Below are 57,179 nucleotides of genomic sequence, written 5' to 3' on the forward strand. Positions count from 1 at the left end.
GGGTTGGGGTACCTTCGGCGGAGGCGACGACGCAGAGGGCAGAGGGAGCGGCTGGGTTTCGCCTCGACTGCGGCGGAGCTCATCCCTGAAGCTGTCGAACAAATCGCGCAATGACTTGAACATGGGGGGCTTCCTTGTCCTATAGGAAGCCGTATCTGAACAACTGGGGATGCGATCGCCCAATCAGCCCTTTCGCTGTTTTGCGTCAGCCCTGGCTGATAGATCTCAATGCGGGATTAGTTGACGCAGCAGCGCTTCGAATGAAAAGACAGCCCCCTGCCGCATCGGGGAAGCGCCGCCGGGATGCGTGGACCGGCGGCACCGCGCCGACAACCCCCGGCGTGGCAGGAAGCTGCGTAAAACTCAGCGCCCGTAGCGTTCGCGGCCCCAGGCGATGAAGGTTTCCAGCATGCGCCGGAGCACCTGGGCGGTGGGCGCGGCGAGGTCTTCGCGATAGCCGAAGGGCACCCGCTCATCCATGTAGTTGCACTGCGCGAGCTCCAGCTGCACCGCGTGCACGTCCTGTTGCGGCTGGCCGTAATGACGGGTGATGTGACCGCCCTTGAAGCGGCCATTGAGGATGTGGCTGTAGCTCGGCGCCTCGGCGCACACCGCCACCAGGCGCTTGGCCAGTTGCGCATCGCAGCTGGCACCAGAGTTGGTGCCGATGTTGAAGTCCGGCAGCTTGCCGTCGAACAGGTGCGGGATCACCGAAGCGATCGAGTGCGCATCCCACAGCAGCGCGTAGCCGAACTCGGCCTTCAGGCGCGCCAGCTCGTCGGCGAGGATCTGGTGGTAGGGCGTCCAGACTTCGGCCAGGTAGCGCGCGCGCTCCTCGGCGGACGGCACTTGGCCGTCCTTGAACAGCGGGCGGCCGTCGAACAGGGTATCCGGGTACAGGCCGGTGGTGGCGGTGCTGTACAGCGGCTTGTCGTCGGCTGGGCGGTTGAGGTCGATGACGTAGCGCGAGTAGCCGGCGGCCAGGGTGCTGGCGCCCAGCTCTTCGGCGAAGGCGTAGAGCCTGGGAATGTGCCAGTCGGTATCGGCCAGCTCACGGGCTTCGTCAACCAGGCCGGCTTCCACCGCCGGGGTCAGGCGGGTGCCGGGGTGCGGCATGCTGATCAGCAGCGGCACGCGGCCGCGCTTGAAGGTCAGTACGTTATCCATGGGGTGATATCTCCAATACGGGCGAGACGTATGCATTGCCTGTAGGAGCGAGCTTGCTCGCGAACCAACCGCCGCTGCGGGGCTGTTCGCGAGCAAGCTCGCTCCTACAAAAGCGGTGTCACAACTCTTCGCCGTGACGAATGACGCGCTTGGGCAGGTCGCCGCCGAGCCAGTAGGCCAGTTCGGCGGGACGCTGGATGTCCCAGGCGATGAAGTCGGCGACCTTGCCCGCTTCCAGGCTGCCGTGGCTGTCGGCCATGCCCAGCGCCCGTGCGGCGTTGAGGGTGACGCCGGCCAGCGCTTCTTCCGGGGTCAGGCGGAAGGCGGTGCAGGCCATGTTCAGCATCAGGCGCAGGGACAGCGCCGGCGAGGTGCCGGGGTTGAGGTCGCTGGCGATGGCGATGTTCACGCCGTGCTTGCGCAGGGCATCCATCGGCGGCAGCTGGGTTTCACGCAGGACGAAGAAGGCGCCCGGCAGCAGCACCGCGACGGTGCCGGCCTCGGCCATGGCGATGGCGTCGCTCTCGTCCATGAATTCCAGGTGATCGGCGGACAGCGCGCCGTAGCGCGCGGCCAGGCTGGAACCGTGCAGCGAGGACAGCTGTTCGGCGTGCAGTTTCACTGGCAGGCCCAGGCGCTGGGCGGCCTGGAACACCCGCTCGACCTGCGCGGGGGAGAACGCCAGGTGCTCGCAGAAGGCATCCACCGCATCCACCAGCCCTTCCGCGGCCAGGGCTGGAAGGATGTGCTCGCAGATCTGATCGATGTACTCATCGGCGCGACCGGCGTATTCCGGCGGCAGCGCGTGGGCCGACAGGCAGGTGGTGCGCACCGTCACCGGCAGCACCTGTTCCAGGCGGCGGGCGACGCGCAGCATGCGCCGCTCGCTTTCCAGGTCCAGGCCGTAGCCGGACTTCACTTCCAGTACGGTCACGCCATCGGCCAGCAGCGGGCGGGCGCGCTTGACGGCGCTGGCCAGCAGTTCGTCCTCGCTGGCCTCGCGGGTGGCGCGCACGGTGCTGGCGATGCCGCCACCGGCGGCGGCGATCTCGGCGTAGCTGACGCCGTTCAGGCGCTGCTCGAATTCGCCGCTGCGATCACCACCGAACACCAGGTGGGTGTGGCAGTCGATGAAGCCCGGCGTGACCCAGGCGCCGCCCAGGTCCACCGTGCGTTCGGCGGCGACCGTCGGCAGCTCACTGCGCGGGCCGATCCATTCGATCAACCCGTCGCGGGTGACGATCGCCGCATCCTCGACGATCGAGTAGCGACCCTGGGCCAGGGTCGCTGCTTGGCAATGCTGCCAGAGAGTTCTCATAAACGGTCTCCTTATGTTGCGGTACAACCTAGCGGTTCAGACCGGCCTGTTCGCGGACCAGTTCGCCCTTGCCTGCACGCGGCTTGCACCAGATCAGGTAGGACGCCACCAGGAACACCACCCAGATCACGCCGACGATCAGCGCCGTCTGGGTATCCGGGAAGTAGCCGAGCACGCCGACGATGAACACCATGAAGGCGATCGCCAGGGCCGGGCCATAGGGCCAGAACGGTACCGGGAATTTCAGCTGGGCCGCTTCCTCGCGGCTCATGCCGCGACGCATGGCGACCTGGCTGACCAGGATCATCAGCCACACCCACACGGTCGCGAAGGTGGCGATCGAGGCGATCAGCAGGAACACGTTTTCCGGGATCAGGTAGTTGAGCAGTACGCCGACCAGCAGCGCGCCGCCCATCACCACCACGGTCAGCCACGGCACGCCGTGCCGGGAAACCTTGCCGAAGCTGCGCGGCGCCTGCCCCTGCTGGGCCAGGCCGTACATCATGCGGCCGGCGCCGAAGATGTCGCTGTTGATGGCCGAGATCGCCGCCGAGATCACCACGACGTTCAGCACGGCCGCGGCGGAGCCGATGCCCAGGTTGCTGAAGATCTGCACGAAGGGGCTGCCCTGGGTGCCGATCTGCGGCCAGGGGTACAGGCACATCAGGACGAACAGGGTGAGCACGTAGAACAGCAGGATGCGCGCTGGCACGGCGTTGATCGCACGGGGCAGGACGCGCTGCGGGTCCTTGGCCTCGCCGGCGGTGACGCCGATGATTTCGATGCCGCCGAAGGCGAACATCACCACGGCGAAGGAGGCGATCAGGCCGCCGATGCCGTTGGGCATGAAACCGCCGTGACCGACCAGGTTGCTCACGCCCATGGCGGCGTCAGCGCTGACGTGATGGCCCAGGCCGAAGAGCATGATGCCGAAGCCGGCGACGATCATCGCGACGATGGCGCCTACCTTGAGCAGCGACAGCCAGAATTCCATCTCGCCGAAGACCTTGACGTTGCACAGGTTCAAGCCACCGATCAGGAACACGATGCTCAGCACCCAGATCCAGCGCGGCACGTCGGGGAACCAGAAGCCCATGTAGATCCCGAAGGCGGTGATGTCGGCAATGGCGACGATGACCATCTCGAAGGCGTAGGTCCAGCCCAGGACGAAGCCGGCCATGGGGCCGAGGTAGGTGCTGGCGTAGTGACCGAAGGAGCCGGCCACCGGGTTGTGCACGGCCATTTCACCAAGGGCGCGCATGACCATGAACACCGCCGCGCCACCGATCAGGTAGGCCAGCAGCACCGCCGGGCCGGCCATCTGGATCGCCGAGGCCGAGCCGTAGAACAGCCCTGTACCGATCGCCGAGCCGAGTGCCATGAATCGAATGTGCCGGGCGGATAGCCCGCGCTTGAGACCGTCTTGCATTTCGCATCCTGTAATTGTTGTAGGCGAAAGACGGCACGAACCCTTTCAGTACAAAGGCTCCGTGCCGTGGGGGCCGGCCCGCAAGGGCCGGCGCCGGATCACAGGCTGGGCAGTACGCCGGCCGGCAGCAGGCCGGTCAGGCAGCCCTTGGCCAACAGCGCGGAGGCGGCCTCGATGTCCGGGGAGAAGAAGCGGTCGCGGTCATAGTGCGGCACTTCACGGCGCAGGGTCTGGCGAGCCTGCTCCAGCTTGGCGGAGGTCTTCAGGCCTTCGCGCAGGTCCAGGCCCTGGCAGGCGCCCAGCCACTCGATGGCAAGGACGCCACGGGTGTTCTCGGCCATTTCCCACAGGCGCTTGCCGGCGGCCGGCGCCATGGACACGTGGTCTTCCTGGTTGGCGGAAGTCGGCAGGCTGTCGACGCTGTGCGGGTGCGACAGGGCCTTGTTCTCGCTGGCCAGGGCGGCAGCGGTGACCTGGGCGATCATGAAGCCGGAGTTGACCCCGCCGTTTTCCACCAGGAACGGCGGCAGCTGGGACATGTGCTTGTCCATCATCAGGGAGATGCGGCGCTCGCTCAGGGAACCGATCTCGGCGATGGCCAGGGCGATGTTGTCGGCGGCCATGGCCACCGGCTCGGCGTGGAAGTTGCCGCCGGAAATCACGTCACCCTCGGCAGCGAACACCAGCGGGTTGTCGGACACAGCGTTGGATTCGATCGCCAGCACGTCGGCGGCCTGGCGCAGCTGGGTCAGGCAGGCGCCCATGACTTGCGGCTGGCAGCGCAGGGAGTACGGGTCCTGGACCTTGCCGCAGTCCTTGTGGGAATTGGAGACTTCGCTGGAGTCGCCGAGCAGGTCGCGGAAGCACGCCGCGGTGTCAATCTGGCCGCGCTGGCCACGGGCGTCATGGATGCGCGCATCGAACGGCGAACGCGAGCCGAGCGCCGCTTCCACGGTCAGGCTGCCGCAGGCGATGGCACCGGCGAACAGGTCTTCTGCCTGGAACAGGCCGCGCAGGGCATAGGCGGTGGATGCCTGGGTGCCGTTGAGCAGGGCCAGGCCCTCCTTGGCAGCCAGGGTCAGCGGTTCGAGACCGGCGACCGCCAGGGCTTCGCTGGCCGGCAGCCATTCGCCCTTGTAGCGCGCCTTGCCTTCGCCAAGCAGGACCAGGGACATGTGCGCCAGCGGCGCCAGGTCGCCGGAAGCGCCGACCGAGCCCTTCAGCGGGATGTGCGGGTAGACCTCGGCGTTGACCAGGGCGATCAGCGCGTCGATCACCTTGCGGCGGATGCCGGAGAAGCCGCGGCTCAGGCTGTTGATCTTGAGGACCATGATCAGGCGCACCATGGCGTCGTCCAGCGGCGCGCCGATACCGGCAGCGTGGGACAGCACCAGCGAACGCTGCAGGTTTTCCAGGTCATGGCTGGCGATGCGGGTCGAAGCCAGCAGGCCGAAACCGGTGTTGATGCCGTAGGCGGTGCGGTCCTCGGCGATGATGTTCTCGACGCAGGCAACGCTGGCGTTGATCGGAGCGTCGGCGCTGGCATCCAGGGTCAGGTGCACAGGGGCGAGATGGACTTGGCGCAGCTCGGCCAGGGTCAGGTATCCGGGTTTCAGGTGCAGTTTCATCGAAGGGTCTCCTAGGCCGCTCATCGGCATCGGCGTTGTCGCCGCCCGTGCCGGCAATTCAGGGTGTGGACGGCGGTTGTGCCGCCGTCTTTTCAAAAAATGGTTCAGGCCCCGGTCGCCGGATGTTCGGCACCGGAACTGCGCACCGCGGTACGGCGCGCGACCAGGTAATAGAGAGCTGCCGGGACCACCAGACCGATAATCCAGGAGATGTCCACGCCACCCAGCGCATCCACCAGCGGACCGGTGTAGAACTTGGTGGAGATGAAGGGCAGCTGAACCAGCACACCGGTCACGTAGACGCTGATGCCGGGGATATTCCAACGGCCATAGCGACCGTTCGGATCTGCCAGGGCCGGTACGTCGTACCGCTCGCGGCTGATGCAGTAGTAGTCCACCAGGTTGACCGCGCTCCACGGGGTGAAGAAGGCCAGCAGGAACAGAATGAAGGACTTGAACGCACCCAGGAACGAGTGCTGGCCGAGCAGCGCGATCAGGGTCGCGGCGCCAACGATCAGCAGCACGAACACCAGGCGTTGCAGGCGCGTCACCTCGAGGTGGCCACGGAAGCCGCTGATGATGGTGGCGATGCACATGAAGCTGCCATAGGAGTTCAGCGTCGAGATGGTGATCTTGCCGAAGGCGATGCTGAAGTACAGCAGCGCGGCGACCGCGCCGCTACCGCCCAGGCCGACGATGTAGGCCACTTCGTGGCCGGCGAACTGTCCGTTGGCCATGGCCGCGGCGAACACGCCGAAGATCATCGCCACCTGCGCGCCGATCACCGAACCGGCACCGACGGCGAGGAAGGTCTTCACCGACGAGGTCTTGCTCGGCAGGTAGCGGGAGTAGTCGGCCACGTACGGACCGAAGGCGATCTGCCAGGAGGCCGCCAGGGACACCGCGAGCAGGAAGCTGCCCCAGCTGAAGTGACGGATGGCCAGCAGCGCACCGACATCGGTCTCGCTCATCAGGCGGCTGAACAGGTAGACGAAGGCAATCACGCCGATGACGCTGGCGACACGGCCGATGACGTGGATAACCCGGTAGCCGAGGACGGTGACCAGCACGATCACGCTGGCGAACATCAGGATGCCGACGCTGTCGCTGACGCCGAACATCTGGCCCAGCGCCTGGCCGGAGAGCACCGTGCCGGTAGCCGTGAAGCCCAGGTACATCAGGCACACCAGCACCATCGGGATGGCCGCGCCGTAGACGCCGAATTGCACGCGGCTGGAGATCATCTGCGGCAGGCCGAGCTTCGGCCCTTGCGCCGCGTGCAACGCCATGACGCCGCCGCCCAGCAGTTGACCGATCAGCAAGCCGATCAGCGACCAGAACACGTCGCCGCCCAGCACCACGGCCAGGGCGCCGGTGACGATGGCGGTGATCTGCAGGTTGGCGCCCAGCCAGAGGGTGAACTGGCTGTAGAGCTTGCCGTGACGCTCGGCTTCGGGAATGTAGTTGATCGAGCGCCGTTCGATCAGGGGTTTGGAGCTATCACTTGCCTGGGACATCGTTATTGTTCTCCCGGGAAATTCTTGTTGTGTCGAAGCTCTTCCATACAGCAGACGGACCGAGCCGCCGCACCACGCCGTGCGGCGGCTCCCTTCCTGGTCCTGGCGGCGAACCGCCTGGGGCTTACTTGCCAGTGATCATCGGCAGGTTCAGCCCTTGTTCCTTGGCGCAGTCGATGGCGATCTGGTAACCGGCATCGGCATGGCGCATCACGCCGGTGCCCGGGTCGTTGGTCAGCACGCGGGCGATACGCGCAGCCGCTTCGTCGGTACCGTCACAGACGATCACCATGCCCGAGTGCTGGGAGAAGCCCATGCCCACACCGCCGCCGTGGTGCAGCGACACCCAGGTGGCACCGCTGGCGGTGTTCAGCAGGGCGTTGAGCAGCGGCCAGTCGGAAACGGCGTCGGAACCGTCCTGCATGGCTTCGGTTTCACGGTTCGGGCTGGATACCGAGCCGGAGTCCAGGTGGTCGCGGCCGATGACGATGGGCGCGGACAGCTCGCCGCTGCGGACCATCTCGTTGAAGGCCAGGCCGAGCTTGGCGCGCAGGCCCAGGCCAACCCAGCAGATACGTGCCGGCAGACCCTGGAAGCTGATGCGCTCGCGGGCCATGTCCAGCCAGCGGTGCAGGTGGGCGTCGTCCGGGATCAGTTCCTTGACCTTGGCGTCGGTCTTGTAGATGTCCTGCGGGTCACCGGACAGTGCGGCCCAGCGGAACGGGCCGATGCCGCGGCAGAACAGCGGACGGATGTAGGCCGGGACGAAACCGGGGAAGTCGAAGGCGCTGGCCACGCCCTCTTCCTTGGCCATCTGGCGGATGTTGTTGCCGTAGTCGAAGGTGGGCACACCCATCTTCTGGAAGTCCAGCATGGCCTGTACGTGGACAGCCATGGACTGCTTGGCGGCCTTGACCACCGCGGCCGGTTCGCTCTTCGCGCGGTCACGGTACTGTTCCCAGCTCCAGCCGATCGGCAGGTAGCCGTTGAGCGGGTCGTGGGCGCTGGTCTGGTCGGTGACCATGTCCGGACGCACGCCACGGCGCACCAGTTCCGGCAGGATCTCGGCGGCGTTGCCCAGCAGGGCGATGGAGATGGCCTTGCCTTCGCCGGTGTACTTGGCGATGCGCGCCAGGGCGTCGTCCAGGTCGGTGGCCTGCTCGTCGACGTAGCGGCTGCGCAGGCGGAAGTCGATGCTGGTCTGCTGGCACTCGATGTTCAGCGAGCAGGCGCCGGCCAGGGTGGCGGCCAGCGGCTGGGCGCCGCCCATGCCGCCCAGGCCGGCGGTGAGCACCCAACGGCCGGTGAGGTTGCCGTTGTAGTGCTGGCGGCCAGCCTCGACGAAGGTTTCGTAGGTGCCCTGGACGATGCCCTGGCTACCGATGTAGATCCAGGAACCGGCGGTCATCTGGCCGTACATGGCCAGGCCCTTGGCGTCCAGTTCGTTGAAGTGCTCCCAGCTGGCCCAGTGCGGAACCAGGTTGGAGTTGGCGATCAGTACGCGCGGGGCGTTGGCGTGGGTCTTGAAGACGCCGACCGGCTTGCCGGACTGCACCAGCAGGGTCTCGTCGTCATTCAGTTCCTTCAGGGTCTCGACGATCTTGTCGTAGCACTCCCAGTTGCGCGCGGCGCGGCCGATGCCGCCGTACACCACCAGCTCCTTCGGGTTTTCAGCCACCTCCGGGTCGAGGTTGTTCATCAGCATGCGCAGCGGGGCTTCGGTGAGCCAGCTCTTGGCATTCAGCTGGGTGCCGCGCGGGGCACGGATTTCGACGTCACGGAAACGAGTGGGCTTATTCATGGGGGCCTCCGGAGAAGGGGGTTATCTGCCTGTTCTTGTTCGTTCGCCCGGCAGGGCATGGAAATATGTAAACATGTATATACAATCATAATCAAGAAAATTTTTCGCACCGCCGATAGCCGCAGCAGCCCGCCAACAAACCCTTGAAAAACAAGGTGTTTAACTCGATACGCGGGCTCGACCGACGCCTTACACCGAAGCAGTCAGCGAAAAAATCGAGCAAAAAAACCATTCCCTCGGCAGGCCCGGCCACCGCTTTGCCGTTCCAACCGACCGAGACTGCCCTTGCCTGGCTCCGATCCGATGCCTTCATGGCCCTCCACGCTGCCCGCGCGATGCGGTCCTCAGCGAATCGGCCCGGCCTTATGCGCTGCGGGAATAAAATTCCCGCGCGACGTAACAATGGGTAACAACGCACTGTTCCCCGCCGTCTGTACAGATTTTTCCACAGCTGCGATGGCACCTTGCCCCACGGCGATCTCCGACCTTGGCACAGGGCTTGGCCTGCATATTGCTATTCACATGTATATACAAGATGAATCAATGCAGTACGTGTCCATAACAAGCCCCTCAACAAGAAGAGATGCCCATGAGAAAACTCCTGTCGATGATCCTGCTCTCCACCTGCGCACTCACCGGGCTCTCTGCCCACGCCGGCGCCATTGATGACGCGGTCAAGCGTGGCTCCCTGCGGGTCGGCATGGACCCGACCTACATGCCCTTCGAGATGACCAACAAGCGCGGCGAGATCATCGGTTTCGAAGTGGATCTGCTCAAGGCCATGGCCAAGTCCATGGGCGTCAAGCTGGAGCTGGTGTCCACCAGCTACGACGGCATCATCCCTGCCCTGCTGACCGACAAGTTCGACATGATCGGCTCGGGCATGACCCTGACCCAGGAGCGCAACCTGCGCATCAACTTCTCAGACCCCTTCATCGTGGTCGGCCAGACCCTGCTGATCCGCAAGGAGCTGCAAGGCGAGATCAAGTCCTACAAGGACCTGAACGATCCGAAGTACCGCATTACCTCCAAGATCGGCACCACCGGCGAGATGGTCGCCAAGAAGCTGATCGGCAAGGCCCAGTACCACGGCTTCGACAACGAGCAGGAAGCGGTAATGGACGTGGTCAACGGCAAGTCCGACGCCTTCATCTACGACGCCCCCTATAACGTGGTGGCGGTGAACAAGGCCGGCGCCGGCAAGCTGACCTTCCTGGAAAACCCCTTCACCTACGAGCCGCTGGCCTTCGGTCTGAAGAAGAACGACTACGACAGCCTCAACTGGATCAACAACTACCTGCGCCAGGCCCGGGAAGACGGCTCCTACGAGCGCATCCACAGCAAGTGGTTCAAGGACACCGACTGGCTCAAGGACATGGAATAAGCAGCCTGATATCCGGCAGGTCCCGGCCTCTCACCGGGCCCTGCCCCGCATGACCTTAACGCCCACGGTCGAGATCTCTCTATGAATACGCTTATACGACGCCTGCTGCCTGGCGCCGCCCTGGCCGGACAGCCGTCCGCGAAAAGCTCCCGCAAACAGGGCCAGTGGCCCTGGCATGCGCTGACCATCTTCCTGCTGATCGCGCTGGCCTATGGCCTCTGGTACTCGACCTCGCTGATCTCCTACGAGTGGCGCTGGAACCGCGTGCCGCAGTATTTCGCCTACCACGCCGAAGACACCCAGCGCGCCGCAGAGGCAGGCACCGTGGCGAAGATCGCCGACGACGGCGACCTCACCCGCGTGACCCTCACCGGCGAGAACGGCAAGGAGCAGGTACTGAGCGTTGCTCGCGACAGCCTGCAGGTCAGCCAGGGCGATGACATCGCCGAAGGTGACGCCGTCGGCGTGACGCGTCACTGGGCGGCCGGTCCCTTGTTCTGGGGGCTGTGGACCACCCTGTGGATCTCCTTCGTGTCCGGCGCCGTCGGCCTGCTGATCGGCCTGTTCACCGGCCTCTGCCGCCTGTCGAACAACCCGACCCTGCGCGACCTGTCCACCGTCTACGTCGAACTGGTACGCGGCACGCCGCTGCTGGTACAGATTTTCATCTTCTACTTCTTCATCGGCACCGTGCTGAACCTCTCCCGCGAGTTCGCCGGGGTAGCCGCGCTGGCACTGTTCACCGGCGCCTATGTGGGCGAGATCGTCCGCGCCGGCGTACAGTCCATCGCCCGCGGCCAGAACGAAGCCGCACGTTCGCTGGGCCTGAACGCCGCCCAGTCGATGCGCCACGTGATCCTGCCGCAGGCCTTCAAACGCGTGCTGCCGCCGCTGGCCGGGCAGTTCATCAGCCTGGTCAAGGACACCTCGCTGGTTTCGGTGATCGCCATCACCGAGCTGACCAAGAGTGGCCGCGAGGCAATCACCACCTCGTTCTCCACCTTCGAAATCTGGTTCTGCGTTGCAGCGCTCTATCTGCTGATCAACCTGCCGCTGTCGCAGATCGCCAACAAGCTGGAGCGGAGGCTCGGGAAAAGTGATTGAAGTCCGTGATCTGATCAAAACCTTCGACGCCCGTGGCCAACTGGTCCGTGCGGTCGACAACGTCGGCACCTCCGTGGCCAAGGGCGAAGTACTGGTGGTACTGGGGCCATCCGGCTCGGGCAAGTCCACCTTCCTGCGCTGCCTGAACGGCCTGGAGGAGCTGGACTCCGGCTCGATCGTCATCGACGGCGTCGACCTGGCCAACCCGAAGACCGACATCAACGCCTACCGTCGTGAGGTCGGCATGGTGTTCCAGCACTTCAACCTGTTCCCGCACATGACCGTGCTGGAAAACCTGTGCCTGGCCCAGAAGGTCGTGCGCAAGCGCGGCAAGGCCGAACGCGAGGAGAAGGCCAAGGCGCTGCTGGCCAAGGTCGGCATCGCCCAGAAGGCCAACGAGTACCCCTCGCGCCTTTCCGGCGGCCAGCAGCAGCGCGTGGCCATTGCTCGCGCGCTGTGCATGGAACCCAAGGTGATGCTGTTCGACGAACCCACCTCGGCGCTCGACCCGGAGATGGTCGGCGAGGTGTTGGACGTGATGAAGACCCTCGCCCAGGAAGGCATGACCATGGTCTGCGTGACCCACGAAATGGGCTTCGCCCGCGAAGTGGCTGATCGGGTGCTGTTCTTCGATCACGGCAAACTACTGGAAGACGCGCCGCCCGCGCAGTTCTTCGACCGACCGCGCGATCCGCGCGCGCAGGCGTTCCTCAAGCAGGTGCTTTGAGGTCGGGAGCGTGTTGAAAGGAAAGCCGCCTTTGGGCGGCTTTTTTTGTGCCTGCGCCAAGGGGGATGGACGAGCTCTCGTAGGAGCGGACCTTGTCCGCGAAGGCCCGCCGCCACCCCTACGTTGAAGGATGAATTCTTCCAGCGGGAGTGTGCGCAATGCGGGGTATTTACCTGTCAGCGGGAATTCCGTCGCGATGGATTTCGCGGACAAGGTCCGCTCCTACGGAAGCAGCCATACGGGTGTAGGGCATATAGGTTCGACGCTGTTCGCCGCTTGACCATGGGACGCCGGGGTGAACGTCGGAATGGCAATGAGATGAGGCGCATCAGCGTACAACCGCGAACGGTTGTACGCCCTGTCGGGGGCTTAACGGGGAAGCAGCTCGATCAGGCAGCAGGCGCCGCCCGCTTCAGCCCGCAGCTCGAACGCCGCGAGCTCCACATCGCCCTCGATGCGCAGGCAGTCATAGCGGCCCAGTTGCGCCCGCTCGGCGCCGTCCCGGCACAGTTCCAATCCTTGCGCCGCGCTGAACAGCAGCACGGTAGCGGCGGAGCTGAAGAAGCGCTGCGGCTGCTCCAGCGACAACCACTGCAGGCGGGCGCGATAACGCACCGGCGAATAGATCAGGTTGAAATCGCGAATGGCCCCACCCAGCAGGCGGCAGTCCACCTCGCTGTCGCCGGAGAAGGCGAAGGCATCGAGCTGGCGCAGCGGCCGGGACGCCTGGCCATCGACCGTCAGTTGCATCCCCTCGCCTTCCAGCACCGTGATGACCCGCTGATAGCCGTTGAACGCTGAGAAGCCGCCGTCGGCGCCGACATCGGCAATCGACAGGCGCCAGCCGAAGCCGTCCAGGCCCGCCCCGTCGTCACGGGCAATCTCCAGCGTGCTGCCGGCACCATTCTTCCAGGGCATGCGCGGGTAGTCGGCTGCCTTGAAGTGTTGAATCTGCGTCATGAACTGAAGCGCCCCTCCAGGCGATGGCGCGAGCCCGGATGGATCAGGCGCGCGGAAGTAACGGCCTGGTTGCCGGACCAGGTCCGCCGGCGAATCAGCAGGCACGGTTCGTTGTGCTCGATCTGCAGCAGGCGGCACTCCTCCGCCTCGGCCAGCACCGCCTCGACCACGTGCTCGCCCTCGGTCAACGGGGCGACGCGGGAGAGATAGGCGTAGGGCGTCTGGACGGTGAAGTCCTGCTTGAGGTACTCCGGCGCCACCGCCGCATTCACGTAGCGATCTTCCAGCTGGATCGGCACCCCGTTCTCGTAATGCACGATCAGCGAATGGAACACCCGCTGGCCGCTGCGCAGATCGAGGGCCAGCGCCCGCTCGGAGTTGGCCAGTTCCTCGGCCAGGCGAATCACCTTGCAGTGATGACGATGCCCCCGCGCGGCGATCTCATCGGCGATGTTGTTCACCGAGAACAGCGCGGAACGCCCCTTCGGCTCGGCGACGAAGGTCCCCACACCCTGCATACGCAGCAGCAGCCCTTCGGCGGTGAGCTCGCGCAGGGCGCGGTTGATGGTCATGCGACTGAAACCCAGCTCCTCGACCAGCTCGCTTTCCGACGGGACACGGTGGTGCGCAGGCCAGGTTCCGCTCTGGATCTGCTGGACGATCATCTGCTTGACCTGGGCATACAGCGGCGCAGGCGTATCGCTGAGCTGGGCCGCCAGCGACGAGGACCTCGACGGCGTTTTGATCACGGTGATTCTCCTTGTCATCTGCGAAAGCAGTTTACGCTCGATGCAAACACATGTATATGTATATACAAATAAATATGAGTTACACAGGTAACAAATCATGCCCGCTTTGATTGCACCCTGCGCATTGCTGCCCGAGGGTTGGGCCTACGACGTGCGCCTGGATATTTCCGCTTCGGGCGTCCTGGAGAAAATCTCCATCGGCGGTTCCAGCGAAGGCGCCGAACGCCTGCGCGGCCCGGTGCTGGCCGGCATGCCGAACCTTCACTCGCACGCCTTCCAGCGGGCCATGGCGGGCCTGGCGGAAGTCGCCGGCAACCCCAACGACAGCTTCTGGACCTGGCGCGACCTGATGTACCGCCTGGTCGGCCGCCTGTCGCCCGAGCAGGTCGGGGTCATCGCCCGCCAACTCTACATCGAGATGCTCAAGGCCGGTTACACCGGTGTCGCCGAATTCCATTACGTGCACCACGACGTCGACGGCAAGCCCTACGCCAACCCGGCTGAGCTGGCCCTGCGCGTCAGCCAGGCGGCGCGCGATGCCGGCATCGGCCTGACCCTGCTGCCGGTGCTCTACTCCCACGCCGGCTTCGGCGGCCAGGCGCCGAGCGAAGGCCAGCGCCGCTTCATCAACAGCACCGAAGGCTACCTGAAGCTGATCGACGGCCTGCGCGCGCACCTGGCGACCCAGCCGCAGCAGAGCCTCGGCCTGTGCTTCCACTCCCTGCGCGCGGTCACCCCGCAGCAGATCGCCGAAGTGCTTGGCGCCGATTCCATCGGCTGCCCGGTGCACATCCACATCGCCGAGCAGCAGAAGGAAGTCGACGACTGCCTGGCCTGGAGCGGCCGTCGCCCCTTGCAGTGGTTGTACGAGAACGTCGATGTGAACGAGCGCTGGTGTCTGGTCCACGCCACCCACGCCGAGGCCGACGAAGTGACCTCGATGGCTCGCAGCGGCGCCGTGGCCGGCCTGTGCCTGACCACCGAGGCGAACCTGGGCGACGGCATCTTCCCGGCGGTGGACTACCTCGCCCAGGGCGGCCGCTACGGCATCGGTTCGGACAGCCACGTGTCCCTGAGCGTGGTCGAGGAACTGCGCTGGATGGAATACGGCCAGCGCCTGCGCGACCAGCGCCGCAACCGCCTGTACGGCGCCAACCAGCCCATGGTCGGCCGCACCCTGTTCGACGGCGCCCTCGCCGGCGGTGCCCAGGCCCTAGGCCAGCCCACGGGCGCACTGGCCGTCGGTAAACGCGCCGACCTGCTGGTGCTCGATGGCAGCGATCCGTACCTGCAGACCGCCAGCGGCGACGCGATCCTCAACCGCTGGCTGTTCGCCGGTGGCGACCGCCAGGTGCGCGACGTGATGGTCGCCGGCCAGTGGCGGGTACGCGACGGCAAGCATGCACTGGAAGAACAGAGCGCCCGCGAGTTCACCGACGTGCTGCATGAGCTGCTGAACTGATCTGCGCGTAGCCGGCTTTTGTTCGCGAGCAAGCTCGCTCCTACGAAGAGCGCTCCGGCGTACGTGTAGGAGCGAGCTTGCTCGCGAACCGCACGGCACCGGGGCAATCACGGACAAAGTCCGCTCCTGCGCTTTTCCGCCCCCAATAAAAAACGCCCCGCGGGGCGTTTTTTATTGGAATGCGAAAGCAGTGTCGCATCCGACCCTGGCGCCAGCTCCCGCCGGCTTACTTCAGACCCTGGGCGGAGAACAGCAGCACCTTGTCACCGGCGTACTGGATGCTGATGAAGGCCTTGTCATCACCCCAGGTGCAGCTGGAAACGCCCAGCGCGCCGGAGCATTCGGTCGGCTTGCCGAGCAGGCTCTCGACCTCGGCCTTGGTCATGCCGGTTTTGATCTTGGAATAGTTATCCTGGTTGATCTTGCTGCAGGCAGCCAGGACGACACAGAACGCGACGAGCGCAAGGCGGCGGAAGGACATCGACAACTCCATTGTTTGGGGGACATGCCAACAAGCTTGGCACAGGGCGACCGGATCGGCCGCCGTGTTGGAGTCAGAAACGCGAGCCGGGTTCCCTGAGGAACTGCGTTTCCTCGGCGCTGCAGGGACGGCCGAGGATGGCGTTGCGATGCGGGAAGCGACCGAAGCGGGCGATCACCGCCTGATGCTTGCGCGCATAGGCGAGATAGCCGGCGAACAGGACCTTCTCGCTGTCGCTGGCTTCGGCCTGCAGCGCCTCGTACAGGCGCACCGCCTCGTCCTGGCTGGCCAGATCCTCGGCGTGCTCCAGCACGATGTAGACGAACACCCGCTCGATACGCGGCAGCTTGCGATCCAGCCCCGCCTCCAGACCCCGGCGCACCAGTTGCTGGGCGCGGGCGTCGCCGGCATAGGCGCGCGGGCTGTCGCGGAAGATCATGCGCGGCAGCTGGTCGAGCAGCAGGATCAGCGCCAGCCAACCCTGCGGCTCCTCGGCCCAGTCCTCCAGGCCGCCGTCCAGGGCCTGGCGCACCAGGCCGCCGAAACGGTTCTCGGAGTCCATGTCCTGGCAGGCGCTTTTGCCGAACCACAGCGCATTACGCTGCTCGGACACCTCGACGGCGTCCAGCGAGCTGCCGAACCACCAGTCCAGCAGTGCCTGCCAGTGAGCCCCTGCGGCCATCAGCCTTCCTTGTGGTAGGCGGTGGCGCGCTCGACTTCTTCCTTGGAACCCAGGAACACGGCGACGCGCTGGTGCAGGTTCTCCGGCTGGATCTCGAGGATGCGCTGGTGGCCGTTGGTGGCGGCGCCGCCGGCCTGCTCGATGATGAAGGACATCGGGTTGGCTTCGTACATCAGGCGCAACTTGCCGGGCTTCTCCGGCTCGCGGGAGTCACGCGGGTACATGAACACGCCGCCGCGGGTCAGGATGCGGTGCACGTCGGCCACCATGGAGGCGATCCAGCGCATGTTGTAGTTCTTGCCCAGCGGGCCTTCCTTGCCGGCCAGCAGCTCGCTGACATAGCGCTTCACCGGGGCTTCCCAGTGACGCTCGTTGGACATGTTGATGGCGAACTCGGCGGTGCTGGTCGGAACGGTGATGTTCTCGTGGGTCAGCACAAAGCTGCCCAGCTCGCGGTCCAGGGTGAAGCCCTTGACGCCGTTGCCCAGGGTCAGGATCAGCATGGTCTGCGGGCCATAGATGGCGTAGCCGGCGGCAACCTGGGTGGTACCCGGCTGGAGGAAGGCTTCCTCACGCAGGCTGTCGTTCTGGCTCAGGTATTCATGCGGGCAGCGCAGCACGGAGAAGATGGTGCCGACCGAGACGTTGACGTCGATGTTGGAGGAGCCGTCCAGCGGATCGAAGACCAGCAGGTAGGCACCCTTCGGGTACTTGCCGGGGATCTGGTAGGGATGGTCCATTTCCTCGGAGGCCATGCCGGCCAGGTTGCCGGCCCACTCGTTGGCTTCCAGCAGGATTTCGTTGGAAATCACGTCCAGCTTCTTCTGCACTTCGCCCTGCACGTTCTCGGTGCCCATGCTGCCCAGTACGCCGCCGAGGGCGCCCTTGGACACGGCATGGCTGATTTCCTTGCAGGCGCGCGCCACCACCTCGACGAGGAAGCGCAGGTCGGCCGGGGTGTTGTGACTGCGGGTCTGCTCGATCAGATAGCGGCTCAGGGTAACGCGGGACATGAAAGGCTCCAGGGGAGAAGGGGAAAATCAGGGCGCATTCTAGCGTGGAATCGGGCGCGACGCCTCCTGCGAGGTGGTCGCGCCGAATGCTTGGAACCCGCCAGCCATGGGCAGTTCCCCGGCCCGAAGCCCAGCTGCGGCCTTCAGCCGCGTCCCAGCTCGCCGTTGAGCGAGGCCTGGACGATCTCGACCCAGTAACCATCGGGGTCGGCGATGAAGGCGACGTTCTTCATGCCCCGCGCGAGTGGCTTGACGAACGGTACGCCGAGGGCCTCGAAGCGCGCGCAGGCGGCGTGGATATCCGGCACCGAGAAGCAGATGTGGCCGAAGCCGCGCGGCTCGCCGTTGCCGTTGTGGTACTGGCTGTCGTCGGACTCGGTGCCCCAGTTGTGGGTCAGCTCCAGCACCGACTCGCGGCCGAAGGTGTAGCGCTGGCGCTCGCCGGTGTCGCCGGGCACCGCGTGCCCCTTGGTATGGGCGAGGAAGTACAGGGAGAAGCGGCCTTCCTCGAAGTCCAGTCGGCGCAACAGGCGCATGCCCAGCACGCGGGTGTAGAAATCCAGCGACGGCTCCGGGTTCTTCACCCGCAGCATGGTGTGGTTGAACACGTAGTCCTGGGTGACGGCGTCCGGCTCGGCGCAGACGCCGGGTTGCAGTTCGGTGGTGAAGGTCATGGCGGGTCCTCGAAAAACGGACCGGCAGTCTAGCGGCGGGCAGAACGGGCGGGGTAACAGCGGGTTATTACGGCGGAGAGCCGGAGATTGGTGCGGGAACAGGAACCCCCTCACCCCTGCCCTCTCCCAGAGGGAGAGGGAGTAGTCCGGAGCGAGATCCAACTTCCGAAGCCATCCTTCAAGAACAGTCGAAGCGAAGCCGCGTACACGCTATCCAAGCACTCCGATCAGCCCCCTCTCCCTCTGGGAGAGGGTTGGGGTGAGGGCAACGCCTGGCACCAGACCTTGCCCATCTCCGCACCGATCAGAAGTCCAGGCTCAACGCCAGGTTCACGCCCTGCTGCAGGTCGTCGCTGCTGTGATGCGCGCTGTAGCCGCCGCGCAGGGACAGCTCCGGCGTCAGCTTCTGCGCGAAGCCCAGCGACAGGCGCTGCATGTGGCTCTGCGGGGTGTAGCCCTCCAGGGTGAAGCCGTTGGCCGGCAGGCTGGTGAAGTTCATCCCGACGTTCTGGGTGTCGTCGGCATACTCGCGCTCCACCGCCACTTCGCCGAACAGCTGGGTTTCGGCGGAGAGGTCGAGCTTGCCCTGCAGGCCGGCGCCGAGCCGCCGGGAGTAGCGGTCCTGCTCGTCGAAGGCCAACGAGGTGGAGTGACCGCCGTCCTCTTCGTAGCTGTCCACCTTCACCCGCGCCCAGTCGGCGCTGACGAAGGGCGACAGGTGCCAGTTCTCGCCGCCCTGGGCGATGTCGTAGCCGAGGCGGCCGCTGAAGGCGAGCAGGCTGCCGTTGGTATCGCCCTTTTCCTCGACGGTGCGGTCGACCAGGGCGAACTTGCGGTTGGCCTCGTCGTAGTCGAGGTGGCCGCCGGTCACCGCGGCGTCAGTCCACCAGCGGTTCTGCTGGTACTGCGCGAACAGGCTGCCCAGGTAGCTATTGAGCTTGTAGTCGGAGTCCTCGGCGCCGGCTTCCAGCTTCTGCCGGTAGAAACCGGCAGCGGCGCCGATGCGCCAGGCGTCGTCCAGGCGGTAGCTGCCGCCCAGGGTCAGGTTGTAGCCGAAGCCATCGCCACTGGCGGCGCTGTCCTGGTCGTCGTAGTCCAGGTGCTGGCCGCCCCCGGAGATGAAGCCGCGCCACTGCCTCGTGGCCTGCCAGTTCTCCCAGTCCGCCAGCCATTGGCTGTGCAGCGTGTCCTGGAAGCCGTTGTAGGTCCCCAGCGCCATCTCCGGCAGCAAGGTGGTTTCCCAGGGCGCGGCGAGCACCGAATAGGCGTAGTCGGCAATCAGCCGCTGGCCGGCGATGGTCGGGTGCACGCCATCGTTGAAGATCAGCTTGGTCGGGTCGGGGGTCGCGCTGTGGCGGCCGTAGAGCGGGTTCTCCGGGCAACTGTTGCCGCTGAAGCAGGTACCCACCAGGTTGGTGCCAGTGGCCAGGCCATAGGCGCCCGGATCGGCCAGGACTTCCTTGAGCAAGCCCGGAATGTTCAGCGGGATGACGTTGGCATCCGACGCGGCGAGCTGGCTGACCAGCTCCTGGTTGAAGATGCCCGACAGCTGGGTGCCGAAGGACTGCAACGGGGTGCCGTTGGTGGCCGGAGTCAGGCCCAGGTCCGGCAGCAGCCAGACCATGATGTAGCGCGCGCCGGCATTGTGCAGCGCGTCCACGCTGTCCACCAGGCGCCCGGCCGCAGCGCGCGCGGTGGGATCGTTGGTGATCTGGAACTGGAGGAAGTCGTTGCCGCCGCCGGTGAGGTAGTAGAGCGCGTTCGGGTCCGCCCGACGCCCCACCAGATAGCCGTCGCGGGTACGGGTATTGCCCCCGGCGCTGACCACCGAGCCGCCCGGCGCGGTAATGGAATCGTAGATCTGGTCGGTGCGGTAGCCGCCCACCGCCCAGTCGTTGCCGTCCACGGTACCGGGGACCAGCGAGGTCGACGGGTTGAGGTCGGCAGAGGAAATACCCAGCTTGCCGCCGAGGATCATCGGCGCGGTGGGGCCGAACGCTTCGCCATGGCCTTCCAGGTAAGTCGGACCGGTGCGGTTGGTGAAGCGCGTCGAGGCACCGGCCGGGCCGCCGGCGTCGGGGAACTGGCCCGAATCGCTGAGGCTGTCGCCGAACACCACCATGGTCGAATAGGGGGAAGAGGCTGCCGAGGCCTGCGAGGCAATCGCCAATACGCAGGCAGCCGCCAACGGGGTGAGCGCCTGTCTGATCATCCTGCTACTCCGTGCTTGTTTTTATTGGGCTGACAGAACGCCCTCACAGTAGCAGAGTTTTCCCGGGCGACACCCCTATCTCGCGGCTATCTTCGTGAACCTTGCTCAGTTTTGCGGGCGACTGCTGCGCAACAGGCTCAACGCCATCAGCCCGAGCAGGCCGACGCCGGCCAGCAGCACAACCCACAGGCCGTAACGTTTCCAGCGGCCATCCGCCCTGGGTTGCGCGTCCTGAGTCTCGGCCACCGGGCTCTGCAGACCGCCTTTGAGATGGGCCTCGCCCATGGCGGACAGGCGCCCGGGCTCGAAGCCGGGCACCAGCGTCGACAGCGGCAGGCTGCCATCGGCCGCCGACGCACTGCCGACCGCCAACTGATAGGGCTGGCCACCGCGCGCGAGGAACACCACTTCGCTGGCGCGCACACCGATGCTCAGGTTCGCCGTCGAGCCGCCCAGGCCGCCACCACGGGCGTCCGGTTGCAGGCGCAGCTGGCTGACCGGATAGCCCGGCAGCTCCAGCTCCTCCTGGGTGATCTCGCCGCCCTCCCCCGGCAGGCGATAGAGCACGCCCCGCGCCAGCGGCGTCCACTGCACGTTGCCGTCGTGGCGGCCGGAGAGCGCCACCGGCGCCAGGGTATTGGCCTGCGCCAGCGGAATCCGCACGCGCTCGACCGGCAGCGCCAGCGGCAGGCTCCAGCTGAATCCGCCGTTGGCATCGGCCTTGGCCGCCAGCGGCGCGGACCACAGCATGGGGATCGGCCCGTTGCTGCTGCGGCTGCCACTCAAGGTGGCGCCGTTCAGTTTCGCGGCCTGCTGCGGCGACTCCCACCACAGGCGCAGGTAGCGCGCCGACTCGCCGGGCAGGGCGATGGCGTTCTGCTCGATGCGCTGGCCGTTGAAGTCCAGCCGCGCCAGCTGTCCTTCGCCCAGGGAACGCCAGTGCTCCAGGTCGTCGCTGGCTTCGACGCGCAGGCGCTGGAAACCGTCGCTGTCCGCCGTCCAGTCCAGTTGCAGGCGGTCCAGCGGCAGGTCGCCGGAGCCGGTTTCCAGCAGCCAGCCGCGCAGGACCTGCTGCGGATCCTGGGCCGGTGCGCTCGGGGTGATTTCCAGGATGGTGCCGGTGGTGCTGCGGACGATCTTCAGGTTGTCGCCGGCCGCGCTGCCGGAGGCGCCACGCAGCGGGAAGATGCGCGCCTGCACCTCGCTGCGCACTTCCTTCTCGCTGGCGGCACTGGTACGCAGGCTGTAGGGCAGCGCCTCGCCCTCGGCGTTGAAGATGCGCACATCGCGCAGATCGCCGTGGCGGGCGGTGAACAGCACCTCGATCGGCAATTGCACGCGGTACCACGGGCCGTTGCCGGAGATCTCCAGCGGCACGCGATTGGCGAAGTCCGCCGGAGCGGGTGCCGCACTGGCGTGGTTGCCCAGCAGGCACGCAGCGGCGAGCAGGACGAGGGATTTCAGCTTCATGCGGAAGGTTGCTCCTGTTGCGGTTGCTCGTCGGGCGCGGGCCGGCGCGGCGGCAACGGCGCGAAGTAGCCGACGATCAGCATCAGCACGCCGACGCCGATGAAGGAAATGATGCGTTCCAGGCTGCCGCCGCTGGCGCGGTCGACGAGGAACAGCTTGACCACCACGACCACCAGCAGCGCCGCGCCGACCAGCCAGAAGTCGCGCCGGCCGCGCAGATGCCCGGCGATCATCAGGCCCAGGGCGATCAGCGCCCAGACGATGGACAGCCCGGCCTGCACCAGCATCGACTCGCGCAGGGCGAAGGCGTCGAACGGCACGCCGCCCCAATGGTGCGCGGCGCGGCAGACCGCCATGGTCAGCAGCGCGAACAGCGAGGCGCCCAGCACCGCCTGCACCGGCAGGCGCAGGGTGGATTCGGCCACGCCCAGCTGCGGCAGACCCAGGCGCGTCCACTGGAACACCGCCGCCAGCACGATCAGCATGCCCAGTTCCAGCGGGTTCAACAGCGGCAGATACGGCAACGGCTCCGCCGAACCGTCGCTGAACAGGTTGACCAGCCAGAACCAGCCCAGCAGCACCAGTGCCACCGGCACGGCGGCAACCGCCCGGTACTCGCGCTCGAAGGCCGCCACCGGCCACGGCAGGCGCCGCACGCCGCCCATCAGGATCAGGTAGATACTCGGCACCAGCGCCCAGCCCAGCCAGCGCCAGGCGTTGTAGTGCTCGGCCAGGGCGAAGAACAGGTAGCGCAGCTCCAGCGCCGCCACCGCGAGAATCAACCAGCAACCCAGCACATGGGCCGCCTGCGCCGCCAGACGCGGCAACAGCGCATCGAGTCGGCGCAGTACGAAGAAGTGCACTACGAACAGCGCCAGCCAGCCGAGCCAGCCCAACTGCGCCAGCGGGTGGTATTCCAGGTTCCACGCACTGGCCAGCGCCACCACGCCCAGCGGCGACAACGCCAAGCAAAGCAACGCCAGCGCACGCCATTGTTCGCGCCGCGCCAGCAGCGACCACAGCGCCACGCTCACGGCGGCAACCAGCAGCGCCACGTGCTCGCGCATTTCGGCCGGCACGAAGCGGGCGATCTCCCACAGCGCGGTCAGCGCCCACCAGCCAGCACCCCAGATCAGCAGCAGTTGCGACAATTGCTCCAGACCCAGCCCGCCCAGCGCCAGGCGACGCTCATGCTCGCTGGCCCGATGCAGGCGCCAGGCGCCGACCAGTGCCGCCAGCGCCAGCACCGCCGGCGTCCAGAAGCCCACGTGCGCCAGCGGCTTCAAGCCTTCGCTGGGCAGATCGCCGAACAGCGCCGGGCCACCGAGCAGGAACGCGCCCGCGCCGATCACCTGCAGCACCAGGCCAAAGACGAAGGCCGCGCGCTGCTGCAGTTGCAGGCTCAGCCAGAGGATCAGCAGGCCGCTGCCGGCCCAGACGGCGGCCGCCGTGCGCCACGGCAGCACGAACAGCACGGCGAGGTTGATGAAGGCCAGGCCCAGCAGCAGGACCACGCTCAGGCCGAGCATCAGCCGGCGGTCGTCGCGTACCAGGGAATCGCGCGCGGCGATCAGCATGGCGGCGATCAGCGCGAGACCGATCAACGAGGCCGTCACCAGCCCGCGCCAGCCCGAGCCGAGCACGCCGCCCCCCGCCTCGGCCCCCTGCAGGTGCAGGAGGAAGATCGCGCCGCCCAGCAGCTGTACCGCGAAGGCGCAGGCCAGGAAGGTGCGCGAACGCAGGCGCAGCGCGGCCAGCAGCGTTACCAGACCGGCCACGGCCCAGGTCATGGCCGTGCCATCCGCACCCATCAGCAGCGGCGCGATCAGGTAGAGGAAGCCCAGGCCGAAGGTCGCCAGTACCGGGCGCACGTTCGGCTCCCAGCTGCGCAGCACTTGCGAATCGGCATTGCGCAGGTTCCAGAAGCTGAACAGCAGCGCCACGCCGAGCATCAGCGCGCCCAGCGGTGCGCCTTCGAGCAGATGCAGCGACAGTGGATCGGAACGCAGGTCGGCGAGGAAGGCCAGCGCCGCACCGATCTGCAGCAGCAAGGCGAAGATGCGCGCCAGCGGCCGCTGCTGGCGCAGGCCGAGCCAGTAGATGCCGGCAGCCTCTACCGCCCAGGCGGCGGAGGTCCAGCGTGCGTCCAGGCCCAGCGGGATCGCCAGGGTGCCGAACACCACGCCCAACGCCAGGCAGGTCTCCACCAGCAGCAATGCGCGGCCGGCGGGGCGCCCGGCCAGCAGGCGCGCGAGGAGCATGTAGAACAGCCCCAGCGCCAACGCGCTGAATGCCGCGCCGAACTCCAGGTGCTGGATGACGCCGAATTGCAGGCCGAAGCCCACCAGCGGCGTGCCGAACAGCACGGTGCCGTCGACGTAGTCGGTCTGCCGCGCCGACCAGCGCAGCAGGGCGTCGCGGGAATCGTCCGGCGGCCCGCCGGCGGCCTCGCGCAGGCGGCGGCGGGCGAACAGCAGGCCGATGGCGACGTAGGTAAGGAAGAACAGGATCAGGAACGGCTCGGTGCTGGCGAACAGCTCCGGCTTATAGGAACGCAGCCCCCAGGCCAGGCCGATGCCGAAGGTGCCGAAGAAGCCGATCAGGTTGAGCATCCGCCAGGCCTTGAACCAGGCGATGGCGAAGATGCCGGCGTTGAGCAGGGCGAAGTAGCTGAACAGCGCGACGTGATTGCCGCCGCCGGAAGACGCCAGGATCGGCGCGGCAAATCCACCCAGCGCGGCGGCGGCGGCGAGGCCGAGGGCGTCCTGCAGAATGGCGAGGATCGCCGAGAACAGAGTGACCGCCACCAGCAGCATGAAACCGGCCTGCGGCTCGATCAGCACCTCGCCGTGATTCATCGCCGGGTACAGCTTGATGCCGGCGAACACCGTCAGGTAAAGCACGGCGATGCCGGTGCCCTGCAGGACCAGCGCATAGGCCGGACGGCGATGGCGCAGCCACCAGCCCAGGCCCAGCAGCGCCAGCGCGGCGCAGGCGGTGCCGATGTAGGGGCCTTGCGGCGGCATGACCATGCCTTCGGTGGCATAACGCAGCAGGAAGGCCAGGCCGAGGAACAGCAGCACCACGCCGACACGCAGCACAGTGTTGCCACCCAACAGCCAGTCGCGGGCGGCGCCAAAGGCGCGGTCGAACAGGGAAGGAGCGGGCGGGGACGGTGGCACTGGAGGCGCGGCAGGTATCTGTTGCGGCTGAACCTCGGGCTCCTCTACGCGAGCCGGGGCCGCCGGCTTTTCCATCGGCTCGAGCACCAGGTCCGACCACTCGATGGGCGCCTCCACCCGCGCGGCGGCCGCAGGGGCCGGTGCCGGCTCGTCGGCGGGTAGTTCGATGTTCCAGTCCAGTTCGGTGGCAGCGGGTTCGCCGGCGGACGCGTCGACTTCGGACTCGGCTGGCGCAACGGGCATTTCCGGCGCGACATACTCGACGCTGGCCGGGGGCGCTGGCCGGGCGGCACTGCGCTCCACCTGCACCAGCCGCTCATAAAGGGCCTTGGTGCCCTGCTCGAAGCGCTCGCCGAAAACCTTCAGCTCACCGCGAAGGCTGGCGTTCTCCCGCTTCAGACTTTGCAGCGCGATCGCCTGCCCCAGCGCGAGGCCGACCACCGCACCCAGCACCGCCCCGGTGATCGACTCGCCCGCAGCGGCGCCGATGACCAGGCCGACCAGCATGAAAATCCATTGCATGCTTTCGAATCCTTGAGGTTTTGTACGAATCCATCCCGAACCAGGCGGCAACGCCCGAAAGGCTGAGTATATCGGTCCGACTCCGTGACCGGTCTCCTACAGACTCACAGCCTTGAATATTCAGACGTCGCGACACCGCCTTTCAGCCACGCGAAGACGACGGCTTTTGGTAGGAGCGAGCTTGCTCGCGAACCGCCCAACACCGATACGGCCGGCTAATGCTGTTCGCGAGCAAGCTCGCTCCTACAGATGGGCCGACTACGGCGACAGGCAAAAAAAAAGCCGGGCATAAGCCCGGCTCTTTCGTACTGCTGGTCGATTTAGACCTTGCTGCGCTCGTAGCGCTTGCGGTCGTTCTCGTCGAGCAGCTTCTTGCGCAGACGGATCGACTTCGGCGTCACTTCCACCAGCTCGTCATCGGCGATGAATTCCAGAGCCTGCTCCAGGGTGAAGCGGATCGGCGGAACCAGGGCAATGACTTCGTCCTTGCCCGAAGCGCGCATGTTGTCGAGCTTCTTGCCTTTGGTGGGGTTGATCACCAGGTCGTTGTCGCGGCTGTTGATGCCGGCCAGCTGGCCTTCGTAGATCTCGTCGCCCGGGGCGAGGAACAGCTTGCCGCGGCTCTGCAGGGTTTCCAGCGAGTAGGTCAGCGCGGTGCCGGTGGCCATGGAGACCAGTACGCCGTTCTGACGGTTGGACACTTCGCCGGCCTTGATCGGGCCGTAGTGGCTGAAGGTCGAGGTCAGGATGCCGGTGCCCGAGGTCAGGGTCAGGAAGTTGTTACGGAAGCCGATCAGGCCACGCGCCGGAATGGTGTACTCCAGGCGCACGCGGCCCTTGCCGTCGGGGATCATGTTGGTCAGATCGCCCTTGCGCAGGCCCATCTGCTCCATCACCGAGCCCTGGTGCTGCTCTTCGATGTCGATGGTGACGTTCTCGTAAGGCTCCTGCTTCTCGCCGTCCTTCTCGATGATCACCACTTCCGGACGGCCCACGGCCATCTCGAAGCCTTCACGGCGCATGGTTTCGATCAGAACCGAGAGGTGCAGCTCGCCACGGCCGGAAACCTTGAACTTCTCCGGGCTCTCGCCTTGCTCGACGCGCAGGGCCACGTTGTGCAGCAGTTCCTTGTCCAGACGCTCCTTGATGTTGCGGCTGGTGACGAACTTGCCTTCCTTGCCGGCGAACGGCGAGTCGTTGACCTGGAAGGTCATGCTCACGGTCGGCTGGTCGACGGTCAGCGGCGGGCGGGCTTCGACGTGCTGCGGATCGCACAGGGTGTCGGAGATGAACAGCTCGTCCATGCCGGATACGCAGACGATGTCGCCGGCTTCGGCGTCAGCCACTTCAACGCGCTGCAGACCGGAGTGACCCATGATCTTCAGGATGCGGCCGTTGCGCTTGGAGCCGTCGTCGCTGATGGCGACCACCGGGGTGTTGGCCTTGACGCGACCACGGGCGATACGGCCGATGCCGATCACGCCGAGGAAGCTGTTGTAGTCCAGCTGGGAAATCTGCATCTGGAACGGGCCGTCGACGTCCACTTGCGGAGCCGGGACGTGGTCGATGATCGCCTGGAACAGCGCGTCCATGTTGTCGTCCATCTTCTCGTGGTCCATGCCGGCGATGCCGTTCAGGGCACTGGCGTAGACGATCGGGAAGTCCAGCTGCTCGTCGGTGGCGCCGAGGTTGTCGAACAGGTCGAAGATCTGGTCGATGACCCAGTCAGGACGCGCGCCCGGACGGTCGATCTTGTTCACCACCACGATCGGACGCAGGCCGGCCTTGAAGGCCTTCTGGGTCACGAAGCGGGTTTGCGGCATCGGGCCGTCCTGGGCGTCGACCACCAGCAGTACGGAGTCCACCATGGACATCACGCGCTCTACCTCGCCGCCGAAGTCGGCGTGGCCGGGGGTGTCCACGATGTTGATGTTGTAGCCGTTCCACTTGATGGCGGTGTTCTTCGCCAGGATGGTAATGCCGCGTTCCTTTTCCTGGTCGTTGGAGTCCATCACGCGCTCGCTTTCCGCTTCTTTGCGGTCGAGGGTGCCGGACAGCTTCAGCAGCTTGTCAACGAGGGTGGTCTTGCCATGGTCGACGTGGGCGATGATGGCGATATTGCGCAGTTTTTCGATCACAGTGTCAGTCTCGAGAGTGAATCTTCGGCTGCCGTTTTCGGCAGCGGGGCCGCGCCGTGGCGCGGCGGTGCAAAAGGTCAGGGCGTGAGCCTACGCACCGAATGTGTCGGGAGGTCGGTGGCGGATGCTGCCGCCAAACAGACCGGGCTGGCGGCGTTGGTCCGCGCCTTTATTGCGGACGGTAAACACGCACATTGGTGTGCCCTTCGTTGACCAGGTGGTGGGCGTGCAGGCGACTCATGACGCCCTTGTCGCAGTAAAGAAGGTACTGGCGGTTGGGGTCCAGTTCCTTGAACTTGCTGTTGATCGCGTAGAACGGCATGGGCAGGACTTCGATGCCTTCGAGCGCCAGCGGTTCATCTTCCTGGGCATCCGGGTGACGGATGTCCACGACGATCTGGCCGGGCAGCACTTCGTCGACCATTTCCACCGGCAGGTCCTTGCCCAGTTCGTCGATCACCCGATCGACGGTCATCTGGGTGGAACGCTCCAGGGCACGATCGAGCACGGCCATGTCGAACTTGGACTCTTCGTGGTCGACGCGGTACGGCTTGGCCTGGGTGGTCGGGTTCACCGAGATCACGCCGCAGTATTCGGGCATGTGCTTGGCGAACTCGGCGGTGCCGATCTTCGTTGCGGTGTCGATGATGTCCTGCTTGTGGCTGACGATCAGCGGGCGCAGGACCAGGGTGTCGGTCACCCGGTCGATCACCGAGAGGTTCGGCAGGGTCTGGCTGGAGACCTGGGAAATCGCCTCGCCGGTCACCAGGGCGTTCAGCTCCAGGCGCTCGGCCACGCGGCTCGCGGCGCGCAGCATCATGCGCTTCAGGGTCACGCCCATGTAGCTGTCGTCGACCTTGGTGAGAATCTCGCCGACCACTTCCTCGAATGGCACGCTGACGAACAGCACGCGCTGGGAACGGCCGAACTTCTCCCATAGATAGTGGGCGACTTCCATCACGCCCAGTTCATGGGCACGACCACCGAGGTTGAAGAACACGAAGTGGCTGATCATGCCGCGGCGCATCATCTGGTAGGCCGCCACGGTGGAATCGAAGCCGCCGGACATCAGCACCAGCACCTGCTCCAGCGCACCCAGCGGATAACCGCCAAGGCCTTCGTGCTGGGCGTGGATGACGTACAGGCGGTCGTAGCGGATTTCCACCCGCACCTGCACTTCCGGGTTCTTCAGCGACACGCCCGCCGCGCCGCACTGCTGGCGCAGGCCGCCGCCGACGTAGCGCTCCACGTCGATGGAGGTGAACGGGTGCTTGCCAGCGCGCTTGCAGCGCATGGAGAAGACCTTGCCCGGCAACTGGTCGGCGAAGTGCAGCTTGCACTTCTCCAGGATGTCGTCGAAGTCGCCCAGCGGGTACTCGTGCACTTCCAGGAAGTGGCCGATGCCCGGGGTGCAGGTGAGGCGCTCGATCATCTCGCGCAGCACCTTGGGATCGGTGACCTGGGTCTCGACGTCCAGGTTGTCCCATTCGCCTTCGACCAGCAGCTCGGGGTCGAGGTCGCGGAGCACCGTGCGAATGTTCTTCGCCAGCTGGCGGATGAAGCGCTTGCGCACCGGCCGGCTCTTGATGGTGATTTCCTGGAAGACCTTGACGATGAGTTTCATGCGGACCGGGCGATTGCCATGGGACAGAAAAAAAGGGGCAAGATTATATCCGAAATTGCTCAAGACTTGAGCAGAATTCGGAGACTTTCTTTCATGTGCACCAAAATGGACTTATGCACCATGACAAGGCACTAAAACGGTGCACAATTATCCCGCAATTCCTGGTTACGCTCGCCAGAGCCCCGTAAATCAGCGCTTCTGCACGATTGCGGGCACTGGCACGCAACTTGCTCTCTTGTGAGGCAGGTTGCCCTGGCGGACTATCCGGCCGGCATCACCCGATACTGGGGCACAGAAAGCTCCCAGCTCTAATCCCTCCTGGAGGACAGCATGTCGTACAAGTCGCAACAACTGATCAAAGATCATGACGTGAAGTGGGTAGACCTGCGCTTCACCGATACCAAAGGCAAGCAGCAGCACGTCACCATGCCCGCCCGCGACGCGCTGGACGATGACTTCTTCGAAGCCGGCAAGATGTTCGATGGCTCCTCCATCGAAGGCTGGAAGGGCATCGAAGCCTCCGACATGATCCTGCTGCCGGACGACAGCACCGCCGTGCTCGACCCGTTCACCGAAGAGCCGACCCTGATCATCGTCTGCGACATCATCGAGCCGAGCACCATGCAAGGCTACGAGCGCGACCCGCGCAACATCGCCAAGCGCGCCGAGGAATACCTGAAGTCCACCGGTATCGGTGACACCGTATTCGTAGGCCCGGAGCCGGAGTTCTTCATCTTCGACGAAGTGAAGTTCAAGTCCGACATCTCCGGCTCGATGTTCAAGATCTTCTCCGAGCAGGCCTCCTGGAACACCGACGCTGACATCGAGTCGGGCAACAAGGGCCACCGTCCGGGCGTGAAGGGCGGCTACTTCCCGGTACCGCCGGTCGACCACGACCACGAAATCCGTACCGCCATGTGTAACGCCATGGAGGAAATGGGCCTGGTGATCGAAGTTCACCACCACGAAGTGGCCACCGCCGGCCAGAACGAGATCGGTGTGAAGTTCAACACCCTCGTTGCCAAGGCTGACGAAGTGCAGACCCTGAAGTACTGCATCCACAACGTCGCCGATGCCTACGGCAAGACCGTGACCTTCATGCCGAAGCCGCTGTACGGCGACAACGGCTCGGGCATGCACGTTCACATGTCGATCTCCAAGGACGGCAAGAACACCTTCGCTGGCGAAGGCTATGCCGGCCTGTCCGATACCGCCCTGTACTTCATCGGCGGCATCATCAAGCACGGCAAGGCCCTGAACGGCTTCACCAACCCGGCCACCAACTCCTACAAGCGTCTGGTTCCGGGCTTCGAAGCCCCGGTAATGCTGGCCTACTCGGCTCGCAACCGTTCCGCCTCGATCCGTATCCCGTACGTATCCAGCCCGAAAGCCCGCCGCATCGAAGCGCGCTTCCCGGACCCGGCTGCCAACCCCTACCTGTGCTTCGCAGCCCTGCTGATGGCCGGTCTGGACGGCATCCAGAACAAGATTCACCCCGGCGATGCCGCCGACAAGAACCTGTACGACCTGCCGCCGGAAGAGGCGAAGGAAATCCCGCAGGTTTGCGGCAGCCTGAAAGAGGCGCTGGAAGAACTCGACAAGGGCCGTGCGTTCCTGACCAAGGGCGGCGTGTTCACCGACGAGTTCATCGATGCCTACATCGAGCTGAAGTCGGAAGAAGAAATCAAGGTGCGCACCTTCGTGCACCCGCTGGAATACGACCTGTACTACAGCGTCTGATCCACGAATACCTATAAATAGCGTCAGCATTAAGGCCTCCTTCGGGAGGCCTTTTTTATTGCCGCGCCATGCACCGCCTCTGTAGGAGCGAGCTTGCTCGCGAACCGCCAAGCACCGGTGCTGCCGGGGAATCTGTTCGCGAGCAAGCTCGCTCCTACGAAAAGCAGCGCTATGGCAGTTTACCGAGGCTCGCCGGCCTCAGAGCAGCTTGTAGCGAATCCCCAACTGACCCTCACGAACTCTCTGCCCATAGCGCGCCGGTAGGTGCGCACTGAGCGTCCTCTGCCGGACCACGCCTTCATAGCTGCAGATTTCACGCTGCTCGACATCCTTGTGGTGCAACACCCAGGTCACGCAGGTGCCGTCGGCGGCGTCGATGGGCATATTGAAATAGGTAGCCCCTTCCGCCGCACCGACGTGGGACGCCGCCGGCACGATGCCGCCGGGGAAGGGACGCGCGTCGAGGAAGCCGAACTGCGAGTCGTGCTGCAACAGGCTCTGCCGGGCATAAGGCCAGACACAGGAACGCAGAAAATACTGATCGGCGAAGTGCTCCGAGACCACCGGTTGGGCGAGGAAGTTCTCCATCAGCGGGCGCATCGGCGGCAGTGCACCGGCGCAGACACCCCACATCCCGGCGAGGATCAGCTCGGTATGGGTGGCGAAGTCGCGCATCACATGGAAGCGCTCGCCGCCGTCGATCCACTCCTGCACGGCCTCCGCCTCGCGCGGGCTGATGACCGAGTCGGCATCGCGGAAGATCACCCGGTGCACGTCCGGCAGGTCGTAGGCGAGGAAGCGCCACATCGGGCCGGGAGCGTTGAGCAACCGTGTATCGGTCACCGCGATCACCCGGCCGCCTTGGCGTAGCCGCTCGATGACGCGCGCCGGAACGCTGCCATCGACGAAGAACACGCAGCGCCAGTGGGGATAGACCGCCGGCTGCTCCAGCACGTTGAGGATCGCGGTCTCGCAGTACTTGGGGTTAGCACCGAACAGGGAGAAGGCGATCAGGTTGTTCTCGCGAGTCTGCGCGCTGGGTGCCGACGGCAGCGGCGCGGCGAGCACGTCATGGGGCAGCACGGGCGCTGCGCCAAACCTTTCGTCGCGCAGGCGCAGGGCGGCCAAGCCCCAGCGACGCACCTCTTCGGCGTTCTGCTTGACACCCCAGGCGTGGGCCAGCGCATCGTAGATCGCCAGGCCGTTGCCCTTGGCCTTCAGCGCCCGCTGTGCGTACCGGATGGCGTCGTCCCACTGTTCGAGCTTGATGCTGTAGACCGCCGCATCCATCCATGGCACCGCGTGCTGCGGCGCCATACGCTGGGCCTGCTGCGCACATTGCAGCGCCGCACGGTAGTCGCCACGGGCGCTCGCCGCACTGGCCTTGTCGCCCAGCGCGGTCAGCGCGGCATTGAGCTGCTGCAGGTTGGTGCCGCCGGCCTGGCGGGGAATCCTGGGTTTCATTGCCATTGCGCCTCGCTCATTCGGAGAATGGCGAGCACTCTATTGCGCCAGGACTGACGCCCCCATCAGAGAAAACTGATGAGCCTTACAGGGATGACTGAAGCCGGTCAGCCGCGCGCCGGATCTTCGCGCTCACCGCCCTCCTCGCGCGAGCTCGGCGGCCGGGTCAGTTGCACGTTCAGGCGCGGCATCGATAGCTCCAGGCCAGCCTTGTCCAGCCTCTGGCGCAGGCGCAGGTTGAAGGCGCGCTGCACCTCCCACTGGCGAATCGGCGCGGTCTTCAGGCGGAAGCGGAGGATCGCCTGGCCGTTGTCGAAGCTCTCCACGCCCTGCATCTCCAGGGCCGACCACATGGCGCGGCTGATGGTGCGGTCGCCGCGCAGGTCGCGGGTGACTTCGTGGACCAGCGTCACCGCATCGTCGATCGGCATGCTGGCCGGCACCGGCCAGCGGAACATCGCGTAGCCGAATTCCCGCGAGTAGTTCTTGATGCTCTTGATCTCGCTGAAGGGGATGGTGTGCACCACGCCGTCCAGGTCGCGCAGGCGCACGGTGCGGATAGTCAGGCCCTCGACGGTGCCCAGGTGGCCGCCGACGTCCACGTAGTCGTCGATGGACAGCGAGTCCTCGATGATGATGAACAGGCCGGTGATCAGGTCCGCCACCAGCGACTGCGCGCCAAAACCGATGGCCAGGCCGATGACGCCCGCGCCCGCCAGCAGCGGCGTGACGTTCATGCCCATGTTGGCCAGGGCGACGATCAGCGCGATCACCGCGATGGTCACGAAGAGCACGTTGCGGATCAGCGGCAGCATGGTCAGCGCACGGGTATTGGTGCGGTTCTTGCCGCCCAGCCCGAGGCTGTGCTGGACCGCCGTGTCGGCGAGAATCCACACCAGCCAGGCCACCAGCAGGGTGGTGCTGAAGCTGATCAGCTTGAGGCTGATGGCCGAGCCGTCGCCCTCGGTGAAGCGGATCAGCGACATGCCCCAGACGCGCAGGCCGATCTCGAGGAACACCAGGAGGTTGGCGATGTGCAGCAGGGTGTAGGCGAAGTTCTGCAGCTGTTCGACATAGGGCGCGCTGCGCCGGCTGCCATGCCGCGAGGAGCGCAGGTGGGCGCGGCGAATCAGGCCGTTGACGGTCATCGCCACCACCGCGACCAACGCGCACAGCAGCGCACGGCGCAGGGCGTAGGTGCTGTCGCCGGCGGTGACCACGGTGGCGAACAGGGAAATCCCCACCAGCACCAGTACCGGCAGGAACCACAGCGAGCCCACCAGCTCGACCAGATCATGCAGGCCGCGACGCTTGATCCGGCGCTCCAGCGGCTGGTTGCGGATCAGGTGGGCGATCGGCCGGCGGAACTGCAGGACGAACAACGCGGTGCACAGGGCCGCGAAGATGTTCGCCAGCGAGCCGACGCACAGTGCCGTGCTCTGGCCCAGGCTTTCCACCACGCGCGGGTCATGCATGATCTCGCCCAGCGAGGCCAGGCTGCCGATCAGCCACAACGGGCGGAAGGCGCGGCGCCGCAGGATGTCCAGCGCACGCATGCGGTGCGGGCCGCTGAGCAGCGACAGGGAGATCACGCACAAGGCGGAGAACAGCGTGCCGCAGACCAGCACGTAGGCCATCACCATCGCCAGCAGTTTGCCCAGGGAGCTGGGCAGCACCACCGACAGGTAGAGGGTGATCAGGAACGCCACCAGCCAGGGGCCGAGCTTGCGCAGGGCGAACAGCAGCAGGTCGCGGGTCTTGGGATGCTGCGGCAGCTCGTTGGCCAGGCCGAAGCGCTCCTGCATGCGCTTCGCCACCCAGCGCAGCCCCAGGGCCACGCAGGCCCAGAGCAGGGTCACGAGGAAGAAGTCGAAGAGCATCCCCGACCATTCCTGCCAGGACGGGATGCGGGTTTCCAGCTCGTCGCGGGCCTGGCCGAACAGCGACGTCCAGCGCAGCACCGGGCTGTTCTCGCCTTCGAACTGCTTCTCCAGGCTGCCCAGGGTGTCGCCGATCAGGCCCAGTACGCCGCCCTGCTCGTCCGCGCTTTTCTTGCTCGCATCGCGCAGCTGCTTGAGCTTCTTCAGCAGATCGGCCCGCTGCTGGTCGTTCTCCAGCGTCTTGATGACCTGGTCCAGCGACTGCTGCAGCTGCGCATCGCTGACCTTGTCGCCGCCACCCGTCACGCTGGCCAGCGGCCCCGGCAGCGCTGCCTGCGCAGGCACCGCGAGCAGGCCGGAGCCCAGGCAGCACAGCAGCAGGCACAAGCGGAAACAGGAACGCAGCAGGTCAGTCACGGGCACACCCCTGGGCAGATAAAGGAACGCTCGCCGGCATCATACAGAGGACTCAGAGCCTGTTTACGATCTTGCGAGCTAGGGTAGAACAAGGCGCAACGACCAACGGGAGTAACAGCCGAAGGCTGGCCCGAAGGGTGAGCGCCAGCGAATCAAACAGGCGAGGACGCGGAGTTTACGAGCTGTAAATGAGCAGTCCTCGCCTGTTTTTAACGCAGTTATACCGACGCGCAGCAGATCGTAAACAGGCTCTCGGCCGGCAATGGACTGCGGTGCTGCATGAAAGGTCCGTCGGCGAGCGACAGCGCACATTCTGAGCTGCCATGCTGAATCACAATAGGCAACTTGCCAGCCGTCGTCGGCAATGCAAGGCTTGGCATGACCATCCGGAGATCGCCCATGCGCCTGATCCTCACCGCCCTGTTGCTCGCCGCCGCGCTGCCGGCCAGTGCGCAGATCTACAAGTACACCGATGCCAACGGCAATACGGTATTCACCAACCAGCCGCCAGGCAACGTCGGCGCGCAGCCGGTCGAGCTGCCCCCGACCAATACCGTCGCCCCGCAGGCGCCGGTGAATACCGACACCGGGAACAACGACGGCAACACCGCCCAGGAGCAGAACGCCTACACCATCCTGGCGCTGAGCAACCTGCCCAACGACGAAGCCCTGCGCGCCAACAACGGCACCTTCGTCGTCGATGTCGTGGTGCAGCCGGCACTGGCCATGGACCACCAGCTGCAGCTGCTGCTCGACGGCCAGCCCTACGGTGCACCGACCCAGAACACCAGCATCACCCTGGAAAACCTCGAACGTGGCGATCACACGCTCGCCGTCGAAGTCGTGCAGGGCAGCCGGGTGATCCAGACCAGCGCAACGGCCAGCTTCACCCTGCAGCGCATCAGCACCAACAGCCCGCAACGGCCCCAGGTCTCCCCCAGGACGGGCGGCTGAGCATGCGTCAGCTGGCGTCCCTCGTATTATCGGCCCTGCTGTCGGCGCTGGCCTGCCAGCCGGCCAGCGCCGAGGTCTACACCTACATCGACAAGGACGGCAACCGCGTCTTCACCGACCAGCCCGCGCGCGGCAACGCGCAGAAACTGCAGCTCGCGCCGCCCAACGCCATGCCCAACCAGCCCGGCGTGCGCATGCCGCCCCCGCTCTATGCGCCCACCACGCCCGCCTTGCCTCCGGGTCCGCCGGCGTACCAGCTGCTGCGCATCCTGGTACCGGAGCCCGACTCCACCATCCGCGCCAATGACGGAGCCCTGATCGTATCCGCCACCAGCGACCCCGCCCTGCTGCCCGGGCACCTGTACCGCCTGCTGCTCGACGGCAAGCCGGTGGGCGAGCCTGGCCGCAGCCCGGTGTTCCCGCTGTACAACGTCGAGCGCGGTACGCACCAGCTGTCGGTGGAGATCATCGATACCCTGGGTCGCACCATCGAACAGACACCGAACCAGCCCTTCCATATGTTCCGCGTTTCGGTAGCCGAATCGGCGCCGCTGGACACCACTCACCCGCTCAGCGCCGCCAGCCATTGACGGCGGCGGGCACCCCGGCACAAATGCACCATATCGGTGCGCCAGGCTGCACCACTTTCTATACTCTCCCCATTTCAGGTCACTCCCGCCGGCTGGACTGACCCTCTGCGCCGTGCAAACCGGCGCCAGGCGCCGAAATACGCGACCTTCCGCAGCCTGGTTTGTTTCTTGCATTTTCCCGCACAGTCTTGGGACATCTCTTACACCATGCCTACAGAAACCCAGCTCCGCCTGTTGCTCGACAACCTCACCACGGCGGTGATCCTGCTCAATGCCGAGTTGCGCCTGGAGTACATGAACCCGGCGGCGGAGATGCTCCTGGCGGTCAGCGGGCAACGCAGCCATGGCCAGTTCATCAGCGAGCTGTTCACCGAATCCCCCGAGGCGCTGCACTCGCTGCGCCAGGCGGTGGAAGAGGCGCACCCCTTCACCAAGCGCGAAGCGACCCTGACCTCGCTGACCGGCCAGAGCATCACCGTGGACTACGCGGTGACGCCGATCCTCAATCGCCGCGAGACCCTGCTGCTGCTGGAGGTCCACCCGCGCGACCGGCTGATGCGGATCACCAAGGAGGAAGCGCAGCTGTCCAAGCAGGAGACCACCAAACTGCTGGTGCGCGGCCTGGCCCATGAGATCAAGAATCCGCTGGGCGGAATTCGCGGCGCGGCGCAGCTGCTTTCCCGGGAGTTGCCGGACGAATCGCTCAAGGACTACACCAACGTCATCATCGAAGAGGCCGACCGCCTGCGGAACCTGGTGGACCGCATGCTGGGCTCGAACAAGCTGCCGCAGCTCTCGGTCACCAACGTCCACGAGATACTGGAGCGCGTCTGCAGCCTGGTGGAAGCCGAAACCCAGGGCAGCATCCCGCTGGTGCGCGACTACGACCCGAGCATCCCCGACCTGCTGCTCGACAAGGAGCAGATGATCCAGGCGGTGCTCAACATCGTGCGCAACGCCATGCAGGCGATCGCCTCGCAGAACGAACTCAAGCTGGGCCGCATCACCCTGCGCACCCGCACCCTGCGCCAGTTCACCATCGGCCACACCCGTCATCGCCTGGTGTGCAAGGTGGAGATCATCGACAACGGCCCGGGCATTCCGGCCGAACTGCAGGACACCATCTTCTATCCCATGGTCAGCGGCCGTGCCGACGGCACCGGGCTTGGCCTGGCCATCACCCAGAACATCATCAGCCAGCACCAGGGCTTGATCGAATGCGAGAGCCACCCCGGCCACACCGTATTCAGTCTGTTCCTGCCCCTGGAACGAGGAGTCCATTGACCATGAGCCGATCTGAGACCGTCTGGATCGTCGACGACGACCGCTCCATCCGCTGGGTGCTGGAAAAAGCCCTGCAACAGGAAGGCATGACCACCGTCAGCTTCGACAGCGCCGACAGCGTGATGAGCCGCCTCGGCCGCCAGCAGCCGGACGTGATCATCTCCGACATCCGCATGCCCGGCGCCAGCGGCCTGGACCTGCTGGCGCAGATCCGCGAGGCGCATCCGCGTCTGCCGGTGATCATCATGACCGCGCATTCGGACCTGGACAGCGCGGTGGCCTCCTACCAGGGCGGCGCCTTCGAGTACCTGCCCAAGCCGTTCGACGTCGACGAGGCCGTCTCCCTGGTCAAGCGCGCCAACCAGCACGCCCAGGAGCAACAGGGCCTGGAAGCGCCGGCCAACCAGGCGCGCACCCCGGAGATCATCGGCGAGGCGCCGGCGATGCAGGAGGTGTTCCGCGCCATCGGCCGCCTCTCCCACTCCAACATCACCGTGCTGATCAACGGCGAATCGGGCACCGGCAAGGAACTGGTCGCCCACGCCCTGCACCGCCACAGCCCGCGCGCGGCGTCGCCGTTCATCGCGCTGAACATGGCGGCGATTCCGAAGGACCTGATGGAATCCGAGCTGTTCGGCCACGAGAAAGGTGCCTTCACCGGCGCGGCCAACCAGCGCCGCGGCCGTTTCGAGCAGGCCGACGGCGGCACCCTGTTCCTCGACGAGATCGGCGACATGCCGGCCGACACCCAGACTCGTCTGCTGCGCGTACTGGCGGACGGCGAGTTCTACCGCGTCGGCGGCCACACCCCGGTGAAGGTGGACGTGCGGATCATCGCCGCGACCCACCAGAACCTGGAAAACCTGGTGCGCGAGGGCAAGTTCCGCGAGGACCTGTTCCATCGCCTGAACGTCATCCGCATCCATATCCCGCGCCTGGCCGACCGCCGCGAGGACATTCCGGCACTGGCCCGGCACTTCCTCGCCCGCGCCGCGCAGGAGCTGGCGGTGGAGCCCAAGCTGCTCAAGCCGGAAACCGAGGAATACCTGCGCAACCTCGGCTGGCCGGGCAACGTGCGCCAGCTGGAGAACACCTGCCGCTGGATCACCGTCATGGCCTCCGGCCGCGAGGTACATACCGACGACCTGCCGCCGGAGCTGCTGACCCAGCCGCAGGACAACCTGCCGGCCGCCAACTGGGAACAGGCCCTGCGCCATTGGGCCGACCAGGCGCTGGGGCGTGGCCAATCGAACCTGCTGGATACCGCCGTGCCGGCTTTCGAGCGGATCATGATCGAGACCGCGCTCAAGCACACCGCCGGCCGCCGCCGCGACGCCGCCGTGCTGCTGGGTTGGGGCCGCAATACCCTGACGCGCAAGATCAAGGAGCTGGGGATGAAGATCGACGGCCCGGACGATGAGGGCGAGGACTGAGGTCCTGCGATTAAAAAGGGGCCGGAAGGCCCCTTTTTTCTTGCATCACCGTGAGCGCCGTGCCGGCTTTAGCCAATCGCGGACAGAGTCCGCTCCTACGCTCGAATCGGGTGTAGGAGCGGGCCATGCCCGCGATCAGCGTCAGCAAGGCGCGGTCACATCCCGGCAACATCTATCCCCAAAACCTGTGGATAACACTGTGCACGGAACGGGGAAGGAACGTGCTACAGCCCAGAGCACGCGCGGTCTGCGGGTTTGCGCGGTTTCTGTGCAGGAATTTCGCGCTTGCCCACAACCACTGTGCGCCTGCCTGTGGATAAGCCTTGGACAAGCCGCTGCGCTCCGCGCCCGACGCGGCTTTGCGCGGATCGATCAGAAAACGCTCAGTCCATGGCGAAGCCGTGCTGACGCCAGGCCTCGTAGACCGTCACCGCCACGGTGTTGGACAGGTTCAGGCTGCGGCAGCCGGGCCGCATCGGCAGGCGCACGCGCTGCCCCGGCGGCAGGGCATCGCGCACCTCTTCCGGCAGGCCACGGCTTTCCGGGCCGAACAGGAAGGCGTCGCCACGCTCGTAAGCCACTTCGTGGAACGGCTGCGAGCCCTTGGTGGTGAAGGCGAACAGACGCGGCTGGCCGAGTTGTTCCAGGCACTCCTCCAGGGTCGCGTAGCGGCGCACGCTGGCATACTCGTGGTAATCCAGCCCGGCGCGGCGCAAGCGCTTGTCGTCCAGCTCGAAGCCCAGCGGCTCGATCAGGTGCAGGCTGCAGCCCGCATTGGCGCACAGCCTGATAATGTTGCCGGTGTTTGGGGGGATTTCCGGTTGAAAAAGGATCACGTGGAACATGCAGCGCTCCGAGCCTGAGAACGGCGGGCATTCTACTCCCGCGCAGGCGCAAATGCGGCCCAGGCCGTTACTCAAGGTATGGGTTTCGCTGTGCGTGCTGGGGCTGCTGGTGGGCCTGATGCTCGGTCGCCTGGTGAATCCACCCCATGACGGACCCGCGCAAATCCTCGCCATAGAGGCGGCGGCGGACGGCCTGATGCTCACGCTGAATGCCCAGCCCGCCGTGCGTGCCGGTCATCTGGAGGGCGCCCTGGCCTTGCAGATCGACGCCAACGGCACGGCGCAGCAGGGCCAGCTGCGGATCGGCGATGCGCCGCTGCGCTGGAAACTGGAGCCGCAAGGCGGCGGTATGCTGCTGACGCTGCTGTCCACCCGCACGCTGCAAGGCGCCTGGGACAGCGCCGAGGTGGAGGGCCGGTGGCACCTGAACGTCAGGGTGCGGCCCGAATAAAAGCGGGGTTCTCCCGGCCTGCCTGGTCCGGGGCCCCGAAGCGGGTTGCAGGCCATCGAGGGAAGATGGCCGCTGGCATAAAAGGGGGGCTTACCCGGCCTGCCTGTACCAGGACCCCCAAACCGGTTGCGGCGGCCGCTGCTTCGAGCGGCGCACCCGCGAGGTGTAAAAGAGGGGTTACCCAGCCTGCCTGAACCGAGGCCCCTGAAATCGCTGTTGTCAGGGGTATTGCAGAGGGCGTGCCAAGATTGTCATCGGTTTCGGACAGAACCTCGCGTGACCTGCTGAAAGCCAGTAACGGCGGGGCTTTCAGCGGACTATCAGGCGCCGTGTGCACACGGTGGAGCGGCCAATATCGAGGCTGCAGACCACCACCCGCCTGCGCCCCTCTAGTGCGCACGCACCAAACTTGCCCGCCGTGCGGAGTAAACAGGCCATGCAGGGACTCCGTCCGCGATTGGTCCGCATCGCGCCGGATGCCATCGCGGACGGAGTCCGCTCCTACACCCAGGCTCGACCTCGGCAGCAAACGCCAGGCAAAGAAAAAGGCGCCCGAAGGCGCCTTTGTCATGCAGCAGTCAGGATCACTGAACCGCCGGGATCTCGCCGGAAGCCTGCATGCGGGCGATTTCCTGCGCGTACAGCGCATCGAAGTTCACCGGGGACAGCATCAGCGCCGGGAAGGAGCCGCGCACAACCAGGCTGTCCAGGGTTTCGCGGGCATACGGGAAGAGGATGTTCGGGCAGAAGGCGCCGAGGGTGTGGCTCATGCTGGAAGCGTCCAGGCCCTTGATCAGGAAGATGCCGGCCTGCTGAACTTCGGCGATGAAGGCGGTTTCTTCGCCGTTCTTCACGGTCACCGAAACGGTCAGCACCACTTCGTAGAAGTCGCCATCAAGCTGCTTCTGGCGGGTGTTGAGGTCCATGGAAATGCTCGGCTGCCACTCCTGGCGGAAGATTTCCGGCGCCTTGGGCGCTTCGAAGGAGAGGTCGCGGATGTAGATGCGCTGCAGCGAGAACTGCGGATTGTTGTCTTGCTGGCCTGCGCCGTTGGCTTGTTCAGTCATTTCGAGACCTTCTTGTGCATCGTTTCAGGATTGAGGATCACGCCGAGAGCAGCGTATCCAGCTTGCCCGCGCGTTCCAGCGCGTAGAGATCGTCGCAGCCGCCGACGTGGGTCGCGTCGATCCAGATCTGCGGCACCGAGGTGCGGCCCGCCTTGCTGGCCATCTCGGCGCGAACGCCCGGCTTGCCGTCCACGGAGATCTCCTCGTAGGCGACACCCTTGCGGTCCAGCAGGGCCTTGGCGCGGATGCAATAAGGGCACCATGCGCTGGTGTAGATCAAGATCGACGGCATCTCACTTCACCAGGGGCAGGTTGTCGCCACGCCAGGTGCCGATGCCACCGGACAGCTTGGCGGCAGTGAATCCGGCCTTCTGCAGCACGCTGCACCAGGTGCCCGCGTGCTGGCCCATGCTGTCGACCACGATGATGGTCTTGGCCTTGTGTTTGTCCAGCTCGGACAGGCGTGCGTTCAGTTTGTCCGCCGGAATGTTCAGCGCATCGACGATGTGGCCGGTGGAGAACTCCTTGGTCGGGCGGATATCGAGGACCACGGCCTGCTCGGCGTTGACCAGAGCGGTCAGCTCGCGGGTCGACAGGGCGCGGCCGCCCTTGCGCATTTCATGCAGGGCCAGCAGTACCAACAGCACGACCAGGGCGCCCACCAGCAGGTAGTGATGGGTAGCGAATTCGATCAGACGAGGGAGGAACGAGGGCATGGCGCAGGGCATCCAGACGTAAAAATGCCGGCCAGTATACACGCGCGTATCTGACGGCTGCACCCTGTGGATCATGGCGTCTGTCGGCACCAATCGGTAAAATGTGGGTCCTTTTCTGACCCCTATTCTCGGAAAGAGCCGTACCTATGACTGCAACGCCCAAACCGCTGGTCCTGATCATTCTGGACGGCTTCGGCCATAGCGATAGCCCGGAATACAACGCCATCTACGCCGCGAAAAAGCCCAACTGGGACCGCCTGCTGGCCAGCCAGCCGAACGGTCTGATCTCCGGCTCCGGCATGGACGTCGGCCTGCCCGACGGCCAGATGGGCAACTCCGAGGTTGGCCATATGAACCTGGGCGCCGGCCGCGTCGTGTACCAGGACTTCACCCGCGTCACCAAGGCCATCCGCGACGGCGAGTTCTTCCAGAACCCGGTGCTGACCGAGGCAGTCGACAAGGCCGCCGGCGCCGGCAAGGCCGTGCATATCCTCGGCCTGCTCTCCGACGGCGGCGTGCACAGCCACCAGGACCACCTGGTCGCCATGGCCGAACTGGCCGCCCAGCGCGGCGCCGAGAAAATCTACCTGCACGCCTTCCTCGACGGTCGCGACACGCCGCCCAAGAGCGCCGAGCCGTCGCTGAAGCTCCTCGACGATGCCTTCGCCCGCATCGGCAAGGGCCGCACCGCCAGCATCATTGGCCGCTACTTCGCCATGGACCGCGACAACCGCTGGGACCGTGTCGAAGCCGCCTACAACCTGATCACCGAAGGCGCCGCCGAATTCACCGCGGAAAACGCCGTGGGCGCGCTGAACGCCGCCTATGAGCGCGGTGAAAGCGACGAGTTCGTCAAGGCCACCCGCATCGGCGCGCAGGTGCGCGTAGAAGACGGCGACGCCGTGGTGTTCATGAACTTCCGCGCCGACCGCGCCCGCGAACTGTCGCGCGCCTTCGTCGAGCCGGGCTTCAAGGAATTCCCGCGCCAGCGCGAGCTGAAGCTGGCCAGCTACGTGATGCTGACCCAGTACGCGGCGAGCATCCCGGCGCCCAGCGCGTTCAAGCCCGAGTCCCTGGACAACGTCCTGGGCGAGTACCTGGCGAAGAACGGCAAGACCCAGCTGCGCATCGCCGAGACCGAGAAGTACGCCCACGTGACCTTCTTCTTCTCCGGCGGCCGCGAAGAGCCGTTCGAAGGCGAAGAACGCATCCTCATCCCCTCGCCCAAGGTCGCCACCTATGACCTGCAGCCGGAAATGAGCGCGCCGGAAGTCACCGACAGGATCGTCGATGCCATCGAGCACCAGCGCTACGACGTGATCATCGTCAACTACGCCAACGGCGACATGGTCGGCCACACCGGCGTGTTCGACGCCGCGGTGAAGGCCGTCGAGTGCCTGGATACCTGCGTCGGTCGGATCGTCGAGGCGCTGGACAAGGTCGGCGGCGAAGCCCTGATCACCGCCGACCACGGCAACGTCGAGCAGATGGAAGACGCCATGACCGGCCAGGCGCACACCGCGCACACCTGCGAGCCGGTGCCGTTCGTCTACGTCGGCAAGCGCAAGCTGAGCATCCGCGAGGGCGGCGTACTGGCCGACGTGGCGCCGACCCTGCTGACCCTGGTGGGTCTTGAGCAGCCCAAGGAGATGACCGGCAAGTCGATCGTCACCCTGCTTTAATGGGTGCCGATCGGGCGGGAACGTGAGCCAGCTCCCGCCGGTCAGAGCAAACGCCCCATGCCATGCGGCCTGGGGCGTTTTTTTTAGCGCCCGCCACGGGCATACTAGCCCGACCCAGAATTCAGGTTCCCGCCGCCCAATGCCTCGCGCCCTCCTCCCGCTGCTGCTGATCTGCCTCCTGAGCCCGCTTGCGGCCGGTGCCGACGAACGTGCCGACACCCAGCGCCAGCTGGAACAGACGCAGAAAGACATCGCCGAGCTGAAAAAGAACCTGAAGAACATCCAGGACGAAAAGTCCGGGGTGCAGAAGCAGCTCAAGTCCACCGAGACCCAGATGGGCGACCTGGAAAAGCAGATCCAGCAGATCCAGGACGAGATGAAGAAGAACGAGGAAGAGCTGCAGCGCCTCGATTCGGAGAAAAAAAAACTCCAGGGCGCGCGCCTTGAGCAGCAGCGCCTGATCGCCATCCAGGCACGCGCCGCCTACCAGAGTGGCCGCGAGGAATACCTCAAGCTGCTGCTGAACCAGGAACACCCCGAGAAGTTCAGCCGAACCCTCACCTACTACGAATACATCAACAAGGCCCGCCTGGATCAGCTCAGCGCGTTCAACGAGACGCTGAGCCAGCTCAACGCCGTCGAGCAGGACATCACTGCGCAGAAAAACCAGCAGATCGAGCAGCAGAGCGCGCTGGAATCACGCCGCCAGGAGCTGGCCGACGCCCGCAAGGCGCGCCAGGAGGCCCTGGCCAAGCTCGACAGCGACCTCAAGGACAGCAACAGCAAGCTCAAGAACCGCGAGCAGAGCCAGGAAGACCTGAACAAGGTCCTGAAGACCATCGAGGAAACCCTGGCCCGTCAGGCCCGCGAGGCCGAGGAAGCGCGCCAGCGCGCCCTGGCCGCCGAGCGTGAGCGCGCCAAGCGCGAACGCGAACTGGCCGAACGCGGTGAAAAGCCCGAGGCCCCGAGCAAACCCCGCGCCGACTACAGCGGCCCGCTGGTCTCCAGCGGCGCAGGCTTCGGCGGTGCCTTCGACGCCGCCAAGGGCCGGCTGCCCTGGCCGGTCAACGGCCGCGTGCTGGCGCGCTTCGGCAGCCCGCGCGGCGACGACCCCCGCGCCACCTGGGACGGCGTGCTGATCGGCGCCGCCGCCGGCAGCACGGTACGCGCCGTCCATGGCGGTCGCGTGGTGTTCGCCGACTGGCTGCGCGGCGCCGGCCTGCTGGTCATTCTCGACCACGGTGGTGGCTACCTCAGCCTTTATGGGCATAATCAAAGTCTTCTGAAGGACGCCGGCGACACCGTCAAAGCAGGCGACCCCATCGCGACCGTAGGTGCCAGCGGTGGGCAGAGCACCCCGGCGGTATACTTTGCCATTCGCCATCAGGGCCGCCCGGCGGACCCTTCTACCTGGTGTCGCACGCAGGGATAAGCGGCGAACACGCCTTAGGAGCCCCAAACATGTCGCAAGCGTTCCGTCTCACCACCCTGGCCCTGGCCCTGCTGCTCGGCGTCGGTGCGGCACAGGCCGCCGACGCTCCCGCAGCCGCCCCGGCGGCCAATGGCAAGGAGGCTCCGCTGCCGCTCGATGAGCTGCGCACCTTCGCCGAGGTCCTGGACCGGGTGAAAGCCGCCTATGTCGAGCCGGTGGACGACAAGACCCTGCTGGAAAACGCCATCAAGGGCATGCTCAGCAACCTCGACCCGCACTCCGCCTACCTCGGCCCGGAAGAGTTCGCCGAGCTGCAGGAGAGCACCAGCGGCGAGTTCGGCGGCCTGGGCATCGAGGTCGGCAGCGAAGACGGCTTCGTCAAGGTGATCTCGCCGATCGACGACACCCCGGCAGCCAAGGCCGGTATCCAGCCGGGCGACCTGATCGTCAAGATCGACGGCAAGCCGACCAAGGGCCAGTCGATGAACGAGGCGGTGGACAGCATGCGCGGCAAGGCCGGCTCGCCGATCACCCTGACCATCGTCCGCGGCGGCGGCAAGCCGTTCGACGTCGAGCTCAAGCGCGCCGTCATCAAGGTCAAGAGCGTGAAGAGCCAGATGCTCGAACCGGGCTACGGCTACCTGCGCATTACCCAGTTCCAGGTCAACACCGGCGAGGAAACCGTCAAGGCGCTGACCAGCCTGCGCAAGGAAAACAATGGCCGGCTCAAGGGCGTGGTCCTCGACCTGCGCAACAACCCCGGCGGCGTGCTGCAGTCGGCGGTGGAAGTGGCCGACGCCTTCCTCACCAAGGGGCTGATCGTCTACACCAAGGGCCGCATCCCGAACTCCGAGCTGCGCTTCTCGGCCGATCCATCCGATCCGTCCGATGGCGTACCGCTGGTGGTGCTGATCAACGGCGGCAGCGCCTCGGCGGCGGAAATCGTCGCCGGCGCCCTGCAGGACCAGAAGCGCGCGATCCTCATGGGCACCGACAGCTTCGGCAAGGGCTCGGTACAGACCGTGCTGCCGCTGAACAACGACCGCGCCCTGAAGCTCACCACTGCGCTGTACTACACCCCCAACGGCCGCTCGATCCAGGCCCAGGGCATCACCCCGGACATCGAGGTGGAGCGCGCCAAGGTGACCCGCGAGCAGAGCGAGTTCGATGGCTTCAAGGAAGCCGACCTGCAAGGACACCTGGCCAACGGCAACGGCGGCAAGGACCGTCCCACCGCCGCCGGCAAGCGCCCGGAAGACCGCCCGCAGGAAAGCGACTACCAGCTCGGCCAGGCCCTCAGCCTGCTGAAGGGACTCAGCGTCAGCCGCGGCAACAACTGACCCATGCGCTGGGCCCGGCTGCTGTTCGGCCTTGGCCTTGGCGCATGCCTGGGCCAACCGGCGGCGGCAGCGCCGCCGCCTCCGGTTGGCGCCAAACCGCTGGTCAGCATCGTCATCGACGACCTCGGGCAGAACCTGGCACGCGACCGCCAGGTACTCGAACTCTCCCCCGCCATCGCCCTGGCGATCATTCCCGACACGCCCCACGCCGCCGAACTGGCCCGCGAAGCGCACAAGCTAGGGCGCACGGTGATGCTGCACATGCCGATGGACCCGGCCGGCGGCGAGTTCGCCTGGCGCCCCGAGCTGAGCCAGGAGGAGCGCGCCCGCCGGCTCGACGCAGCGCTGGCACGGGTTCCCTACGCCCAGGGCCTGAACAACCATGAAGGCAGCCGCATGACTGCCGACCGCCCGGCCATGGCCTGGCTCGCCGCGGAACTGCAGCGCCGCCACCTGTTCCTGCTCGACAGCCGCACCAGCGCCGCCACGGTGGCCGCCGCCGAGGCCCAGAAGATCGGCCTGGCGAGCCTGTCGCGGGACGTGTTCCTGGATGACGATCCGAGCGAAGCGGCAGTGATGGAGCAGATGCAGCGCGGCCTCAAACTGGCGCGCAAGCAGGGCACGGTGGTGATGATAGGCCACCCGAAGCCGGCGACCCTGGCGGTGCTCAGGCGCGTATTGCCGACCCTGAAGGCCCAGGGCTTTGAACTGGTGAAGCCCACGCTGCTGATCGGCGAACGCGCCAACCGCGCCATGCAGGGGCATGGGCGGGATGGGGTTTACCGGTAAACGTTGGCGGGATTCGGTTCGCGAGCAAGCTCGCTCCTACGAAAAGCAGGCTCGCTGTTCTCTGTAGGAGCGAGCTTGCTCGCGAATATCCAGAATCCTGGCGGCGACGCCGGGCCTTCTTATAGATAGTTGTTGGTCGCCTGCTCGATGAAGCCATCCGCGCGCATCGAATCCAGCGCCTTCTGCAGACGCTGCACCACTTCATCCGGCGTGTCCTTGTTCAGCGCCAGGTAAAGCTGGTCCTCGTTGAAGCGCAGCACGGTCTGCAGGCCGGAAACGCCTTCCTGCTTGGCAATGTAGCGCCCAACCGGGTCGGTGGTGGCCCACAGGTCGATCTCGCCGGCGGTCAGCTTCTTCACGTTTTCCTGGTCGCGCAGCGCGTTGATCACCGGGATGCCCTGCTTCTCCAGGCCCTCGCTCACCGCATCGTTCTTGTAGGCGCCGATCTTGTACTTGGCGCCGGCTTCCTTGATGTCCTTCACCGTGATCTTGCTGCCGGCCGGCGCCAGCAGCACCCAGTTGGTCCTGGCGATGGGGCCGACCCACTTGAACAGCGGCACGCGATCCGGCGTGTAGGCGGTGGAGAACAGGCCGTAGTCGGGCTTGTCGAGGGTCAGCTTGTACAGCCGATCCCAGGGGAAGCGCAGGCTCAGGCTGTACTGGATGCCGGCACGCTTGAACATCTCGCGGACGATATCGGTGCTGATGCCGTCGATGCTGTCGTCACGGGCGAAGTTCTTGTCATCCACCGCCATGTTGAAGGGCGGGAAGTTCTCGGTGAGCAGCACCATCTTGTAATCGGCGGGCACCTCGGCGCGGGCCGCGGCGGCCCCCAACAGCAGGCCGAGGGTCAGGGTCTTGGACAGGATTTTCAGCATGGTCATACCGCTCGCAGGGTTATCGTTATTGGCTTGCGGCATCCCTGCAAAGGGACGGAATACTCAGCTCGTCTGCCTTCCATGGCATGGGCGGCGCCGGTGAGGGTGGCGCCGGATTGCTTTCGCGGGCCGTGAGGTTGGCCGGCCCACGGGCATTACAGGTAACTGTTGAGGACGTCGTCGACGAAACCTTCGGCGCGCATCTTGTCCAGCGCGGCTTGCAGCTTCTGCACCACCTCGTCCGGGGTTTCGCGGTTCAGCGCCAGGAACAGTTGGTCGCTGTTGAAGCGCAACACGGTCTTGAGGCCAGTGACGCCGACCTGCTTGGCCAGGTAGCGCCCCGCCGGGTCGCCGCTCGCCCACAGGTCGATCGCACCTTCCTGCAGCTTGCCGGCGTTCTCCTGGTCGCGCAGCGCCAGCACCGGCTCGAAGCCGTGCTTGGTCAGGTATTCGGCCATGGCGTCGCCCTTGTAGGCGCCGACGCGGTATTTCTTGGCGTCTTCCAGGTTGTTCAGGGGGATCGTGCTGTCGCCCTTGGCCAGCAGGACCCAGTCGTCCGGGCCGATCGGGCCGACCCACTTGAACTGGCTCTCGCGCTCGGGCAGGCGGGCGGTGACGAACACGCCGTAGCCGGGCTTCTCCAGCGCCAGCTTGTAGATGCGGTCCCAGGGGAAGCGCAGGGTCAGGCTGTACTGCACGCCAGCGCGCTTGAACATCTCCTTGACGATGTCGACGGCGATCCCGTCGATGTTGTCTTCCTGTGCGAAGTTCTTGCCGTTGATGGCCATGTTGTAGGGCGGGAAGTTCTCAGTCAGCAGCACCATGCTGTAGTTCGAGCTATCCGTTTCCGCCTTTGCGGCGCTGGCCAGCAACAGACCACAGCCAATCCATGCGAGCAGAATGCGCTTCAGCATCTGGGAATTCCTGAGAGTGACAATTCTGAGAAGGCGCTGAGCTTACTCGGAGAATTGACGCCAAGAAACCCTACAGCGATGGCAATCACACATCCAAACGCCATCACTGCGACCAGCGGTATCGGGCAATCGGGACTCTGGGGCGAAAGGGCCTGCGGCGACTGGGCGCAGGCCATCGAAGGCCGGGAGAACCCCGGCCTGGAGGAGGTCAGCGGACGACGATACCGCGACTGGCCAGGTAGGCCTTGGCTTCCGGCACGCTGTATTCGCCGAAGTGGAAGATGCTCGCCGCGAGAACCGCGTCGGCCTTGCCTTCGATGATGCCGTCGGCCAGGTGCTGCAGGTTGCCGACACCACCCGAAGCGATCACCGGAACGTTCACCGCCTCGCTGATGGCGCGGGTCACGCCCAGGTCATAGCCGCTCTTCACGCCGTCCTGGTCCATGCTGGTCAGCAGGATTTCACCGGCGCCCAGGCCTTCCATCTTCTTCGCCCACTCCACCGCGTCCAGCCCGGTGGGCTTGCGGCCGCCGTGGGTGAAGATCTCCCAGCGCGGCGCTTCGCCCGGTGCCGAGACCTTCTTGGCATCGATGGCGACTACGATGCACTGCGAGCCGAAGCGCGCGGCGGCTTCGCCGACGAACTCCGGGGTGAACACCGCGGCGGTGTTGATCGAGACCTTGTCCGCACCGGCATTGAGCAGGTTGCGGATGTCCTGCACGGTGCGCACACCACCGCCCACGGTCAGCGGGATGAACACCTGGCTGGCCATGCGCTCGACGGTATGCAGCGTGGTGTCGCGGCCATCGACGCTGGCGGTGATGTCGAGGAAGGTGATCTCGTCGGCGCCCTGCTCGTCGTAGCGGCGGGCAATTTCCACCGGGTCGCCGGCGTCGCGGATGTTCTCGAACTTGACGCCCTTCACCACGCGGCCGTTGTCCACGTCGAGGCAGGGAATGATGCGTTTAGCCAGTGCCATAGCAATGCTCTCGTAGGATGGGTGGAGCGCAGCGATACCCATGCTGCCGAACCACCCCAGGTCCTCATCGCCGGGTTACGCCGCATTGCGGCCCACCCAGCCTGCGTTCAGATCAGCCTTTGAAGCTGTCGCACAGCGCCTGTGCTTCGGCGACGTCCAGGGTGCCTTCGTAGATCGCGCGGCCGGTGATGGCGCCGACGATGCCCGGGGTGCGCGCGTCCAGCAGCTTCTGGATGTCGCCCAGGTTGTGGATGCCGCCCGAGGCGATCACCGGGATGCGCGTGGCGTTGGCCAGGGCGGCGGTGGCTTCGACGTTGCAGCCCTGCATCATGCCGTCCTTGGAGATGTCGGTGTAGACGATGGCGGAGACGCCGTCGGCCTCGAAGCGCTTGGCCAGGTCGATCACCTGCACTTCGCTCACCTCGGCCCAGCCGTCGGTGGCGACGAAGCCGTCTTTAGCATCGAGGCCAACGATGACCTTGCCAGGGAAGGCGCGGCAGGCTTCGCCGACGAACTCCGGCTGCTTGACCGCCTTGGTGCCGATGATCACGTAGCTGACGCCGGCGCGCACGTAGTGCTCGATGGTTTCCAGCGAGCGGATGCCGCCGCCGATCTGGATCGGCAGGTTCGGGTAGCGCTTGGCGATGGCGGTGACCACTTCACCGTTGACCGGCTTACCTTCGAAGGCGCCGTTCAGGTCCACCAGGTGCAGACGGCGGCAGCCGCCCTCCACCCACTTGGCGGCCATGGACACCGGGTCGTCGGAGAACACGGTGGCGTCTTCCATCAGGCCCTGGCGCAGGCGCACGCAGGCGCCGTCTTTCAGATCGATTGCGGGGATGATCAGCATGGGTTGAACCTGCTCGAATCCAAAGATGAATGGGGTCGGGTCAGCTCTTCTCGAGCGCCCACAAGTCGCTTTCGATGCTCTCGAACCGGTCTTTCAGGTGAGATTGCACGTCGAAGATCGCCTTGTTGTAGAACAGCGGGCCGAACTCGCGCAGGAAGAAGTCCAGCGCCTCTTCGGCCTCGAAGGAGCCGACGTCCAGCTCGAAGCGATCTTCGAGGAAGCGCTGGATGGCGCGCGCCGCACTCTGGCGCTGGGCGCCGTCGAGTTCGAGGATCGCCGGCTTGTCCTTCTGGCGGGCCATGGCTTACCAGCGCCCGTCCCAGGCGGCGAAGTTCTGCAGCAGCTGCAGGCCATGGGTATGGCTCTTCTCCGGGTGGAACTGCACGGCGAAGCGCGAACCGTCAGCCAGCGCGGCGGCGAAATCGACACCGTAATGGCCGCGACCGACCACCTGGCGCGGGTTACCCGCCTGGATGTAATAGCTGTGCACGAAATAGAAGCGCGCGTTGTCCGGGATGTCGTGCCACAGCGGGTGGTCGACGCTCTGCGCCACCTCGTTCCAGCCCATGTGCGGCACCTTCAGGTGTTCGCCGTCCTCGTGCAGGTCCTTGCCGAAGAAGCGCACCTTGCCGGGGAACAGGCCGATGCAGTCGACGCCGTCGTTCTCTTCGCTGTGGTCCAGCAGCGCCTGCATGCCGACGCAGATGCCGAGGAACGGACGGTCCTGGCTGACCTCGCGCACCAGGGCGTCGAAGCCCAGACGCCTGATCTCGGCCATGCAGTCGCGGATCGCGCCGACACCGGGGAACACCACGCGGTCGGCCTCGCGGATCACGTTGGCGTCGCTGGTCACCAGCACACGCCCGGCGCCCACGCGCTCCAGCGCCTTGGACACCGAGTGCAGGTTGCCCATGCCGTAGTCGATGACGGCTACCGTCTGCATCACAGGCACCCTTTGGTGGACGGCATCTGGCCGGCCATGCGCTCGTCCAGCTCGATGGCCATGCGCAGCGCGCGGCCGAAGGCCTTGAACACGGTCTCGATCTGGTGGTGGGTGTTGTGCCCGCGCAGGTTGTCGATGTGCAGGGTCACCTGGGCGTGGTTGACGAAGCCCTGGAAGAACTCCATGAACAGGTCGACGTCGAAACCGCCGACGCTGGCACGGGTGAACGGCACGTGCATCTGCAGGCCGGGGCGGCCGGAGAAGTCGATGACCACGCGCGACAGCGCCTCGTCCAGCGGCACGTAGGCATGGCCGTAGCGGCGGATGCCCTTCTTGTCGCCGATGGCCTTGGCGAAGGCCTGGCCGAGGGTGATGCCGATGTCTTCGACGGTATGGTGGTCGTCGATATGCAGGTCGCCCTTGCACTCGATGTCCAGGTCGATCAGGCCGTGGCGGGCGATCTGGTCCATCATGTGCTCGAGGAAGGGAACCCCGGTATCGAAGCGGGCCTTGCCCGTTCCATCCAGGTCGATGGAAACCTTGATCTGGGTTTCCAGGGTGTCGCGCGCGACGGATGCCTTGCGTTCGGCCATCACCAGCTCCACAGCTAACACTGCACGTAATTATAAGAAGGGGCAGCATTATAGGCGCGCCCGCCCCGGCGCGGCTATGGGCGGTGGTCGGAGCTGGCCGATCGACAGCACTTTTCCCTACACTGCCGGACCGCCACCGAGGAAACCTCCATGCCCGTCATTGTCCAGCACCTGACCCAGCCCAGCGACCAGGACCGCCAGGACCTGCTGAAGATCTACGCCGATGCCCCGGACTGGCTGCTGGCGCCCTTCACCGACGCCGCGCAACTGGTGGATGAGGGCCTGCGCGAGGGCCTGCTGCTGACCGGTCGCTTCAACGACCGCCTGCTGGGCGCCGCCTGGGTCGAGCGCGATGCGGACTCCTGGCGCCTTTCGCGCCTGTGCATACGCCAGGTTACCCGCGGGCGCGGCGTGGCCCGGCGATTGCTGGAAGAAGCCCAGCGCCTGGCCATCCTGCAGGGCGCCGCGCTGCGCCTGAGCGCACCGGCCGACCAGCCGGACGCGGCCGCCTTCGCCGAACGCCTCGGGCTCACGCTGCTGCCCGCCTGAGCCGGTCCGGCATTCTGCGACCCGCTCGGCAGGAACCGACGCACGGGGGAACCGTGCGCCGACCCTCCGTTCAAACCTGACGGAACCTGCACCTTTCTCCTCTGACTGAGGCACAGGTGCGTCGTTGATATACTTTTCCGCTACTCCATCCGCTGCCTGAACAAGGACCCTTCATGAAAGCGTTCGGTAAAATCCTCGGCATCGTCGTGCTGGGCCTGCTGCTGCTCATAGTCGCAGCCGGCTTCGTGCTGACTCATTTCTTCAACCCGAACGACTACAAGGACGAAATCCGCCAGCTGGCCCGCGACAAGGCCAACGTCGAGCTGAACCTGAAGGGCGACATCGGCTGGAGCCTGTTCCCCTGGCTGGGTCTGGAACTGCACGACACCAGCGTCGCCACCCTGCAGGCGCCCAACCAGCCCTTCGCCGACGTGCAGCTGCTGGGCATGTCGGTGCGTGTGTTGCCGCTGCTGCGCAAGGAGCTGCAGATGAGCGACATCCGCGTCGAGGGCCTGAACCTGAGCCTGAACCGCGACAAGACCGGCGCCGGCAACTGGGAAAACATCGGCAAGCCTTTGCAGCCGGCCGGCGGCGCACCTGGCGCCTCGCAGCCCGCGCCCAGCGAGCCGGCGAAGCCCGCCGCCGCCGAAACGCACCAGCCGATGAAGCTCGACATCGACAGCCTGACGGTGAAGAACGCGCGTATCGACTATGCCGACGCGCAGAACGGCAAGAACTACACGGTCGAAGGCATCGAGCTGAGCACCGGCGCCATCCGCGAGGGCAGCAACATCCCGGTCAAGTTCAGCGCCTACCTGGGCAGCAACCAGCCGGTGATCCGCGCCCGCACCGAACTGACCGGCAACCTGCGCTTCGATCGCGCCCTCAAGCGCTATCAACTGGAAGACACCAGGCTCTCCGGCGAAGTGTCCGGCGATCCCTTCCAGGGCAAGACCGCCAGCTACAGCGCCCAGGGCCAGCTGGTGCTTGACCAGGCCGCCCAGGTCGCCGAGTGGAACGGCCTGAAAATTACCGTCAACCAGCTGCGCGCCCTCGGCGAAATCAAGGCCCGCGAGCTGGACAAGGCACCCAAGTTCGATGGCGGCCTGTCGCTCGCACCGTTCAACCTGCGCGAATTCCTCACCGGCATCGGCCAGACCCTGCCGGAAATGGCCGACGCCAACACCCTGACCAAGCTGGAGCTGTCGACCCGCGTGGCCGGCGACCGCAACAGCCTGAACCTCGGCGACATCAAGCTGAAACTCGACGACAGCAGCTTCAGCGGCAACCTCGGCATCGCCGACTTCAGCAAGCAGGCCATTCGCGCCCAGCTCAGCGGCGACCGCCTGGACCTCGACCGCTACCTGCCGGCCAAGGCCGCCAAGGCCCAGGAAGCCACCAGCGCCGCGCGCAAGGCCGAGGTCGAAGCCACCACCAGCAACGCCATCCAGGGCGACACCCCGCTGCCCAGCGCGCCGACCCAGCAAGCCTGGAGCGACGCCCCCATGCTGCCGGTGGCGAAACTGCGCGCCCTCGACCTGGACGTCGGGCTGCAACTCGGCCAGCTGACCCTCGACAAACTGCCGATCGAGAACGCCAACCTCAAGCTGCACGGCAATGACGGCCTGCTCACCCTCGACGACATGCGCGGCGAGCTCTTCGACGGCAAGTTCAATGCCACCGCCAGCCTCGACGTACGCCAGGACGTTCCGCTGCTCAAGGCACAGAAGCACATCGCCGACGTGCCAGTGGATCGCCTGCTCGAATCCCAGGGCCAGAAGCCGCCGGTGAAGGGCCTGCTCGACCTCGACGCCGACATCACCACCCAGGGCCTCAGCCAGAAGGCCTGGATCGACAACCTCAACGGCACCGCGCACTTCGTCCTGACCCAGGGCGTTCTGCTCAACGCCAACCTGGAGCAGCAACTCTGCCAGGGCATCGCCACCCTCAACCGCAAGGCCCTGGAAGGGACGCACGGCGGCAAGGACACGCCGTTCCGCGAATTGCAGGGCAACCTGGTATTCAAGAACGGCGTGGCCAGCAACCCGGATCTGAAGGCAAGCATCCCCGGCCTGACCGTCAAGGCTGACGGCGACATCGACCTGCGCGTGCTGGGCATGGACTACCGCGTCGGCGTGATCATCGAAGGCGACAAGGGCGAGATGCCCGATCCGGCCTGCCAGGTGAACAAGCGCTACGTCGGCATCGAATGGCCGCTGCGCTGCCGTGGCCCGCTGGAACTGGGCGCCAAGGCCTGCCGCCTGGACAAGGACGGCATGGGCAAGATCGCCGGACAACTGGCCGGGGAACGGCTGAACGAAAAACTCGAAGAGAAGTTCGGCGACAAGGTCAGTCCCGAACTCAAAGACGCACTCAAAGGGCTGCTCAAGAAGAAATGACCCCGGAACGTTTCAATACAGCGGTGCTCGACTGGTTCGACCGCCATGGCCGCCATGACCTGCCCTGGCAGCAGAACATCACGCCCTACCGTGTGTGGGTCTCGGAAATCATGCTGCAGCAGACCCAGGTCGCTACCGTGATGGGCTACTTCGACCGCTTCATGACAGCGCTGCCAACGGTGGCGGACCTCGCTGCCGCACCGGAAGACGAAGTGCTGCACCTGTGGACGGGCCTGGGCTACTACACCCGTGCGCGCAACCTGCACAAGACCGCGAAACTGGTGATGGAGCGGCATGGCGGCGAATTCCCCCGCGACGCCGAGCAGCTCGCCGAGCTGCCCGGTATCGGCCGCTCCACCGCCGGCGCCATCGCCAGCATCTCCATGGGCCTGCGCGCGCCGATCCTCGACGGCAACGTCAAGCGCGTGCTGGCGCGTTACCTGGCCTGCGACGGTTATCCGGGCGAGCCGAAGGTGACCAGGCAGTTGTGGGAGGCCGCCGAGCGCTTCACGCCGCATGCGCGGGTCAACCACTACACGCAGGCAATGATGGACCTCGGCGCCACCCTCTGCACCCGCAGCAAGCCCAGCTGCCTGCTCTGTCCGCTGCGCGAGGGCTGCCGCGCGCATCTGCTGGGCCGCGAGGCCGAATTCCCGGTGCCCAAGCCGCGCAAGGAACTGCCCCGCAAGCGCACCCTGATGCCGATCCTGGCCAACCGCGCCGGCGACATCCTGCTCTATCGCCGCCCCTCCACCGGCCTCTGGGGTGGGCTGTGGAGCTTCCCCGAACTGGACGACCTGGCTGCCCTCGACCCGCTGGCCCAGCACCACGCCCTGCGCCTGGGCGAGCGCCGCGAGTTGCCCGGCCTGACCCACACCTTCAGCCACTTCCAGTTGGCCATCGAGCCCTGGCTGGTGCGCGTCGAGGACGCAGCCCCCGCCGTGGCCGAGGGCGACTGGCTCTGGTATAACCTCGCCACCCCGCCGCGGCTCGGCCTTGCCGCCCCGGTGAAGAAGCTGCTCAAACGAGCCGCCGACGTGTTGAATGCAGGAGAAATGTCATGACCCGACTGGTGATGTGCCGCAAGTACAAAGAAGAGCTGCCCGGCCTCGATCGCGCGCCCTACCCCGGAGCCAAGGGCCAGGACATCTACGAGCACGTCTCGAAGAAAGCCTGGGACGAATGGCAGAAGCACCAGACCATGCTGATCAACGAGCGTCGCCTGAACATGATGAATGCCGAGGATCGCAAGTTCCTCACCGCCGAGATGGACAAGTTCCTTTCCGGCGAGGAATACGCGCAGGCCGAGGGCTACGTCCCGCCCAGCGCGTAAGTTTCGGTATTATTTGAAAAATTTTTTAGCGACACGCTTGACACCCCTCCCGAAAACCCTTTTAATGCGCGCCACGTTGCCCAGGTAGCTCAGTTGGTAGAGCAGGGGATTGAAAATCCCCGTGTCGGCGGTTCGATTCCGTCCCTGGGCACCAAGCCTTCCGAAAGCCCCTGAAATCGCAAGATTTCAGGGGCTTTTTCGTTTCCGCCCGAAAAATTCCTCCTCGCCCCGCCCCCTCGCACGAATCGTGTCGAATGTTTGCCGAACTACACTGTCTACTGGCACGTAGCAGGTTGTTCTTTCAGAATCATGACGAACTGGACGACTCCGGCCTTTTTGGCGGGATACCCTCCGGAAGTTCGATGTTTCATAGCGGAGTCACTGTGCGCACACTCACTCGCTGGTGGAATTCA

The 57,179-nt window shown here is 65.7% G+C and carries 49 protein-coding genes and 1 tRNA gene (1 of these 50 running past the window's edge); 20 read left to right on the forward strand and 30 right to left on the reverse strand.

Translation table 11 applies throughout. The features are described 5' to 3' along the window. Positions 1–363: 363 nt before the first annotated feature. The 6 genes from hutG to hutU all read right to left on the reverse strand — a co-directional run bounded on the left by hutG (position 364) and on the right by hutU (position 8,860). Positions 364–1,167: an N-formylglutamate deformylase gene (hutG, locus tag J5M67_RS15635; protein WP_207886258.1), complete on the reverse strand. Its 804-nt coding sequence runs from the start codon at positions 1,165–1,167 to the stop codon at positions 364–366. Between the two features lie 118 nt (positions 1,168–1,285). Beyond that, the gene (gene hutI / locus J5M67_RS15640; RefSeq protein WP_207886259.1) at positions 1,286–2,485 is read right to left on the reverse strand and encodes an imidazolonepropionase; all 1,200 of its coding nucleotides are present in this window, start codon (positions 2,483–2,485) and stop codon (positions 1,286–1,288) included. Between the two features lie 28 nt (positions 2,486–2,513). Further along, positions 2,514–3,914 (reverse strand): amino acid permease, encoded by a 1,401-nt coding sequence (locus J5M67_RS15645; protein WP_207886260.1) that lies wholly within the window; start codon positions 3,912–3,914, stop codon positions 2,514–2,516. 98 nt (positions 3,915–4,012) lie between these two features. After that, entirely contained in the window at positions 4,013–5,542 is a 1,530-nt protein-coding gene (gene hutH, locus J5M67_RS15650; RefSeq protein WP_207886261.1) for a histidine ammonia-lyase, read from the reverse strand. 104 nt (positions 5,543–5,646) lie between these two features. Continuing rightward, entirely contained in the window at positions 5,647–7,059 is a 1,413-nt protein-coding gene (locus J5M67_RS15655) for a cytosine permease (RefSeq protein WP_207886262.1), read from the reverse strand. A gap of 124 nt (positions 7,060–7,183) precedes the next feature. Continuing rightward, the gene (hutU, locus tag J5M67_RS15660) at positions 7,184–8,860 is read right to left on the reverse strand and encodes a urocanate hydratase (RefSeq protein WP_207886263.1); all 1,677 of its coding nucleotides are present in this window, start codon (positions 8,858–8,860) and stop codon (positions 7,184–7,186) included. Between the two features lie 589 nt (positions 8,861–9,449). On the opposite strand from hutU, the gene J5M67_RS15665 reads away from it, so the two are divergent. From J5M67_RS15665 to J5M67_RS15675, 3 genes are all read left to right on the forward strand, one after another. After that, the gene (locus J5M67_RS15665) at positions 9,450–10,244 is read left to right on the forward strand and encodes a transporter substrate-binding domain-containing protein (protein WP_207886264.1); all 795 of its coding nucleotides are present in this window, start codon (positions 9,450–9,452) and stop codon (positions 10,242–10,244) included. A gap of 81 nt (positions 10,245–10,325) precedes the next feature. Continuing rightward, complete coding sequence (locus J5M67_RS15670) at positions 10,326–11,348, forward strand: amino acid ABC transporter permease (RefSeq protein WP_207886265.1); 1,023 nt, start codon at positions 10,326–10,328, stop codon at positions 11,346–11,348. Beyond that, complete coding sequence (locus J5M67_RS15675) at positions 11,341–12,075, forward strand: amino acid ABC transporter ATP-binding protein (RefSeq protein WP_207886266.1); 735 nt, start codon at positions 11,341–11,343, stop codon at positions 12,073–12,075. The genes J5M67_RS15670 and J5M67_RS15675 overlap by 8 nt, the downstream gene beginning before the upstream one ends. A 369-nt stretch (positions 12,076–12,444) precedes the next feature. On the opposite strand, the gene J5M67_RS15680 is transcribed toward J5M67_RS15675, so the two are convergent. Both J5M67_RS15680 and hutC read right to left on the reverse strand, forming a co-directional pair. Next, the gene (locus tag J5M67_RS15680) at positions 12,445–13,035 is read right to left on the reverse strand and encodes a HutD family protein (RefSeq protein WP_207886267.1); all 591 of its coding nucleotides are present in this window, start codon (positions 13,033–13,035) and stop codon (positions 12,445–12,447) included. Next, complete coding sequence (hutC, locus tag J5M67_RS15685; protein WP_368735935.1) at positions 13,032–13,781, reverse strand: histidine utilization repressor; 750 nt, start codon at positions 13,779–13,781, stop codon at positions 13,032–13,034. Before hutC ends, J5M67_RS15680 begins: the two co-directional genes overlap by 4 nt. A 100-nt stretch (positions 13,782–13,881) precedes the next feature. Here hutC and J5M67_RS15690 point away from each other — a divergent pair, with 100 nt between their 5' ends. Beyond that, the gene (locus J5M67_RS15690; protein ID WP_207886269.1) at positions 13,882–15,246 is read left to right on the forward strand and encodes a formimidoylglutamate deiminase; all 1,365 of its coding nucleotides are present in this window, start codon (positions 13,882–13,884) and stop codon (positions 15,244–15,246) included. Positions 15,247–15,472: 226 nt separating this feature from the next. Here the strand turns inward: J5M67_RS15690 and bamE are convergent, their stop codons facing one another. The 9 genes from bamE to thiI form a co-directional block, all read right to left on the reverse strand. Further along, positions 15,473–15,727, reverse strand: coding sequence for an outer membrane protein assembly factor BamE (bamE, locus tag J5M67_RS15695; protein ID WP_207886270.1), 255 nt, complete (start codon positions 15,725–15,727; stop codon positions 15,473–15,475). Positions 15,728–15,800: 73 nt separating this feature from the next. Next, entirely contained in the window at positions 15,801–16,409 is a 609-nt protein-coding gene (locus tag J5M67_RS15700; protein WP_207886271.1) for a DUF924 family protein, read from the reverse strand. Further along, positions 16,409–17,422 (reverse strand): class 1 fructose-bisphosphatase, encoded by a 1,014-nt coding sequence (locus tag J5M67_RS15705; RefSeq protein WP_207886272.1) that lies wholly within the window; start codon positions 17,420–17,422, stop codon positions 16,409–16,411. Before J5M67_RS15705 ends, J5M67_RS15700 begins: the two co-directional genes overlap by 1 nt. A gap of 143 nt (positions 17,423–17,565) precedes the next feature. Then, positions 17,566–18,096: a lactoylglutathione lyase gene (gene gloA / locus J5M67_RS15710; RefSeq protein WP_207886273.1), complete on the reverse strand. Its 531-nt coding sequence runs from the start codon at positions 18,094–18,096 to the stop codon at positions 17,566–17,568. Positions 18,097–18,400: 304 nt separating this feature from the next. Further along, positions 18,401–20,308: an esterase EstP gene (estP, locus tag J5M67_RS15715; RefSeq protein ID WP_207886274.1), complete on the reverse strand. Its 1,908-nt coding sequence runs from the start codon at positions 20,306–20,308 to the stop codon at positions 18,401–18,403. Positions 20,309–20,413: 105 nt separating this feature from the next. Beyond that, positions 20,414–21,778, reverse strand: a complete 1,365-nt coding sequence (locus tag J5M67_RS15720; RefSeq protein ID WP_207886275.1) for a DUF3999 domain-containing protein — start codon at positions 21,776–21,778, stop codon at positions 20,414–20,416. Next, positions 21,775–25,482: a DUF2339 domain-containing protein gene (locus J5M67_RS15725; protein ID WP_207886276.1), complete on the reverse strand. Its 3,708-nt coding sequence runs from the start codon at positions 25,480–25,482 to the stop codon at positions 21,775–21,777. The genes J5M67_RS15720 and J5M67_RS15725 overlap by 4 nt, the downstream gene beginning before the upstream one ends. Before the next feature lie 320 nt (positions 25,483–25,802). Next, positions 25,803–27,620 carry a translational GTPase TypA gene (gene typA / locus J5M67_RS15730; protein WP_207886277.1) on the reverse strand — a complete coding sequence of 606 codons (1,818 nt, stop codon included), beginning with the start codon at positions 27,618–27,620 and terminating at the stop codon, positions 25,803–25,805. 169 nt (positions 27,621–27,789) lie between these two features. Then, complete coding sequence (thiI, locus tag J5M67_RS15735; RefSeq protein ID WP_207886278.1) at positions 27,790–29,244, reverse strand: tRNA uracil 4-sulfurtransferase ThiI; 1,455 nt, start codon at positions 29,242–29,244, stop codon at positions 27,790–27,792. A gap of 330 nt (positions 29,245–29,574) precedes the next feature. On the opposite strand from thiI, the gene glnA reads away from it, so the two are divergent. Continuing rightward, a complete protein-coding gene (glnA, locus tag J5M67_RS15740) occupies positions 29,575–30,984 on the forward strand; it encodes a glutamate--ammonia ligase (RefSeq protein WP_207886279.1) in 1,410 nt (469 codons plus the stop codon). 198 nt (positions 30,985–31,182) lie between these two features. Here glnA and J5M67_RS15745 read toward each other — a convergent pair whose 3' ends face one another. Further along, complete coding sequence (locus J5M67_RS15745) at positions 31,183–32,454, reverse strand: tetratricopeptide repeat protein (protein ID WP_243434692.1); 1,272 nt, start codon at positions 32,452–32,454, stop codon at positions 31,183–31,185. Between the two features lie 101 nt (positions 32,455–32,555). Further along, positions 32,556–34,715 carry a mechanosensitive ion channel family protein gene (locus J5M67_RS15750; RefSeq protein WP_243434701.1) on the reverse strand — a complete coding sequence of 720 codons (2,160 nt, stop codon included), beginning with the start codon at positions 34,713–34,715 and terminating at the stop codon, positions 32,556–32,558. Between the two features lie 429 nt (positions 34,716–35,144). On the opposite strand from J5M67_RS15750, the gene J5M67_RS15755 reads away from it, so the two are divergent. The 4 genes from J5M67_RS15755 (at position 35,145) to ntrC (ending at position 39,006) form a co-directional block, all read left to right on the forward strand. Next, positions 35,145–35,699: a DUF4124 domain-containing protein gene (locus J5M67_RS15755; protein WP_207886281.1), complete on the forward strand. Its 555-nt coding sequence runs from the start codon at positions 35,145–35,147 to the stop codon at positions 35,697–35,699. An 11-nt stretch (positions 35,700–35,710) separates the two neighbouring features. Then, entirely contained in the window at positions 35,711–36,289 is a 579-nt protein-coding gene (locus J5M67_RS15760) for a DUF4124 domain-containing protein (protein ID WP_243434702.1), read from the forward strand. A 207-nt stretch (positions 36,290–36,496) separates the two neighbouring features. Further along, positions 36,497–37,573, forward strand: a complete 1,077-nt coding sequence (glnL, locus tag J5M67_RS15765; protein ID WP_207886283.1) for a nitrogen regulation protein NR(II) — start codon at positions 36,497–36,499, stop codon at positions 37,571–37,573. A 2-nt stretch (positions 37,574–37,575) separates the two neighbouring features. Further along, the gene (gene ntrC, locus J5M67_RS15770; protein ID WP_207886284.1) at positions 37,576–39,006 is read left to right on the forward strand and encodes a two-component system response regulator NtrC; all 1,431 of its coding nucleotides are present in this window, start codon (positions 37,576–37,578) and stop codon (positions 39,004–39,006) included. A 383-nt stretch (positions 39,007–39,389) separates the two neighbouring features. Here ntrC and trmL read toward each other — a convergent pair whose 3' ends face one another. Continuing rightward, positions 39,390–39,851 (reverse strand): tRNA (uridine(34)/cytosine(34)/5-carboxymethylaminomethyluridine(34)-2'-O)-methyltransferase TrmL, encoded by a 462-nt coding sequence (gene trmL, locus J5M67_RS15775; RefSeq protein WP_207886285.1) that lies wholly within the window; start codon positions 39,849–39,851, stop codon positions 39,390–39,392. Here trmL and J5M67_RS15780 point away from each other — a divergent pair. Next, complete coding sequence (locus J5M67_RS15780; protein WP_207886286.1) at positions 39,850–40,302, forward strand: hypothetical protein; 453 nt, start codon at positions 39,850–39,852, stop codon at positions 40,300–40,302. The genes trmL and J5M67_RS15780 overlap by 2 nt on opposite strands. A 584-nt stretch (positions 40,303–40,886) precedes the next feature. Here J5M67_RS15780 and secB read toward each other — a convergent pair. From secB to J5M67_RS15795, 3 genes are read right to left on the reverse strand one after another with little or no spacing between them, the layout of a single operon-like run. Then, positions 40,887–41,369 (reverse strand): protein-export chaperone SecB, encoded by a 483-nt coding sequence (secB, locus tag J5M67_RS15785; RefSeq protein ID WP_207886287.1) that lies wholly within the window; start codon positions 41,367–41,369, stop codon positions 40,887–40,889. Between the two features lie 37 nt (positions 41,370–41,406). After that, entirely contained in the window at positions 41,407–41,661 is a 255-nt protein-coding gene (gene grxC / locus J5M67_RS15790; protein ID WP_207886288.1) for a glutaredoxin 3, read from the reverse strand. 1 nt (position 41,662) lies between these two features. After that, the gene (locus tag J5M67_RS15795; RefSeq protein ID WP_207886289.1) at positions 41,663–42,085 is read right to left on the reverse strand and encodes a rhodanese-like domain-containing protein; all 423 of its coding nucleotides are present in this window, start codon (positions 42,083–42,085) and stop codon (positions 41,663–41,665) included. Between the two features lie 146 nt (positions 42,086–42,231). Between J5M67_RS15795 and gpmI the strand changes: the two genes are divergently transcribed. The 4 genes from gpmI (at position 42,232) to J5M67_RS15815 (ending at position 47,328) form a co-directional block, all read left to right on the forward strand. Next, positions 42,232–43,767, forward strand: coding sequence for a 2,3-bisphosphoglycerate-independent phosphoglycerate mutase (gene gpmI, locus J5M67_RS15800; protein ID WP_207886290.1), 1,536 nt, complete (start codon positions 42,232–42,234; stop codon positions 43,765–43,767). A 139-nt stretch (positions 43,768–43,906) separates the two neighbouring features. Beyond that, positions 43,907–45,199, forward strand: a complete 1,293-nt coding sequence (locus J5M67_RS15805) for a murein hydrolase activator EnvC (RefSeq protein WP_207886291.1) — start codon at positions 43,907–43,909, stop codon at positions 45,197–45,199. Positions 45,200–45,228: 29 nt separating this feature from the next. Continuing rightward, positions 45,229–46,539 (forward strand): S41 family peptidase, encoded by a 1,311-nt coding sequence (locus tag J5M67_RS15810; RefSeq protein WP_207886292.1) that lies wholly within the window; start codon positions 45,229–45,231, stop codon positions 46,537–46,539. Between the two features lie 3 nt (positions 46,540–46,542). Further along, positions 46,543–47,328: a divergent polysaccharide deacetylase family protein gene (locus J5M67_RS15815; protein ID WP_207886293.1), complete on the forward strand. Its 786-nt coding sequence runs from the start codon at positions 46,543–46,545 to the stop codon at positions 47,326–47,328. Positions 47,329–47,447: 119 nt separating this feature from the next. Here the strand turns inward: J5M67_RS15815 and J5M67_RS15820 are convergent, their stop codons facing one another. The 7 genes from J5M67_RS15820 to hisB all read right to left on the reverse strand — a co-directional run bounded on the left by J5M67_RS15820 (position 47,448) and on the right by hisB (position 52,485). Continuing rightward, on the reverse strand, positions 47,448–48,206 hold the full coding sequence (locus tag J5M67_RS15820; protein ID WP_207886294.1) for an ABC transporter substrate-binding protein: 759 nt from the start codon (positions 48,204–48,206) through the stop codon (positions 47,448–47,450). A gap of 155 nt (positions 48,207–48,361) precedes the next feature. Further along, positions 48,362–49,120 carry an ABC transporter substrate-binding protein gene (locus tag J5M67_RS15825; RefSeq protein ID WP_207886295.1) on the reverse strand — a complete coding sequence of 253 codons (759 nt, stop codon included), beginning with the start codon at positions 49,118–49,120 and terminating at the stop codon, positions 48,362–48,364. A gap of 208 nt (positions 49,121–49,328) precedes the next feature. Continuing rightward, positions 49,329–50,099 (reverse strand): imidazole glycerol phosphate synthase subunit HisF, encoded by a 771-nt coding sequence (gene hisF, locus J5M67_RS15830; RefSeq protein WP_207886296.1) that lies wholly within the window; start codon positions 50,097–50,099, stop codon positions 49,329–49,331. A 112-nt stretch (positions 50,100–50,211) separates the two neighbouring features. Beyond that, on the reverse strand, positions 50,212–50,949 hold the full coding sequence (gene hisA, locus J5M67_RS15835) for a 1-(5-phosphoribosyl)-5-[(5-phosphoribosylamino)methylideneamino]imidazole-4-carboxamide isomerase (protein ID WP_088420217.1): 738 nt from the start codon (positions 50,947–50,949) through the stop codon (positions 50,212–50,214). A 40-nt stretch (positions 50,950–50,989) separates the two neighbouring features. Next, a complete protein-coding gene (locus tag J5M67_RS15840) occupies positions 50,990–51,250 on the reverse strand; it encodes a DUF2164 domain-containing protein (RefSeq protein WP_045215778.1) in 261 nt (86 codons plus the stop codon). Between the two features lie 3 nt (positions 51,251–51,253). Then, a complete protein-coding gene (hisH, locus tag J5M67_RS15845) occupies positions 51,254–51,892 on the reverse strand; it encodes an imidazole glycerol phosphate synthase subunit HisH (protein ID WP_207886297.1) in 639 nt (212 codons plus the stop codon). Next, a complete protein-coding gene (gene hisB, locus J5M67_RS15850; protein WP_152226950.1) occupies positions 51,892–52,485 on the reverse strand; it encodes an imidazoleglycerol-phosphate dehydratase HisB in 594 nt (197 codons plus the stop codon). The genes hisH and hisB overlap by 1 nt, the downstream gene beginning before the upstream one ends. 150 nt (positions 52,486–52,635) lie before the next feature. On the opposite strand from hisB, the gene J5M67_RS15855 reads away from it, so the two are divergent. The 6 genes from J5M67_RS15855 to J5M67_RS15880 form a co-directional block, all read left to right on the forward strand. Next, the gene (locus tag J5M67_RS15855) at positions 52,636–53,034 is read left to right on the forward strand and encodes an acetyl-CoA sensor PanZ family protein (RefSeq protein ID WP_207886298.1); all 399 of its coding nucleotides are present in this window, start codon (positions 52,636–52,638) and stop codon (positions 53,032–53,034) included. 173 nt (positions 53,035–53,207) lie between these two features. Further along, positions 53,208–55,433 (forward strand): AsmA family protein, encoded by a 2,226-nt coding sequence (locus tag J5M67_RS15860; protein WP_207886299.1) that lies wholly within the window; start codon positions 53,208–53,210, stop codon positions 55,431–55,433. Beyond that, positions 55,430–56,497, forward strand: a complete 1,068-nt coding sequence (mutY, locus tag J5M67_RS15865) for an A/G-specific adenine glycosylase (protein ID WP_207886300.1) — start codon at positions 55,430–55,432, stop codon at positions 56,495–56,497. The genes J5M67_RS15860 and mutY overlap by 4 nt, the downstream gene beginning before the upstream one ends. Then, a complete protein-coding gene (locus tag J5M67_RS15870) occupies positions 56,494–56,766 on the forward strand; it encodes an oxidative damage protection protein (RefSeq protein ID WP_015479334.1) in 273 nt (90 codons plus the stop codon). The genes mutY and J5M67_RS15870 overlap by 4 nt, the downstream gene beginning before the upstream one ends. A 78-nt stretch (positions 56,767–56,844) precedes the next feature. Then, positions 56,845–56,920 (forward strand) — tRNA-Phe (locus J5M67_RS15875). Positions 56,921–57,149: 229 nt separating this feature from the next. After that, a protein-coding gene (locus J5M67_RS15880; RefSeq protein WP_207886301.1) for an LTA synthase family protein crosses the window boundary here: on the forward strand, positions 57,150–57,179 show its 5' portion. It continues 2,301 nt past the right edge of the window; only the first 30 of its 2,331 coding nucleotides appear in the window; its start codon is at positions 57,150–57,152; the stop codon falls past the right edge of the window.

The sequence above is a fragment of the Pseudomonas sp. 30_B genome (assembly GCF_017491605.1).
In the GTDB taxonomy this organism is placed as follows: Bacteria; Pseudomonadota; Gammaproteobacteria; order Pseudomonadales; family Pseudomonadaceae; genus Pseudomonas.

What these genes read in the sequence shown, in the direction of transcription:
- J5M67_RS15745 (WP_243434692.1), bottom strand. Translation starts at nt 32,454, where the DNA reads ATGGCAATGAAACCCAGGATTCCCCGCCAGGCCGGCGGCACCAACCTG.
- J5M67_RS15855 (WP_207886298.1), top strand. Translation starts at nt 52,636, where the DNA reads ATGCCCGTCATTGTCCAGCACCTGACCCAGCCCAGCGACCAGGACCGC.
- J5M67_RS15805 (WP_207886291.1), top strand. Translation starts at nt 43,907, where the DNA reads ATGCCTCGCGCCCTCCTCCCGCTGCTGCTGATCTGCCTCCTGAGCCCG.
- J5M67_RS15810 (WP_207886292.1), top strand. Translation starts at nt 45,229, where the DNA reads ATGTCGCAAGCGTTCCGTCTCACCACCCTGGCCCTGGCCCTGCTGCTC.
- secB (WP_207886287.1), bottom strand. Translation starts at nt 41,369, where the DNA reads ATGACTGAACAAGCCAACGGCGCAGGCCAGCAAGACAACAATCCGCAG.
- trmL (WP_207886285.1), bottom strand. Translation starts at nt 39,851, where the DNA reads ATGTTCCACGTGATCCTTTTTCAACCGGAAATCCCCCCAAACACCGGC.
- gloA (WP_207886273.1), bottom strand. Translation starts at nt 18,096, where the DNA reads ATGACCTTCACCACCGAACTGCAACCCGGCGTCTGCGCCGAGCCGGAC.
- J5M67_RS15870 (WP_015479334.1), top strand. Translation starts at nt 56,494, where the DNA reads ATGACCCGACTGGTGATGTGCCGCAAGTACAAAGAAGAGCTGCCCGGC.
- hutH (WP_207886261.1), bottom strand. Translation starts at nt 5,542, where the DNA reads ATGAAACTGCACCTGAAACCCGGATACCTGACCCTGGCCGAGCTGCGC.
- J5M67_RS15840 (WP_045215778.1), bottom strand. Translation starts at nt 51,250, where the DNA reads ATGGCCCGCCAGAAGGACAAGCCGGCGATCCTCGAACTCGACGGCGCC.
- J5M67_RS15700 (WP_207886271.1), bottom strand. Translation starts at nt 16,409, where the DNA reads ATGGCCGCAGGGGCTCACTGGCAGGCACTGCTGGACTGGTGGTTCGGC.
- J5M67_RS15780 (WP_207886286.1), top strand. Translation starts at nt 39,850, where the DNA reads ATGCAGCGCTCCGAGCCTGAGAACGGCGGGCATTCTACTCCCGCGCAG.
- J5M67_RS15725 (WP_207886276.1), bottom strand. Translation starts at nt 25,482, where the DNA reads ATGCAATGGATTTTCATGCTGGTCGGCCTGGTCATCGGCGCCGCTGCG.
- hisH (WP_207886297.1), bottom strand. Translation starts at nt 51,892, where the DNA reads ATGCAGACGGTAGCCGTCATCGACTACGGCATGGGCAACCTGCACTCG.
- hutI (WP_207886259.1), bottom strand. Translation starts at nt 2,485, where the DNA reads ATGAGAACTCTCTGGCAGCATTGCCAAGCAGCGACCCTGGCCCAGGGT.
- hutG (WP_207886258.1), bottom strand. Translation starts at nt 1,167, where the DNA reads ATGGATAACGTACTGACCTTCAAGCGCGGCCGCGTGCCGCTGCTGATC.
- J5M67_RS15860 (WP_207886299.1), top strand. Translation starts at nt 53,208, where the DNA reads ATGAAAGCGTTCGGTAAAATCCTCGGCATCGTCGTGCTGGGCCTGCTG.
- thiI (WP_207886278.1), bottom strand. Translation starts at nt 29,244, where the DNA reads ATGAAACTCATCGTCAAGGTCTTCCAGGAAATCACCATCAAGAGCCGG.
- J5M67_RS15680 (WP_207886267.1), bottom strand. Translation starts at nt 13,035, where the DNA reads ATGACGCAGATTCAACACTTCAAGGCAGCCGACTACCCGCGCATGCCC.
- J5M67_RS15665 (WP_207886264.1), top strand. Translation starts at nt 9,450, where the DNA reads ATGAGAAAACTCCTGTCGATGATCCTGCTCTCCACCTGCGCACTCACC.
- estP (WP_207886274.1), bottom strand. Translation starts at nt 20,308, where the DNA reads ATGATCAGACAGGCGCTCACCCCGTTGGCGGCTGCCTGCGTATTGGCG.
- J5M67_RS15670 (WP_207886265.1), top strand. Translation starts at nt 10,326, where the DNA reads ATGAATACGCTTATACGACGCCTGCTGCCTGGCGCCGCCCTGGCCGGA.
- grxC (WP_207886288.1), bottom strand. Translation starts at nt 41,661, where the DNA reads ATGCCGTCGATCTTGATCTACACCAGCGCATGGTGCCCTTATTGCATC.
- J5M67_RS15720 (WP_207886275.1), bottom strand. Translation starts at nt 21,778, where the DNA reads ATGAAGCTGAAATCCCTCGTCCTGCTCGCCGCTGCGTGCCTGCTGGGC.
- hisB (WP_152226950.1), bottom strand. Translation starts at nt 52,485, where the DNA reads ATGGCCGAACGCAAGGCATCCGTCGCGCGCGACACCCTGGAAACCCAG.
- bamE (WP_207886270.1), bottom strand. Translation starts at nt 15,727, where the DNA reads ATGTCCTTCCGCCGCCTTGCGCTCGTCGCGTTCTGTGTCGTCCTGGCT.
- J5M67_RS15795 (WP_207886289.1), bottom strand. Translation starts at nt 42,085, where the DNA reads ATGCCCTCGTTCCTCCCTCGTCTGATCGAATTCGCTACCCATCACTAC.
- glnA (WP_207886279.1), top strand. Translation starts at nt 29,575, where the DNA reads ATGTCGTACAAGTCGCAACAACTGATCAAAGATCATGACGTGAAGTGG.
- J5M67_RS15815 (WP_207886293.1), top strand. Translation starts at nt 46,543, where the DNA reads ATGCGCTGGGCCCGGCTGCTGTTCGGCCTTGGCCTTGGCGCATGCCTG.
- hisA (WP_088420217.1), bottom strand. Translation starts at nt 50,949, where the DNA reads ATGCTGATCATCCCCGCAATCGATCTGAAAGACGGCGCCTGCGTGCGC.
- hutU (WP_207886263.1), bottom strand. Translation starts at nt 8,860, where the DNA reads ATGAATAAGCCCACTCGTTTCCGTGACGTCGAAATCCGTGCCCCGCGC.
- gpmI (WP_207886290.1), top strand. Translation starts at nt 42,232, where the DNA reads ATGACTGCAACGCCCAAACCGCTGGTCCTGATCATTCTGGACGGCTTC.
- J5M67_RS15655 (WP_207886262.1), bottom strand. Translation starts at nt 7,059, where the DNA reads ATGTCCCAGGCAAGTGATAGCTCCAAACCCCTGATCGAACGGCGCTCG.
- J5M67_RS15690 (WP_207886269.1), top strand. Translation starts at nt 13,882, where the DNA reads ATGCCCGCTTTGATTGCACCCTGCGCATTGCTGCCCGAGGGTTGGGCC.
- J5M67_RS15825 (WP_207886295.1), bottom strand. Translation starts at nt 49,120, where the DNA reads ATGCTGAAGCGCATTCTGCTCGCATGGATTGGCTGTGGTCTGTTGCTG.
- ntrC (WP_207886284.1), top strand. Translation starts at nt 37,576, where the DNA reads ATGAGCCGATCTGAGACCGTCTGGATCGTCGACGACGACCGCTCCATC.
- hisF (WP_207886296.1), bottom strand. Translation starts at nt 50,099, where the DNA reads ATGGCACTGGCTAAACGCATCATTCCCTGCCTCGACGTGGACAACGGC.
- glnL (WP_207886283.1), top strand. Translation starts at nt 36,497, where the DNA reads ATGCCTACAGAAACCCAGCTCCGCCTGTTGCTCGACAACCTCACCACG.
- J5M67_RS15705 (WP_207886272.1), bottom strand. Translation starts at nt 17,422, where the DNA reads ATGTCCCGCGTTACCCTGAGCCGCTATCTGATCGAGCAGACCCGCAGT.
- J5M67_RS15820 (WP_207886294.1), bottom strand. Translation starts at nt 48,206, where the DNA reads ATGCTGAAAATCCTGTCCAAGACCCTGACCCTCGGCCTGCTGTTGGGG.
- mutY (WP_207886300.1), top strand. Translation starts at nt 55,430, where the DNA reads ATGACCCCGGAACGTTTCAATACAGCGGTGCTCGACTGGTTCGACCGC.
- J5M67_RS15645 (WP_207886260.1), bottom strand. Translation starts at nt 3,914, where the DNA reads ATGCAAGACGGTCTCAAGCGCGGGCTATCCGCCCGGCACATTCGATTC.
- J5M67_RS15755 (WP_207886281.1), top strand. Translation starts at nt 35,145, where the DNA reads ATGCGCCTGATCCTCACCGCCCTGTTGCTCGCCGCCGCGCTGCCGGCC.